The 56,199-nt window shown below is 74.0% G+C and carries 54 protein-coding genes (1 of these 54 cut by a window edge); 34 read left to right on the forward strand and 20 right to left on the reverse strand.

What is annotated here, in order from left to right; all coding sequences use genetic code 11:
- Positions 1-86 precede the first annotated feature (86 nt).
- Both ACFYM6_RS13720 and ACFYM6_RS13725 read right to left on the reverse strand, forming a co-directional pair.
- The gene (locus ACFYM6_RS13720; protein ID WP_387275246.1) at positions 87-788 is read right to left on the reverse strand and encodes a hypothetical protein; all 702 of its coding nucleotides are present in this window, start codon (positions 786-788) and stop codon (positions 87-89) included.
- Positions 789-852: 64 nt separating this feature from the next.
- Positions 853-3,378 carry an FtsK/SpoIIIE domain-containing protein gene (locus ACFYM6_RS13725; protein ID WP_387275248.1) on the reverse strand — a complete coding sequence of 842 codons (2,526 nt, stop codon included), beginning with the start codon at positions 3,376-3,378 and terminating at the stop codon, positions 853-855.
- 249 nt (positions 3,379-3,627) lie between these two features.
- Here ACFYM6_RS13725 and ACFYM6_RS13730 point away from each other — a divergent pair, with 249 nt between their 5' ends.
- Positions 3,628-4,185, forward strand: coding sequence for a hypothetical protein (locus tag ACFYM6_RS13730; RefSeq protein ID WP_387275569.1), 558 nt, complete (start codon positions 3,628-3,630; stop codon positions 4,183-4,185).
- Between the two features lie 5 nt (positions 4,186-4,190).
- On the opposite strand, the gene ACFYM6_RS13735 is transcribed toward ACFYM6_RS13730, so the two are convergent.
- Genes ACFYM6_RS13735 through ACFYM6_RS13765 form a run of 7 tightly spaced genes read right to left on the reverse strand, consistent with a single transcriptional unit; the run spans position 4,191 to position 12,615 of the window.
- Complete coding sequence (locus ACFYM6_RS13735; protein ID WP_387275250.1) at positions 4,191-4,790, reverse strand: hypothetical protein; 600 nt, start codon at positions 4,788-4,790, stop codon at positions 4,191-4,193.
- Between the two features lie 13 nt (positions 4,791-4,803).
- Positions 4,804-5,979, reverse strand: a complete 1,176-nt coding sequence (locus ACFYM6_RS13740; RefSeq protein ID WP_387275252.1) for a M23 family metallopeptidase — start codon at positions 5,977-5,979, stop codon at positions 4,804-4,806.
- Positions 5,976-6,536, reverse strand: coding sequence for a hypothetical protein (locus ACFYM6_RS13745; protein ID WP_387275254.1), 561 nt, complete (start codon positions 6,534-6,536; stop codon positions 5,976-5,978). The genes ACFYM6_RS13740 and ACFYM6_RS13745 overlap by 4 nt, the downstream gene beginning before the upstream one ends.
- Positions 6,533-8,461 carry an MFS transporter gene (locus tag ACFYM6_RS13750; RefSeq protein WP_387275256.1) on the reverse strand — a complete coding sequence of 643 codons (1,929 nt, stop codon included), beginning with the start codon at positions 8,459-8,461 and terminating at the stop codon, positions 6,533-6,535. The genes ACFYM6_RS13745 and ACFYM6_RS13750 overlap by 4 nt, the downstream gene beginning before the upstream one ends.
- A gap of 1 nt (position 8,462) precedes the next feature.
- A complete protein-coding gene (locus ACFYM6_RS13755) occupies positions 8,463-11,876 on the reverse strand; it encodes an ATP-binding protein (RefSeq protein ID WP_387275258.1) in 3,414 nt (1,137 codons plus the stop codon).
- Positions 11,877-11,925: 49 nt separating this feature from the next.
- Positions 11,926-12,288: a hypothetical protein gene (locus ACFYM6_RS13760; protein WP_073837722.1), complete on the reverse strand. Its 363-nt coding sequence runs from the start codon at positions 12,286-12,288 to the stop codon at positions 11,926-11,928.
- Positions 12,289-12,300: 12 nt separating this feature from the next.
- Positions 12,301-12,615 (reverse strand): hypothetical protein, encoded by a 315-nt coding sequence (locus tag ACFYM6_RS13765; protein ID WP_387275260.1) that lies wholly within the window; start codon positions 12,613-12,615, stop codon positions 12,301-12,303.
- Between the two features lie 356 nt (positions 12,616-12,971).
- Here ACFYM6_RS13765 and folP point away from each other — a divergent pair, with 356 nt between their 5' ends.
- The 7 genes from folP (at position 12,972) to ACFYM6_RS13800 (ending at position 17,822) form a co-directional block, all read left to right on the forward strand.
- Positions 12,972-13,835, forward strand: coding sequence for a dihydropteroate synthase (folP, locus tag ACFYM6_RS13770; RefSeq protein ID WP_357439527.1), 864 nt, complete (start codon positions 12,972-12,974; stop codon positions 13,833-13,835).
- Positions 13,836-13,949: 114 nt separating this feature from the next.
- Positions 13,950-14,309: a dihydroneopterin aldolase gene (folB, locus tag ACFYM6_RS13775; protein WP_073837725.1), complete on the forward strand. Its 360-nt coding sequence runs from the start codon at positions 13,950-13,952 to the stop codon at positions 14,307-14,309.
- Positions 14,306-14,833 (forward strand): 2-amino-4-hydroxy-6-hydroxymethyldihydropteridine diphosphokinase, encoded by a 528-nt coding sequence (gene folK / locus ACFYM6_RS13780; RefSeq protein ID WP_387275263.1) that lies wholly within the window; start codon positions 14,306-14,308, stop codon positions 14,831-14,833. The genes folB and folK overlap by 4 nt, the downstream gene beginning before the upstream one ends.
- Before the next feature lie 132 nt (positions 14,834-14,965).
- Positions 14,966-15,454, forward strand: a complete 489-nt coding sequence (locus ACFYM6_RS13785) for a DUF3180 domain-containing protein (protein WP_198940496.1) — start codon at positions 14,966-14,968, stop codon at positions 15,452-15,454.
- Between the two features lie 119 nt (positions 15,455-15,573).
- A complete protein-coding gene (locus tag ACFYM6_RS13790) occupies positions 15,574-16,779 on the forward strand; it encodes an ABC transporter permease (RefSeq protein ID WP_387275265.1) in 1,206 nt (401 codons plus the stop codon).
- A 158-nt stretch (positions 16,780-16,937) separates the two neighbouring features.
- On the forward strand, positions 16,938-17,246 hold the full coding sequence (locus tag ACFYM6_RS13795; RefSeq protein ID WP_387275267.1) for a hypothetical protein: 309 nt from the start codon (positions 16,938-16,940) through the stop codon (positions 17,244-17,246).
- A 75-nt stretch (positions 17,247-17,321) separates the two neighbouring features.
- Positions 17,322-17,822: a hypothetical protein gene (locus ACFYM6_RS13800; RefSeq protein ID WP_387275269.1), complete on the forward strand. Its 501-nt coding sequence runs from the start codon at positions 17,322-17,324 to the stop codon at positions 17,820-17,822.
- 64 nt (positions 17,823-17,886) lie between these two features.
- On the opposite strand, the gene ACFYM6_RS13805 is transcribed toward ACFYM6_RS13800, so the two are convergent.
- The gene (locus tag ACFYM6_RS13805; RefSeq protein WP_357439540.1) at positions 17,887-18,882 is read right to left on the reverse strand and encodes an ATP-binding cassette domain-containing protein; all 996 of its coding nucleotides are present in this window, start codon (positions 18,880-18,882) and stop codon (positions 17,887-17,889) included.
- Positions 18,883-18,884: 2 nt separating this feature from the next.
- Here ACFYM6_RS13805 and ACFYM6_RS13810 point away from each other — a divergent pair, with 2 nt between their 5' ends.
- From ACFYM6_RS13810 to ACFYM6_RS13825, 4 genes are all read left to right on the forward strand, one after another.
- Complete coding sequence (locus tag ACFYM6_RS13810) at positions 18,885-19,571, forward strand: ABC transporter permease (RefSeq protein ID WP_073837732.1); 687 nt, start codon at positions 18,885-18,887, stop codon at positions 19,569-19,571.
- The gene (locus tag ACFYM6_RS13815) at positions 19,568-20,290 is read left to right on the forward strand and encodes an ABC transporter permease (RefSeq protein WP_387275272.1); all 723 of its coding nucleotides are present in this window, start codon (positions 19,568-19,570) and stop codon (positions 20,288-20,290) included. Before ACFYM6_RS13810 ends, ACFYM6_RS13815 begins: the two co-directional genes overlap by 4 nt.
- A 170-nt stretch (positions 20,291-20,460) precedes the next feature.
- Complete coding sequence (locus ACFYM6_RS13820; protein ID WP_387275274.1) at positions 20,461-21,465, forward strand: glycine betaine ABC transporter substrate-binding protein; 1,005 nt, start codon at positions 20,461-20,463, stop codon at positions 21,463-21,465.
- A 196-nt stretch (positions 21,466-21,661) separates the two neighbouring features.
- Positions 21,662-23,320: a hypothetical protein gene (locus tag ACFYM6_RS13825; protein ID WP_387275276.1), complete on the forward strand. Its 1,659-nt coding sequence runs from the start codon at positions 21,662-21,664 to the stop codon at positions 23,318-23,320.
- Positions 23,321-23,344: 24 nt separating this feature from the next.
- Here the strand turns inward: ACFYM6_RS13825 and ACFYM6_RS13830 are convergent, their stop codons facing one another.
- Positions 23,345-24,514: an NADH-quinone oxidoreductase subunit D gene (locus ACFYM6_RS13830; protein WP_387275278.1), complete on the reverse strand. Its 1,170-nt coding sequence runs from the start codon at positions 24,512-24,514 to the stop codon at positions 23,345-23,347.
- Between the two features lie 43 nt (positions 24,515-24,557).
- Positions 24,558-25,796, reverse strand: coding sequence for an SAM-dependent methyltransferase (locus tag ACFYM6_RS13835; protein WP_387275571.1), 1,239 nt, complete (start codon positions 25,794-25,796; stop codon positions 24,558-24,560).
- A 212-nt stretch (positions 25,797-26,008) separates the two neighbouring features.
- Here ACFYM6_RS13835 and ACFYM6_RS13840 point away from each other — a divergent pair, with 212 nt between their 5' ends.
- The 7 genes from ACFYM6_RS13840 (at position 26,009) to ACFYM6_RS13870 (ending at position 32,826) form a co-directional block, all read left to right on the forward strand.
- Complete coding sequence (locus tag ACFYM6_RS13840) at positions 26,009-26,986, forward strand: Rossmann-like and DUF2520 domain-containing protein (RefSeq protein WP_387275280.1); 978 nt, start codon at positions 26,009-26,011, stop codon at positions 26,984-26,986.
- Positions 26,983-27,831: a pantoate--beta-alanine ligase gene (gene panC, locus ACFYM6_RS13845; protein WP_387275282.1), complete on the forward strand. Its 849-nt coding sequence runs from the start codon at positions 26,983-26,985 to the stop codon at positions 27,829-27,831. The genes ACFYM6_RS13840 and panC overlap by 4 nt, the downstream gene beginning before the upstream one ends.
- A 31-nt stretch (positions 27,832-27,862) precedes the next feature.
- Entirely contained in the window at positions 27,863-28,291 is a 429-nt protein-coding gene (gene panD / locus ACFYM6_RS13850; protein ID WP_387275284.1) for an aspartate 1-decarboxylase, read from the forward strand.
- Positions 28,292-28,381: 90 nt separating this feature from the next.
- A complete protein-coding gene (locus tag ACFYM6_RS13855; protein WP_387275285.1) occupies positions 28,382-29,275 on the forward strand; it encodes a septum formation family protein in 894 nt (297 codons plus the stop codon).
- Between the two features lie 61 nt (positions 29,276-29,336).
- Positions 29,337-31,022: an L-aspartate oxidase gene (locus ACFYM6_RS13860; RefSeq protein WP_387275287.1), complete on the forward strand. Its 1,686-nt coding sequence runs from the start codon at positions 29,337-29,339 to the stop codon at positions 31,020-31,022.
- Between the two features lie 55 nt (positions 31,023-31,077).
- Positions 31,078-31,974 (forward strand): carboxylating nicotinate-nucleotide diphosphorylase, encoded by an 897-nt coding sequence (gene nadC, locus ACFYM6_RS13865; protein WP_387275289.1) that lies wholly within the window; start codon positions 31,078-31,080, stop codon positions 31,972-31,974.
- A gap of 93 nt (positions 31,975-32,067) precedes the next feature.
- Entirely contained in the window at positions 32,068-32,826 is a 759-nt protein-coding gene (locus tag ACFYM6_RS13870; protein ID WP_357439568.1) for a type III pantothenate kinase, read from the forward strand.
- A 19-nt stretch (positions 32,827-32,845) separates the two neighbouring features.
- Here the strand turns inward: ACFYM6_RS13870 and ACFYM6_RS13875 are convergent, their stop codons facing one another.
- Positions 32,846-33,586, reverse strand: coding sequence for a class I SAM-dependent methyltransferase (locus tag ACFYM6_RS13875; protein ID WP_387275291.1), 741 nt, complete (start codon positions 33,584-33,586; stop codon positions 32,846-32,848).
- A gap of 94 nt (positions 33,587-33,680) precedes the next feature.
- On the opposite strand from ACFYM6_RS13875, the gene lysS reads away from it, so the two are divergent.
- From lysS to ACFYM6_RS13890, 3 genes are all read left to right on the forward strand, one after another.
- Positions 33,681-35,189: a lysine--tRNA ligase gene (lysS, locus tag ACFYM6_RS13880; protein ID WP_387275293.1), complete on the forward strand. Its 1,509-nt coding sequence runs from the start codon at positions 33,681-33,683 to the stop codon at positions 35,187-35,189.
- Positions 35,190-35,303: 114 nt separating this feature from the next.
- Positions 35,304-35,654: an Lsr2 family protein gene (locus ACFYM6_RS13885; protein ID WP_148793152.1), complete on the forward strand. Its 351-nt coding sequence runs from the start codon at positions 35,304-35,306 to the stop codon at positions 35,652-35,654.
- Between the two features lie 523 nt (positions 35,655-36,177).
- Positions 36,178-38,709 (forward strand): ATP-dependent Clp protease ATP-binding subunit, encoded by a 2,532-nt coding sequence (locus ACFYM6_RS13890; protein WP_073837748.1) that lies wholly within the window; start codon positions 36,178-36,180, stop codon positions 38,707-38,709.
- A gap of 600 nt (positions 38,710-39,309) precedes the next feature.
- Here the strand turns inward: ACFYM6_RS13890 and ACFYM6_RS13895 are convergent.
- Complete coding sequence (locus tag ACFYM6_RS13895) at positions 39,310-40,215, reverse strand: A/G-specific adenine glycosylase (RefSeq protein ID WP_387275295.1); 906 nt, start codon at positions 40,213-40,215, stop codon at positions 39,310-39,312.
- A 96-nt stretch (positions 40,216-40,311) separates the two neighbouring features.
- Between ACFYM6_RS13895 and ACFYM6_RS13900 the strand changes: the two genes are divergently transcribed.
- The 3 genes from ACFYM6_RS13900 (at position 40,312) to ACFYM6_RS13910 (ending at position 42,244) form a co-directional block, all read left to right on the forward strand.
- Positions 40,312-40,824: an ACT domain-containing protein gene (locus ACFYM6_RS13900; protein WP_357439579.1), complete on the forward strand. Its 513-nt coding sequence runs from the start codon at positions 40,312-40,314 to the stop codon at positions 40,822-40,824.
- Positions 40,821-41,381, forward strand: coding sequence for a peptide deformylase (locus ACFYM6_RS13905; protein WP_357439581.1), 561 nt, complete (start codon positions 40,821-40,823; stop codon positions 41,379-41,381). The genes ACFYM6_RS13900 and ACFYM6_RS13905 overlap by 4 nt, the downstream gene beginning before the upstream one ends.
- 146 nt (positions 41,382-41,527) lie before the next feature.
- Positions 41,528-42,244, forward strand: a complete 717-nt coding sequence (locus ACFYM6_RS13910) for a hypothetical protein (RefSeq protein ID WP_387275297.1) — start codon at positions 41,528-41,530, stop codon at positions 42,242-42,244.
- Between the two features lie 39 nt (positions 42,245-42,283).
- Here the strand turns inward: ACFYM6_RS13910 and disA are convergent, their stop codons facing one another.
- From disA to ACFYM6_RS13930, 4 genes are all read right to left on the reverse strand, one after another.
- Entirely contained in the window at positions 42,284-43,465 is a 1,182-nt protein-coding gene (gene disA / locus ACFYM6_RS13915) for a DNA integrity scanning diadenylate cyclase DisA (protein ID WP_387275299.1), read from the reverse strand.
- Positions 43,466-43,606: 141 nt separating this feature from the next.
- Entirely contained in the window at positions 43,607-45,061 is a 1,455-nt protein-coding gene (gene radA / locus ACFYM6_RS13920) for a DNA repair protein RadA (RefSeq protein ID WP_387275301.1), read from the reverse strand.
- 103 nt (positions 45,062-45,164) lie between these two features.
- Positions 45,165-45,923: a hypothetical protein gene (locus ACFYM6_RS13925; protein ID WP_387275302.1), complete on the reverse strand. Its 759-nt coding sequence runs from the start codon at positions 45,921-45,923 to the stop codon at positions 45,165-45,167.
- A 140-nt stretch (positions 45,924-46,063) separates the two neighbouring features.
- Positions 46,064-46,903 carry a UbiA family prenyltransferase gene (locus ACFYM6_RS13930; protein WP_387275304.1) on the reverse strand — a complete coding sequence of 280 codons (840 nt, stop codon included), beginning with the start codon at positions 46,901-46,903 and terminating at the stop codon, positions 46,064-46,066.
- A 45-nt stretch (positions 46,904-46,948) separates the two neighbouring features.
- On the opposite strand from ACFYM6_RS13930, the gene ACFYM6_RS13935 reads away from it, so the two are divergent.
- The 4 genes from ACFYM6_RS13935 to ACFYM6_RS13950 all read left to right on the forward strand — a co-directional run bounded on the left by ACFYM6_RS13935 (position 46,949) and on the right by ACFYM6_RS13950 (position 50,796).
- Positions 46,949-47,710 (forward strand): methyltransferase domain-containing protein, encoded by a 762-nt coding sequence (locus ACFYM6_RS13935; protein WP_387275306.1) that lies wholly within the window; start codon positions 46,949-46,951, stop codon positions 47,708-47,710.
- A gap of 46 nt (positions 47,711-47,756) precedes the next feature.
- Entirely contained in the window at positions 47,757-48,923 is a 1,167-nt protein-coding gene (locus tag ACFYM6_RS13940) for an acyl-CoA dehydrogenase family protein (protein ID WP_387275307.1), read from the forward strand.
- 185 nt (positions 48,924-49,108) lie between these two features.
- Complete coding sequence (locus ACFYM6_RS13945) at positions 49,109-50,158, forward strand: type III polyketide synthase (RefSeq protein WP_357439601.1); 1,050 nt, start codon at positions 49,109-49,111, stop codon at positions 50,156-50,158.
- 53 nt (positions 50,159-50,211) lie between these two features.
- A complete protein-coding gene (locus ACFYM6_RS13950; RefSeq protein ID WP_387275309.1) occupies positions 50,212-50,796 on the forward strand; it encodes a hypothetical protein in 585 nt (194 codons plus the stop codon).
- 3 nt (positions 50,797-50,799) lie between these two features.
- Here the strand turns inward: ACFYM6_RS13950 and ACFYM6_RS13955 are convergent, their stop codons facing one another.
- Positions 50,800-51,501 carry a hypothetical protein gene (locus ACFYM6_RS13955; protein ID WP_387275311.1) on the reverse strand — a complete coding sequence of 234 codons (702 nt, stop codon included), beginning with the start codon at positions 51,499-51,501 and terminating at the stop codon, positions 50,800-50,802.
- A gap of 328 nt (positions 51,502-51,829) precedes the next feature.
- Between ACFYM6_RS13955 and ACFYM6_RS13960 the strand changes: the two genes are divergently transcribed.
- The 5 genes from ACFYM6_RS13960 (at position 51,830) to ACFYM6_RS13980 (ending at position 55,151) form a co-directional block, all read left to right on the forward strand.
- Positions 51,830-52,315, forward strand: coding sequence for a CarD family transcriptional regulator (locus ACFYM6_RS13960; protein ID WP_007073334.1), 486 nt, complete (start codon positions 51,830-51,832; stop codon positions 52,313-52,315).
- Positions 52,316-52,369: 54 nt separating this feature from the next.
- The gene (ispD, locus tag ACFYM6_RS13965; protein ID WP_357439608.1) at positions 52,370-53,071 is read left to right on the forward strand and encodes a 2-C-methyl-D-erythritol 4-phosphate cytidylyltransferase; all 702 of its coding nucleotides are present in this window, start codon (positions 52,370-52,372) and stop codon (positions 53,069-53,071) included.
- A gap of 143 nt (positions 53,072-53,214) precedes the next feature.
- Positions 53,215-53,583, forward strand: a complete 369-nt coding sequence (locus ACFYM6_RS13970; protein ID WP_387275313.1) for a hypothetical protein — start codon at positions 53,215-53,217, stop codon at positions 53,581-53,583.
- 17 nt (positions 53,584-53,600) lie between these two features.
- Positions 53,601-54,086: a 2-C-methyl-D-erythritol 2,4-cyclodiphosphate synthase gene (gene ispF, locus ACFYM6_RS13975; RefSeq protein ID WP_073837902.1), complete on the forward strand. Its 486-nt coding sequence runs from the start codon at positions 53,601-53,603 to the stop codon at positions 54,084-54,086.
- A gap of 39 nt (positions 54,087-54,125) precedes the next feature.
- Positions 54,126-55,151, forward strand: a complete 1,026-nt coding sequence (locus ACFYM6_RS13980) for a tetratricopeptide repeat protein (protein WP_387275315.1) — start codon at positions 54,126-54,128, stop codon at positions 55,149-55,151.
- Here ACFYM6_RS13980 and ACFYM6_RS13985 read toward each other — a convergent pair.
- Positions 55,144-56,199: the 3' portion of a homogentisate 1,2-dioxygenase gene (locus tag ACFYM6_RS13985; protein WP_387275317.1), read on the reverse strand. 114 nt of this gene lie beyond the right edge of the window; the window shows 1,056 of its 1,170 coding nt (coding positions 115-1,170); its start codon lies beyond the right edge, outside the window; it ends in the stop codon at positions 55,144-55,146. The genes ACFYM6_RS13980 and ACFYM6_RS13985 overlap by 8 nt on opposite strands.

The following is a 56,199-nucleotide window of genomic DNA, read 5'->3' on the forward strand; positions in this document are numbered from 1 at the left end:
CCGTCGTAGGGCGACTGCCCGGAGCAGGCGCCACTCTCCTGCGGCAGCCGGCGGAGCGCCCGTCGTCGTCCGGCGGCGGGCGGCGCTCAGGCCGCCAGCATGGCCAGGACGATCCCGGCGCTGGCCAGCACCGCCGGGACCAGGCACACCAACGCGCCGAACCGGGGGGTGCGGTCCACCCGGTCCGCCGGGCGGGGCCGGAACAGCCGCCCGACCGCCAGCCAGCCCACCATGAACGCGACCGCCGGCATCGGCAGCCCGGCCACCAGCGCCAGCACGCTCGCCGGGCTGGTGCCGGTGGCGAGGAAGAGCACCACCTGGATCAGCGGGACGATCAGCGCCAGCGGCCCGTACACCAGCAGGTTTCGGGGGCGCGCCGGCCACCGCGCCAGCCGGGGCAGGCCGCGCGCGGCAAGCGTGTCGTCGGCGGCGTCCGCCCACCCACGGGCGGTCCGCAGGCCGGCCAGCACCGCCGCCGGACCGGCCGCCATCGACCGGGCCGCCTCGGTCACCTCCGGCGGCGTCGGTACCAGCGAGATCGCCGGTACGCCCAGCTCCCGCAGCCGCGACTGCTGCGGGGCCAGCCGCTCCCGGACGGCAGTCAGCTCCTCCCGGGCCGCCGCCACCGACCGGGCCTGCTCGCTGGCGGCGGTCGCCGCCGCCCGGCGTACCCCGTCGAGCTGCCGGGCGGCGGCAACATAGTCCGCCCAGGCCGCCTCGGTCGGGTCGACGTCGGCCGTCGGTCCGCCGGACCGGGGCGTGGGCACGGGCGTGCCGGTCTCGCTCACGCCGTCGCCTCGCTTCGCTCCCCGGCGGCGCGCGGCGCCACGCTGCCGAGCCGAACGTCCGCGCTCACGGCACCGGCCCCTCCCCGAACGGCACCAGCACCGTCCCCTGCTCGCCCGGGCCGTCCCAGAGCATCGCCCGCCCTGGCCGGGGCCGCCACAGCACGGGCCGGTCGAAGAGCTGCTCCAGCCGGCTGCCCGGCACGTCGGTCACCACCACGGCGGTTAGCTTGTCCACCTCGCCCTCCGGGCCGAGCACCCCGACCAGCGGCCCCACCGAGCGCCACCAGCCGAGCAGGTGCCGCCCGGCCGGCGGCCCCTCCAGCAGCAGCGACCGCAGCCGATCGGGCGGCAGCGCGGCCGCGTCCGGCACGTCCAACCCGAACACCACGAGGTAGCCGGGCTCGTCCGCCTCGATCGCCGCCCGCAGGCCCGCCACGTCGACGGTGTCGACCTCGTGCCGCTCCGCCAGCTCGGCGGCGAGCGCCGCAGCCGGCTCGACCGACCCGTGCACCAGTGGTGCCAGCACGAACCGGGCCGCACCGTGATGTGCCGCCACGCTCCTCGCGGCGGTCAGCAGCAGCCGTTCCGCCTCCTCGTCCCGGCCCAGCACGGCGAGGTTCCGGCCGGCCGCCGGCCCGAGCGGTACGGCCACCGTCGAGCGGCGCACATCCACCGCCCGGCCCGGCAGCGCGGCCGGCGTGTGCGCCCGACCGGCCAGCGCGGCCCGGTAGCGCGGGTCGTTGGCGAGCAGCGGGCGCGCGTACCCGGCGAAGACCACCGGCGGGGTGGCGTTCTCGGGCCGGGCCGACCAGAGCCGGTGCCGCAGCTCGGCGAGGACCTCAAGATCCGCATGCGGGTCCGGGAACCGGATCATCCGCTCGTGGCCCCGAGTCGCCCCGCGCGGCCCGCCCAGCCCGCCGGCCGTGTTCACCACCGCGCTGCCCACCGGCAGGCCGGCGGCCGCGTCGTTCGTCGGCTCCAGCACCGCCGAGCCGCCGGCCAGCGCCACCCGGACCGGGAAATGGCCGAGCAACGGGTCGCGCGGGCCGCCGATGCCGAGGTCGCCCTCGCCGGCCAGGACCAGATGGATCCCGTACGCCCGGGCGGCGCGGGCCAGCGCGTCCAGCCGGGCCAGGGTGTCAGTGGCCAACCGGTCCCGCTCGTGCAGCAGCAAGGGGAAGTTGTCGATCACGCAGACGATCCGGGGCAGCTCCTGGTGCTGGCGCAGCTCTGGGTAGCGCTGCCCGCCGGCCCGCCGGCCGGCCTCCTCCCGGCGGCGCAGCTCCGCCGTCAGTTCGCCGAGCAGGTCCGCCACGTACTCCCGGTCGGCGGCCATTCCGGCGGCCCGGACCTGCGGCACCCAGGAGCGGTCCCGCTCGGTCTGGAGGAACTCCACGAAGGACTCGCCGTCGCCCAGGTCGGCCAGGTAGAGGGCCAGTTCGCCGGGGCCGTAGCGGGCGGACAAGCCGAACAGCACGTTGGTGAGGAACGCCGACCGCCCCGCCCCGGAACGGCCGCTGACCAGCCAGTGCGGGGTCAGCTCGGTGAAGCCGAGGCTGACCGGTCGCCCGGCGGCGTCACCGACCATGGTGGACAGCCCGTCAACCGCACTGTCGGCCCACAGTTCGCCCGCTGGCAGCAGGTCGGTCAGGGCGAGCCGGTTGCCGTCCTCGATCTGCCGGGCCAGCCGCAGGCAGACCCCGACGACCAGTTCCTCCGGCGGGTCCTCCGCCACGAAGACCGGGCAGTTGAGCCCGCCGGGCGGCTCCGCGCCCGGGCTGCTGAAGCCCGCGCCCGGCGGATCGCCGAGCAACGCGTACGCGGTGCGTACCGCCAGCGGGGTGGCCTGCGGCAGTGAGTCCCCCGCCGGCCAGCCGGCCACCACCAGGTGCAGCCCGGCCCGGTGCCCCTGGGCGGCCAGCTCCCCGATCCGGGAGAGGTCGGCGGAGGCCGTGCCGTCGGGCAGCGCGGCCACCACCAGTAGTAACGTACGGTCGTGCCCACGCTGCCGGGCCGTGCCCGCGGCCACCCACTGCTCGGCCTCGGTGAGGACCGTCCGGAGTCCCGCCACGTCGGTCGCCGGCGGGGGCAGCAGCCCGGCATCGCCGAGCGCCGCGAACCCGGCGAAGGTCGCCCCGGCACCGGTGCCGTCGACCGCGCGGGCCAGCAGGGCACCGGCCGGCGTCGCGGCGAACAGCCGGAGCAGGAGGGCCCGGAGCAGGCCGGCCACCCGCGGATCGTCGGCGCCGGCGTCAATGCTCAGATGTCCACTGCCGAACAGCGGCACCAGCGCGGGGAACCGGGCGTCGTCCAGTGGCGCGGCAGTGCCGACCCGGACGACGGGCGGCGGGCCGTCCCCGGGCGGGGTGGCCACGGCCAGGGTCTCCAGCGGATCGCCGGCCCAGCCGGGTGCGGCGAGGGCCGCGGCCGCTCGGAGCCGCTCCGCCAACTCGTACTGTCGGTGGTGGTCCGCGGGCGCCGGACGGATCTCGTCGAGGATGCCGGCGGCGGCGGCCGCGGCGGCCTCGGCCCGCCGGTGCAGCGCGGCGGCCCGACCGGCTCGCGCCTTCGGACTCGCCACCGCGTCCACCTCTCTTCCCGAGGCCGACATCTCCTCCCCGAGGTGTGACGGTATCCCAGCCGAGGGCCGTCCTCCGGGATGTCCGTCGGCGCTGCGCCGGTCTTTGCCGTGGTGGTGAGCCGGCTCACCCGATCCCGCCCGGCCGGGCCGCCGGGGGCGCCCACACCGGCGGCGGCCGGCCCGGCGGTTCGCCACGATCCGGGGATCTGGGGCATTGGGTACGCGGCGCGCAGCCGATAGCCTCAGGAGGTGGAATCAGTGCAGCCCCCCGCCGGTTCCCAGGTCTCCCGCGTACCGGCGCAGCGGACCCCGCCCGAGCAGTTGGCGCCGCCCGCGCCGGCCCCCGCACCGGAACGTCCGCGCCGGCCGCTGCGTACCGTCCTCACGGTCGTCGCCGGGGTGCTGGCGCTGCTCTGTGCCGGCGGCGCCGTCGTCGGTTTCGTGCTGTACGACCGCGCCACCGCGCCCGACCGCAGCAGCCCCGAGGTCGTGGTGGCCAACTACATCCAGGCCTTCCTGGTCGACCGCAACGACACGAAGGCGGATGAGTTCGCCTGCCAGAGCGGGGGCGACCTCGGTGATCTGCGGCTCCTCCGTGACGATCTCGTCGCGCGGGAGAAGAGGTTCGCCACCACGATCTCGGTGAGCTGGGAAAATCTCCGTGTGCAGCGGCAGGATGACGTCGCCAAGGTCCAGGTCGACCTCATCATCTCCACATTTGTAGACGGCCTTTCGCCAAGCGACCGGCAGGGCTGGAATTTCGTGACGCGACTCGGGGCTGACTGGCGGGTCTGCGAAGGAAAGCGTGCGGGCTGAAGGCCTCACTCGATCCACAGTAGGTGGATCGGGACCTCCAACGTGATCGGTGCCTGGCCGCGCCACGCCCACCGGTACCACTCCAGCTCCGGCGCCACCCGGACGCAGATGTCCCCGTCCGCGCCGGCGTAGGTCTCGGTCACCGCGCGGAGGTCGCGCTGCTCGGTCGCTCCCGTCACGTGCACCACGCGTCGGCCGGCCACCGAGTCCGCCTCGACGACCGGGGTGGGCGGGCGACGGGTGGGTGCGTCGAGGGAGACCAGCCGGAGACCTGACCCGGCCGGTCGGACCGCCGGCTCCCGCCCGCCCACCGTTTCCACCCAGACCCGTTCCACGGGCACCAGCGGCGCGAAGACCTCCACCTGCTCCGACTCGGCGCGGTACCACTCGTGCTCCGGGATGACCGGCACGTACGTCCGGCTGCCCTGCACCACCTGCTCGTCGGCGCGCAGGTCGCCGCGCCAGCCGAGGCCGGGCAGGCCGACCAGCACCCGGCGGCCCCGCAGGTCGACGCGGCCGGCGGCGGGGACGATCTCGACCGGTCGGGGCGGCCGCGGCGCCCAGTCGGGCTGGTCCGCGAAGGGGTCGGGCAGGGGATTGCTCATGTGCCGGCGAGCCTCACGCGGTGCTGACCAGCGGTGCGCCGCGCTCCCGCATGAACGGCACAGGATTGATGGCGCCCCGGCTGGACCGGTCGCCGTCGGTGTGCACCTCGAAGTGCAGATGCGGGCCGGAGGAGTTTCCGCTGCTGCCGGAGTAGCCGATCACCTGGCCCGCCGCCACAGCCTGCCCGGGCGCCACCGCGGGCCGTTGGATCAGGTGGCAGTAGCGGGTGACGTAACCGCCGGCGTGCAGGATGTCCACGAACCAGCCGCAGCCGCCCTTGCCCGGCCAGCCGTCCCGGTCGCAGTCCCGCCGTCCCGAGTGGTCGGGGTCGCAGCGGGCCACCAGCACCCGGCCGACGGCCGCGGCGTGGATCGGCGTCCTCTTGTCCGCATCCAGGTCGACCCCGTTGTGGCTGGGGCGTTCGGTGGTGCGGAAGCCGGAGACGATGCCGCCCGGGAGCGGAGCGGTCCAACCGGAGGCGGCGATCCGGGCGCCGGCGGCGGCGTCGCAGACCGCCTTTCCGGCGATCTCCACCGTGCGGGCCGCGCCCCCGGCGAGCGCGTCGACGATCCGGCCGGCCAGGTCCTCGTGCTTGGCGTACGCGTCCGGGAAGGCGCTGACCTGCACCCGCTGCGCCACCACGGTCAGCGGGCGCCGTTGCCAGTTCGGCACCTTCAGCAGCTTCTCGTAGAACTTGCCGGCGGCGTAGGACGGCGTCATCCGCTGCTGGACGCTGCCCCAACCGGGCCGCTGCTGGAACAGGCCAAGCGAGTCGTGGTCGGAGCCGACGCCCTCGTGCGGCAGCGTGAGCGACGCCGGCACGGTGCTGTTGGCGAGGTTGCGCAGGGCGGACTCCTGCATGGCGGTGGCCAGCGCGATGACCCAGCCCCGGGCGGGCACCTTCATGTCCTGGCCGACCTTGATGATGACGGCGGCGTTGCGCAACTGCCCCTCGCCGTACTCGGTGAAGCGCGGCATGTCCCCGGTGACGTCGACCTGGTAGGCGGCATCGCAGCCCCGGCCGGCGGTCAGGCCGTCCTTCTCGTCGCCGCCGAGCTCGGTGAGGAAGAACGCGCCGGCGCCGCCGACGCAGCAGAGCAGGGCAAGTACCGTGGTCAGCGCGGTGACCAGCACGCCGAGCCGCAACCGCCGGCGGCGCGGGACCGTCTCGTCCGCCGCGGCGCTCATTGCCGCTCCCAGTCGACCACGTCCACCAGCCACCGCCCGTCCGAGACCACCAGTTCCAGCCGGAGCCGGCCGTTGTCGAGCGGGACCAGCGCCTCCACGAACGACTCCGTCCGGGGCCGGAGGGTCACCTGGCCGGCCACCCGCCGGGCCGGCACGCTCTCCGGGTCCGCGCCGGTCAGCTTCTCGGTCAGCGCGCTCGTGGACAGCGGCCGCAGGCGGCTCTGCCAGTCCTCCCCGTTGCTGCCGGGGCCGGTCAGCCAGGCGGTGGTGAAGCGGCCGGCGGTCTGCTCGGGGGTCAACTCGCCCGGCCGGGTCTTCGGCGAGGGCGGCGGCGCCGAACTCGCCAGCACGCCGTCGTCACCGGCCTCCGGGTCGACCGTGCTGATCGGCTCACGTGGCCGGTTGCTCAGGCCAGCGGTCGGGTCGACCGGACCGGAGAGCAGCCGGGCCGCGCCGATCACGCCGAAGACCAGGGCGGCGATCACGAGCGCGACGCCGAGCCGGGACCGCAGGACCCGGGTGACCAGGAATTCCAGCGCCCGACGCATCAGCCTCACCGCGCCTCGGAGCGCACCCGAGGGGCCGGGTCGGCCGGCGCGCGGTCGGTCGAGCCCGGCCGGTAGACGGCGAAGGAGGGAGCCTCCTCGGGCACGTCGGGCTCCGTCCAACTCGCCGGCTGCCGGCGGGGGCGTGGCGCGGTGCTGCGGCGTGCGCCCGGCGGCTCGGGCGCCGGTGTCACCTCGGCTCGCTCCCGCCCGTCCGGCCGCTGGCGTTCGGCGACCCCGGCGTGCGACGGGTCCTCGTGCCGGGCCTCCGGCCGGAGGCTGCTCTGCTCGAGCGTGACGCCGCGCCGCCGGCCGATCGCCGGCTCGGCGGTGCCGCCGGGCTCGGCCACGTCCAGCCGCGCCGCCACCCGCATGTCGCGGAAGAACCGGCGGTGCCAGGAGCCGGCCGAGCTGATCGCCTCGCTGCTGTCCTTGCCGCCGAGCTGGGTGATCCGCCGGTACGGGCGGAGCAGCAGCCAACCCACCACGCCGCAGAGCCAGACCAGGACCACCTGGAGCCAGCCGGGCAGTGCGGGCGTGTTCATGATGAGGTCGACCGCGAACAGATAGATGGCCGCGCCGGTGCCGAAGATGGCGATGTTGAAGACCGCCGCGACCACCGCGTTCGCCAGCCGGCGGAGGCCGGCGCTCGCCGGACGCAGCAGACCGACCGTGCCGAGGATCGGCGCGGCGATCACCGCCCAGCGGAAGATCAGGAAGCCGAGCAGCACCAGCAGTGAGGCGGTCAGGTCGAACATCGCGAAGAGGAGCGAGGCCAGCACCGCGATGAACCCGGCCCCGATCCGGTCCATGTCGCGGACGCCCTGAAGGTACTCGTACGCCTCCGGGTCCTCGGTCTTGATCTGCTCCGCGACCTTCGCCCACTGCTGCTGCTTGGCCTTGATGACCACGTCACGAGTGGCGGGGTGGGCCCGAATCGACTGCGCCTCTCCCCAGGTGAGCGACTTGGCGTCGTAGAGCGCCGGACCGTACTTCTTGGCGGTCTCGCTGTCGGCCGAGCCGAGCATGCCCCGCAGCCAGTTCCGGTAGAGCATCGTCTCGGTGGCGGTGTCGCTGGCTCGTACGGCGGGCGGCCGCTTGTCGATGCAGGCGTCCGGATTCGGCAGCGCACACTTGTCCGCCGGGATGTCCTTGGACCCCGGCCCGACGGCGTCGTGCACCACGCCCAGTGTGGTGATCAGGGTGCTGTCGGCGACGTTCGCCGACTTCACCGGCCAGGCGGCCAGGGCGGTCACCGCCACCATCACCAGCAACGCCCAGCCGGCCGTGGTCATGGCGTTGCTCATGTCCGACTGGCGTGACCGCCAGAGCAGGTAGAGGCCGACCACGCAGAGCGTGATGATGCCGAAGACGCTGAACACCTTCTGGAAGACGGCCTTCGTGGCCTGCTCCACCAGCGGGTCCGCCCAGGCCCACATGGAGCGCGGGTCCCAGGCCCGTTCCCGCAACGCGTTGGACGCGCCGATGACCGCGTTGGCGAACATGAACTCGCCGTTGGCGACCAGGGTGGTGAAGCGGTAGTCGGGGTGGAGCACGGCCGAGGCGCAGCCGCCGTCGATGTCGTACGTCGTGTAGCTGTACCCGGCGTAGCCGTAGTCGCTGTAGAGCCCCTTGGGGCCGGGGAGCTTGGCGGAGTCGGGGCGGGAGGCGAACCAGCCGGCCAGGCCCGAGTCGGGCGCGCCGGGTACGGGTGCGTTGCGGCAGGTCGCCGCATCCTCGGTGACTGCGTTCAGCTTGGCTACGCAGGCACGGAAGTCGGCCTGCCACTGCGTGGTGGTACACAGTTCGGCCGGTGCCGGGGTGGGTTCGGCGGCGTACGCGGGTGTCGCCCCGACCACCGGCCAGGCGATGGTGGCCACGGCGAGTACGCCGAGCGTGAGGAGGAGCGCCGCGATCCGTGCCCGGGCCCTCGCCATGTCACGCCTCCAGATCAGCCAGGACGGTCGGCAGCTGCCCGGCTGCCTGGGCGGCGGCGGGGGTCGTGTCCAGGTGGTCCAGCAGCCCGTCCACGTACGACACGTCGACCCGGACCTTCTGCACCCGCCCATCGACGTCGCGCATCACGAATTCGCGGAAGCCGAGTCGGGCGGCCGATCCGGAATCCGCCTGGGAGAGCGAGGCCAGCGTGGCTTCGTAGCCGTCGTTGACCGGCACCCGCAGCAGCCGCAGCGCCTCGGAGGCGATCTCGGTGTCCTCGGCGATCCGGCCGACGAAGACGGTGGAGACCAGGTTCTGCACGTCGAGGCCGAGGATGTCCTTCGGGTTCTGCGAGGCGACCAGGGCGGCGAGGTTCCACTTGCGGGAGTCGCGGGCGAGGCGGACCAGGAACGACCGCCCGGAACGCCACCCCTCCATGAAGTGCGCCTCGTCCAGGCCGACCAGCTTCCGGGAGGACATCGAGCCGCCGTAGCAGCGGCGGACGGCCAGCCGGTGCGCGGTGTGCAGCATGGGCAGGGCGAGGGCCTCCTCGGCCGACCAGTACTCCCGCTCGATCTTGAGGTCGGGCAGCCGCAGCCCGGCCATGGTGATCACGGTGAGCGCGGCGTCCGCGCCGAGCAGCCCCTCCGGCGGCCGGCCGAAGAAGAGCATGGCCAGCGGCATCTCGGCGGTGTCCAGCAGCAGGTTGGCCAGCTCCCGGCCGGCGTCGTCGTCGAGCCCCTGGAGGCAGGCGACCACGTCGTCCAGCGTGGCGGTCTCCTCGGCCGGCACCTGGCGTACGGCGTGCCGGAACAGGGTGGCGGTGGACGCCTCCCGGGCCACCTGCGGGGGCACCAGCATCATGCAGATGTCCTGCACCAGCATCCGGCGCTCGGCGCGGGCGTTGGAGACCGCGATCTCGAACTCCCGGTCACCCGCCGATCCGGCGGCGAACTCGCTGCGCAGCGGCGTCGGGATCAGCGCGTACGGGGCGAGGGTGCCCTGGTCGGAGCCGGTCAGGTTGAGCACCCGCGCGTACGGCGCCAGCTCCGGCATCGCGCAGAGCCGGGCCAGCGGGCCGGACGGGTCGAGCAGGGTCACCTGGACGCCGCGTCGGGCGGCCAGATAGCCGAGCGCGCCGAGCAGGGTCGACTTGCCGCCGCCGGGTTCGGCGACGAAGACGGCGAGCCCGGACCGTTCCCGTACCTCCATGGGGAAGTGCAGATCGAGGAAGACCGGGCGGCGGCAGGTGCCGGCGGTGCGGCCGATCAGATCGCCGCGCCGGTCGCCGACCGTGGAGGCGGCCTGCGGCAGCGCGGCGGCGAGCAGGTTGACCGGCATCCGGCGGACGTAGCCGGTGTTGGCGATCGGCTCGCCGGGGATGAACTCGCGGGCCAGCCAGTCCTGGTTCTTCGGATGCTGGAGCGAGATCCGCAGCTCACGGGAGTAGAGCTGGATGAGCCGCCGGGCCCGCTCCAGGCACTCCTCGCGGGTCCGGCCGCCGACTGCGATCCGGTGCCAGCCGTGCGCGCGGGCCGAGTCGACCGGCAGGCCGGTGGTCATCTCGTCGCCGATCACCAGCGCCCGCTTGGCGAGCCGTTCCAGCTCCGGTGGGGCGTCGATGCCGTGCTCGGCGTAGTCGAGCTGCTGCGAGCGGATCATCCGGAGCCGGTGCTCGAGGTTCCGGAAGGAGTCGCCGGGGCCGAGGATGTCCACCCGGGTGGAGAGTTCCATCGGCCACGGCAGGCGCTCGTGGAAGTGCAGCCAGGGCTCGTGCCGCTCGGGGATCTCCAGCGGCTCCATCCGGCCGACCGCGAGCACGGCCACGTGCCGCTCCTCGCCGGTCATCCGGTTGACCAGCTTCACCGTCGAGCCGTACGGGGTGCGGTAGCGCTCGACCTGCTCGGTGAGGGCGAGCAGGTCGCCGCGTTCCCACCGGCCGTTGGTCACCGGGGAGAGCGCGCCGGGTGGCGCCATGCAGAGCGCGACGGAGCGGTAGAGCAGCCACTCCAGCTCCTGCGCAGTGACCCGGCGGCCCCGCATGCCGAACGCCCCGAGCACCTCGTCGAACTGCTCGACCGTGCGGCCCAGCCGGCGGCGTTCGCCGTCGGCGGTGCCCCGGCCGAAGGTGCGCAGCAGCCGCTCGGTGAGGGAGTCGCCCAGCGACCGGCGGGCGAAGGTGACCCCGAGGTAGGTCTGCCCCTCGGCGTGGTTGACCGCCATCAGGTGCCGCTGCGCGGCGACCAGGTGGTCGGCCCAGCCGGGCGTACCGGGCACGTCGGGCAGCGGCGCGGCGGTGTGCGCGTCGATGGTGCGGGCCCACTCGTCGGCCGGGAACGGCCGGGTGGTGCGGCGCAGGTGCAGCCGGAAGCCGGCGAGGCCGGCGTACTGCTCGGAGATTGCCGAGAGCAGCGCCTCGCGCTCGGCGTCGGGGCGGAACGCCCAGCGCACCTCGGGCAGCCAGTACCAGGCGGTGACCGTGTTCGGGGTGAAGGTGAGGTGACCGGCGATCTCGGTGACAGCCAGCTCCACCGACGGGTCCCGGTCGCCGAACTTGATCTTCGGGGGGCGGACCCGAACCGGCTTGACGGGCTTCCCGCTCAGCTCGGCGGACTGCTGCCGCGGCGGGGTCACCTCCCGGCCGGGCGCGGTGGCCACCTCGCGACCGTTCGACCGGGTGGCCGGTTCCATGCGCCGGTCGGTGCGGGGGGCCGGGCGGTCGACCGGGGGCGCCGGGTCGGCCAGGTCCGGCTCGGTGGTCGACCGGAGCGCGGGGAGCCGGTCGCCGGCCTGGTGCGGTACCCGGGTACGGGCGGGTGCCGGGTCGAGGGCGGCCGGCCGTTCCACCGCCGAGGCGCCGTGCAAGGGTGCGGCCTCGGGGGCCTCCCGGGGTCGGCCCACCGGCCGTACGCCGGGGGCGCTCTCCCGGCGCCGGGCGCCGGGCAGCTCGTCCTCCGGTGCGCCACCGTGTTCGCCCTGCGACGGCGGAAGCGGTTCGGTCGGGGCGGCGGGCTGGTGCGGGATGGGCAGCGCCTCCCGCCCGACGCCCCGGCGGGGCGGCGCCACCACCGGCGTCGGCTCCGTCGGAGGCGGGCCGGCCGGAGGGCTGGCGGGTCGGGCCGGACGCCGTGCGCCGGGCTGCGCGCCGCCGAACAGGTCGAGGAACGGCGAGTCGATGTCGCCGCTGTCGCCGGCCGCCGGCATCCGCTGCTCGGAGCCGGGCGGGCGGGGCGACACCGGGCGGGGCGGTTGGAAGACCCCGACCCGACCGTGCCCGGGGCTGGTGACCAGGGCCGGGTCGAGCGCGACCTCGTCGAGCTCCTCGTCCTGCGGGTAGTCGAACGATCGCGCTCGGTTACCGTGCGGCCCGGCCGGACGTCCGGCCGGGGAGCCCGGCGTGGAAGAGCGACTCATGCGACCGCCTCACCCGCGTCGTTCGTCCGCGCCGGCGGCGTACGCCCGGTCATGCCAGTTCCTCCCGGATCCTGATCCGGCTCGCCACCAGCCGCGGGTCGCGCAGCTCGGCGGCCGGCTCCCGGGTGCGTCGCCAGTCCGTCAGCGCGGTCCGGATGACCATGCGCGCCGGTCGGTCCGGGTCGACGTGCCGGAAGATGAACGAGGTGGTCACGATGGCCAGCGAGATCTCCCAGGCGGGGAAGAGCTCCACCTGCAACGTGAACAGCCAGTGGATGAACATGTAGAGGGGTACGAGCAGCATGAACAGGCCGTACTGGGCGTACGGCAGGTGGACGGGCAGGGTGTACCCGGGCGGCCCGAGGTAGACGAGACGAGCCCGGTAGATGTCGTCGTCGGTGCGCAGCCGCATGGTCGCCCGCGCCTATTCGAAGATCAGGTTGATCAGGTAGTCGCCGACGAAGAAGAGTGTGGCGGCGCCGGCGATGAAGGCCAGGCCGACGATGGCGATCGCGGAGCTGGTCAGCACCTTGGAGATCTCGCCCCGGCTGGCCCGCCCGATGAAGATGACGCCGAGCACCGCGAGCAGGATCGGCGCGATCTTGCTGGCGAAGAAGCTGACGATGCTCTCGGTGGCGATGCCCTTGGGTGCCGGCTCGGCGAGTGGAGTCGACGCCAGGGTGTGGAGCGCGTGGTCGACGGCTGCCGTCGCCGCCCCCATGAGCTCGGTGGCGATCACTGGAAACCTCCCCATGTCGCGGCCGGCGGCGCCGCGGCGGTGCAGTAGGCAAGCCTGGCGGGATGGTGCACATTGGGCACAGCGTGCGCGACGCTGTGTTCGTCACCCACCACGGAGAGTGGCGGGCTTTGGGGGGATTCTTCCCGCTTCGGCCCTCCCTCCAGGCTTCGCCATCTCGATGCTGGGCAATTCCAAAGCGTACGGGCCGGCCCCCTTTGCGACAACCCGCGAAGAGTCGACCCGGAGCGACCCGGACGACCGATCGTACATCTGTTCCAATCCGCATGTCAGGGCCGTCGTGGCCGGTTGCCGCCCGGGCCGCCGGAAGCCCTGTTGGCGACCGGTACTGTCGGGTCGTGACCGAGCTGGTACGGGCGCAGGCCCCGGTGGTGATGGGCGTCCTGAACGTCACGCCCGACTCCTTCTCCGACGGCGGCAGGTACGCCGATCTCGACGCGGCCGTCGGACACGGAGTGCGACTGCGTGCGGCCGGCGCGGACCTGGTCGACGTGGGTGGCGAGTCCACCCGGCCGGGCGCCGACCGGGTCGACGCGGAGACCGAGACAGCCCGGGTGCTGCCGGTCATCCGCGAGTTGAGCGCCGCCGGCATCCCGGTCAGCATCGACACCAGCCGGGCCCGGGTGGCCGAGGCGGCCCTCGCCGCCGGCGCGGACGTGGTCAACGACGTCTCCGGCGGCCTCGCCGACCCGGACATGGCCCGGGTGGTCCGGGACGCCGGCTGCCCCTGGGTGCTCATGCACTGGCGGGGGCACTCACGCGAGATGCGCGACCTGGCCAGCTATGGCGACGTGGTGGCCGACGTCCGGACCGAGCTGAGCCAGCGGGTCGACGAGGCGCTCACCGCCGGGATCGCCGCCGAGAAGATCATCGTCGATCCCGGACTGGGCTTCGCGAAGACCGCCGCGCACAACTGGGAACTCAGCGCCCGCCTGCCCGAGCTGGTGGACCTCGGCTTCCCGCTGCTGTTCGGGTCGAGCCGGAAGTCGTACCTGGGCCGGCTGCTCGCCGACGCCGACGGCACCCCCCGGCCCACCTCCGGCCGCGAGGCGGCCACCATCGCCACCAGCGTGCTCGCCGTGGCGGCCGGGGCCTGGGGGGTACGGGTGCACGACGTCCGCGGCACCGCCGACGCGCTCGCCGTCTGGCGGGCCACCGGCCGCCCGTGCCTGGCGACCACCGTGCGGGAGGGGGACCGGTGAGCGCGAGGAGTGAGCCGGTTTTGCGAGCCCCGCAGTCGCGAACGAAGGGGGCACGGTGAGCGCGAGGAGTGAGCCGGTTTTGCGAGCCCCGCGGTCGCGAACGAAGGGGGCACGATGACCGACCGGATCGAGCTGACCGGCCTGCGCGCGCACGGCCGGCACGGGGTATACGACTTCGAGCGTGCCCAGGGGCAGGAGTTCGTGGTCGACGCGGTGCTCGAACTCGACCTCGCCCCGGCCGCGCGCTCCGACGAGGTGACCGACACCGTGCACTACGGCGAGCTGGCCGAGCGGCTGGTCGCCGTGATCACCGGCGAGCCGGTCAACCTGATCGAGACACTCGCCGACCGGCTGCTTGCGGTCTGCCTGGCCGAACCGCTGGTCGCCGCCGCCACCGTCACCGTCCACAAGCCCGAGGCCCCGATCCCGCACACCTTCCGGGACGTGGCCGTGACGATGCGGCGTACCCGGTGACCCGGGCCGTGCTGTCGATCGGCAGCAACCTCGGTGACCGGCTGGCCCACCTCCGCGCGGCGGTGGCCGCGTTCGGCGACGCGGTGCTGGTCGTCTCCGGCGTCTACGAGACTCCACCGTGGGGGGACGACGACCAGCCCGCGTACCTGAACGCGGCGGTGCTGGTCGGCGACCCGGCGGCGACCCCCGGCGACTGGCTGGCCCGGGCCCGGGCCGCGGAGCGGGCGGCCGGGCGGACCCGGGACCCGGAGCGCCGGTACGGGCCGCGCACCCTCGACGTGGACGTGATCGCGGTCTGGGACGACGCCGGTGCGCCCGTGCTGAGCGACGATCCGGAGCTGACCCTGCCGCACCCCCGCGCCCACCTGCGGGCCTTCGTGCTGCGGCCGTGGATCGACATCGAACCGCACGGCCGGCTGCCCGGGCACGGCTGGCTGACCGACCTGCTCAACGCCGAGCCGCTGGCCGGGGACGCTCTGGAACTCAGCCCTCGACCGGATCTGGCGTTACAGTCGGACCCATGACCCAGTGGAGCCGGGCGGCATGAGCGAGCGAATCATCCGGCACTGTGCCGCGGAGCCTCAGGCGGGTGCCGAGCGGAGCGAGGCGACCGCATGAGTCAGGCGCAGTTCCCGCGCGACCCCGAACGATGGCGGATGGGTCCCACCCGGATCTCCACACTGGTGGTGGCCGGGCTGGCCGCCGCCGCGTTGGCCTGGCTGCTGATCAGCAGCTTCTACTACCCCAGCGCGCCGAACCTGCCCTGGCTGCCGGTGGTCACGCTGGCCGGCCTCGCCGTGCTTGAGGGGTACGCGGCGGTCAACACCCGCGGCCGGATCGAACGCCGACCCGGGCGGGACCCGGTGAATCCGCTGCTGGTCGCCCGGTTCGTGGTGCTGGCCAAGGCGTCATCGCTGGCCGGGGCGATCTTCGCCGGCTTCTACGCCGGGCTGACCGGGTGGCTCTTCGTCGAGCGGACCAACGCCGCCGTCGGCGACCGGCCGGCCGCCGTGGCCGGGCTGGTCGCCTCGCTCGCCCTGGTCGCGGCGGCGCTCTGGCTGGAGCGGTCCTGCCGGGTGCCGGAGCAGGAGGACGACGAGGACCGCGATCCCGGCGACCGGGAGACTCCGCGCGGCCGCCTCTGATCAGGGGTTCCCACCATCCGCGCCCGCAGGTACCGTGCCTGGCGACCGGAGAGCAACGGCCGCCGCCGGTCCGCCCGAGCGTCGGACGGCACGGCCGGGCGACGTGGGAGGCGCGGGTCATGGGGTACGACCAAACGGGCCCGGCCGAGTCGTCCGGGGTGCCCGCCGCCGTGCTGGCGAACGTCTTCGACGACCCCGCGCACGGCGAACCCGGCCGCGACCGGATCGCCGTACACGTGGTCTGGGAGTTCCTGCTGCTGGCCGGGCTGGCCGCGCTGACCTGGCTGCTCTGGCGCGCGGACACGGACGCGCTGCGCGGCAGCGGCCTGAAGACCCTCCTGGTCGCCGTGGCCGGGCTCGGGCTGCTCGCCCTCGCCGCCGGGCTGAGCCTGCGCGCCGCCGTGGTGAATCTGGCGGTCGGCCCGGTCGCGGTGGCCGCTGCCCTGCACTACGCCGAGCAGGGCGACCGGGGCGTCCAGGAGGCATTGCTCCCCGCGCTGGCGGTGGCGGTGCTCGGCGGGCTGGCGCTGGCCCTGGCGGTGGTGGTGCTGCACGTGCCGGCCTGGGCGGCGAGCCTGGCCGGTGCGGCCGCTGTGATCGTCTACATCGAGCGGCGTACCGGCCCGGTCGTGGTCCAGGGCGGGTACGACCCCCGGCCCACCGCCCTGTACCTCGTCATCGGCTTCGCCGCGGTGGCCGTGCTCGGCGGGCTCTTCGGCGCGATACGGCCGATCCGGCGGCTGGTCGGGCGGTTCCGGCCGGTCGCCGACCCGGCCCGGCGCCGGGGCGCGGTCGCCGCCACGGTGGCGGCGTTCGCCATGATCGGCTCCACCGTGCTGGCGATGCTCGGCGGCATGCTGATCGCGGCGAACGGCAGCGGCCCGGTCGCGCCGGCCACCGGGCTGGACTGGTCGGTGCTGGCGCTCGGCACCGCGATGCTCGGCGGCACCAGCGCGTACGGCCGGCGCGGCGGGATCTTCGGCACGCTGTTCGCGGTGAGCCTGGTGGAGGTCTTCCTGGTCTGGGCGGCGGCGCAGGGCTGGACGATCAGCCGGTGGGCCGTCGGCGGGGCGACGCTCGGCATCGGGCTGCTGGTCACCCGGCTGGTCGAGAAGTTCGGCCGGCCGCGGCCGGCCCTCGTCCCGGCGGAGTTGGGGCCGCCCGGCGATCCCACGATCAGCTCCGGCTGGGCGTTGGCCCGGCCGCCGGAGCCGGCCGACGACTGGCCCTCGGTGCTGCCGGTACGCACCGACCCGACCGTCGACACGTGGGACGCCCCGCGCTGGGAGAGCGAGCCGCGCCGCTGGGACACCGACGACCGCTGACGGCACCGGACGGCGTCGATCGCGGTCGTCGCCGGCGATGACGGGCTGAACCTGATCTCGCCGGTTAGGCTCGGCGGCATGAGCGAGCGCCAGCGAGCGAATCATCAGCCCAGCCCGGTCGTGCCTCATGCCGTCGCCGAGCGAAGCGAGGCGGCGGCATGAGCGAGACTCCTGCCGCCGGCGCCGGCGGCCGTACCTTCGACGAGCTCGACCGGCTCTCCACCGAGGAACTGCGCGAGCAGGCGTTCGCCCTGGCCCGGGAGCGCCGCGACGTCGGGTTCTTCTGGTCGGTGCTGCGGCACCTGCCCAACTCGGACGAGGCCGCCGCCCTGGACGGCGCCCCCAACTCGGTCGGGCCGACCATCGACGAGGCCAACGCGCTGTGGCGGGAGCTGACCGGCCACGGCTACGAGGAGTCCGCCCCGCTGCTGCGGGCCGCGTTCATCGACTACCTGCTGAAGCACTGACGGATGGCCGTCCGCCGACCCAGGGCGGTGGCGCGCAGGTTTGCCCGGCGGGGTGCGTCGGGCACTGACCGTCCCATGGCGCTGCGCAACCGCTCCCGGGCCGTCAGCAGGTACGGCACGGCCGCCGGCACCGGCGCCCTCGCCGCGCTCCTCCTCGTCGGCGTGTGCGGCAGCCCGATGTACGTGGGCTGGGTGCAGGATCACACCGACCCGAACGGGGCCGGCGGCTGGTTTCTGCGGCTGGTCGCCTGGCCGGCCTGGCGGTTGCACGTCGACGACCCGTCCCAGGGGGTGCTCGCCGCCGACCTGCGGGCGATCCTGCTGGTGATCCTGGCCGCCGCCCTCCTCTACCTGCTGCCCGCCGCACAGGTGGCCCGGGTGCAGGGCTCGGCCAGCCAGTTCCTCTCCGGCTGGGCGGCGTACGCCCTGGCCGGCGGGTTCGCCGGGCTGCTGGCCACCCTCCTCGGGCCGGGCGGATCGCTCCTCGCCGCCTTCCAGACCGCCAGCGCCGGGGTCGGCTACGGCTTCTTCGCGGGCTGGATCATCGGCCTGGCCAGCCTCGGCGGCCGCGCCTGAACCGGCCCACGCCGCGGCGCCCCGCGCCCGCCGTCCGCTCACGGCGTTCCGCCCCCGCCGCCGCTCAGTCCGCCACGGCGCCCAGTTCCAGCAGCCGGGACCGGCTGAGCAGCCCGACCGGCCGCCCCTCCTTGGTGACCACGGCGTGCTCGGCGGCCGAGCTGAGCAGCGCGGCCAGTGCGTCGTACGCCGAGCCGCCCAGCGGCACCGCCGGCAGGTCCGACCCGTCACCGGCCGGGAGCGGCTCCAGCACCTCGTGGGTGACCGGGGTGACCGCCAGCCGGCGGATGCCCCGGTCGGCGCCGACGAACTCGCGCACGAACGGCGAGGCGGGCGACCCGAGCAGGGCGGCCGGGGTGTCGTACTGCTCCAGCCGGCCACCCTCGGAGAGCACCGCGATCCGGTCGCCCAGTCGCACCGCCTCGTCGAGGTCGTGGGTCACCAGCACGATGGTCTTGCGGACCTCGGCCTGGAGCCGCAGGAACTCCTCCTGCAGCCGGGTCCGGACGATCGGGTCGACCGCCGAGAAGGGCTCGTCCATCAGCAGCACCACCGGGTCGGCGGCGAGCGCGCGGGCCACCCCCACCCGCTGCCGCTGGCCGCCGGAGAGCTCGTGCGGGTAGCGGCGGCCGAACTGTGCCGGGTCGAGGCCGACCAGCTCCAGCAGCTCGTTCACCCGGTCCCGGGTCCGCCCGCGCGGCCAGCCGAGCAGCCCGGGCACGGTCGCCACGTTGGCGGCGACCGTCTGGTGCGGGAAGAGGCCGACGTTCTGGATGACGTACCCGATGCGGCGGCGCAGCGCCACCGGGTCGACCCGGGTGACGTCGTCGTCGCCGAGCAGGATCCGGCCGTCGGTCGGCTCGATCAGCCGGTTGATCATGCGGAGCACGGTGGACTTGCCGCAGCCGGACGGGCCGATCAGCACCACCAGCTCGCCGGCCTTCACCTCCAGGCTCAGCTCCCGCACCGCCTCCGTGCCGTCGGGGTAGCGCTTGCGGATGCGCTCGAGAGTGATCGATGCCGCGCTGTGTCCGCCGGCGGATCCCGGGGTAACGTCCACGTGTGTCCCTCCACCTCAGCTACCGGGCCGCGCCGGGTAACCCGTGGTTCTCCTGGCAGTACGTGCGGGACAACTCTGACACGATCCTCGCGGCGCTGCGCGAGCACGCCTGGCTGACCGGCCGGGCGGTGCTGATCGCCGCGCTGGTGGCGCTGCCGCTGGCGGTGGCCGCGTACTGGTTCCGGTCGCTGTCCGGGCCGATCCTGGCGCTGGCCGGGGCGCTGTACACGATCCCGTCGCTGGCCCTGTTCGCCTTCCTCGCGCCATACCTGGGCATCGGCGCGGTCACCGTGCTCAGCGTGGTGGCGCTGTACGCGCTGCTGGTCATCGTGCGCAACGCGTTGGCCGGGCTCAACCAGGTGCCGCCCGAGGTCCGGGAGGCCGCCGAGGGGATGGGGTACGGCCGCTGGGGCCGCCTGTTCCGGATCGAGTTGCCGCTGGCCCTGCCCGGCATCCTCACCGGCCTGCGGCTGGCCACCGTCTCCACGGTGGCGCTGGTCACGGTCGGGGTGGTGGTCGGCCGGGGCGGCCTCGGGCAGCTCATCTTCGCCGGCTTCCAGAACAACTTCTACAAGGCGGAGATCATGACCGGCACGGTGCTCTGCGTCCTGCTGGCGCTGGTGCTGGACCTGGTCCTCGCCGGCGTCGGCCGGCTGCTCACCCCCTGGCTCCGGCGGCGGGCCGCATGAACCCCGTCGAGCAGGCCGTGGTCTGGCTGAACGACCCGCTGAACTGGACGAACCCGGGCGGCATCCTGGACCGGCTCGGCGAGCACCTGAGCATCTCCGCGCTGGCGGTGCTGCTGGGCTGCCTGGTGGCCTGGCCGGTCGGGCTCTGGCTGGGGCACACCGGCCGGGGCGGGGGTGCCGTGCTGCTGGTGTCCAACGTCACGCTGGCCGTACCCACCCTGGCGCTGCTGACCATCCTGCCGCTCACGTTCCTCGGCTTCGGCCGCCCGGCCGTGGTGGTCGCGCTCGCGGTGTTCGCGGTGCCGCCGCTGCTGGCCAACGCGTACACCGGGGTGCGGCAGGCCGACCCGGAGGCCCGGGACGCGGCGCGGGGCATGGGGCTGTCCGGCGGGCAGTTGCTGCGCGGGGTGGAGCTGCCGCTCGCGGTGCCCTACCTGGCCGCCGGGTTCCGTACCGCCGCAGTGCAGGTGGTCGCCACCGCGGCGCTGGCCTCCTTCGTCAACGGCGGCGGGCTGGGGCAGATCATCCGGGCCGGCTTCGGGCTGGACATCGCGGCCGGCGGTGGCCAGATCATCGCCGGCGGGGTGTTGGTCGGCGGGCTGGCGCTGCTGGTCGAGGGGGTGCTCGCGCTGGTGGAGCGGGCCGTGACGCCGCGCCCGCTGCGGCGGGCCCGAGGCGCGGCGAACCGGCGTGTGACCGACGCCACTGCGGGTGCCTGAACCGAGCGAAACGGCGTGCCGGGTGACGATCCGGTGACGAAATCGGCTCGGAGTTTGTCGGTCCGGCCCGGAGGATATTGGCTGGAATCGCGGGCGGCCGACCGGATCGCCCGTCGGACACGCGGCCGGCCCGAGACGGGTCGCGCCGGGACACGGAAGGCGGGCAATCGATGCGCGCACGTACACGCCTGGCCGTCGGGGCACTCGGCGCCCTCACCGCGGCGGGCCTGCTCACCGGCTGCGGTGACGCCGGTTCCTCGGGCACCGACGCCCCCCAGCAGGGTGCCTCCGGGGCCGGCTGCGCCCCGGTCGCGGGCGACCAGCTGGTCGTCCTCACCGACGACAAGAAGCTGCAGAACACCGACAACGTCCTCCCCGCGATCAACAAGAAGGCCGCCACCCCGCAGCTGGTCGCCGCGCTGGACAAGGTCTCCGCGGAGCTCGACACCCCCAAGCTGATCGAGCTGAACCGGGCGGTCGACGTCGACCGGAAGACCCCGCAGGTCGCGGCGAAGGCGTTCGCCGACGCCAACGGCGTCACCCAGGGCGTGGAGCAGGGCCCGGGTGGCCAGGTCACGGTCGGCGCGGGCAACTTCAGCGAGAGCCAGACCATCGCCGAGCTCTACAAGATCGCGCTCACCGCGGCCGGCTACCAGGTCAAGGTGCAGACGATCGGCAACCGTGAGCTCTACGAGCCGGCCCTGGAGAAGGGCGAGATCCAGGTCGTCCCCGAGTACGCGGCCACCATGGCCGAGTTCCTCAACACCAAGGCCAACGGCAAGGACGCCGAGCCGATCTCCTCCCCCGAGCTGGACAAGACGGTCAGCGCGTTGACGGCGGCGGGCGACAAGGTCGGCATCACCTTCGGCCAGCCGTCCCAGGCCCAGGATCAGAACGCCTTCGCGGTCACCAAGGCCTTCGCCGACAAGTACCAGCTCGCCACGCTCTCCGACCTGGCGAGCAAGTGCTCCGGCCAGGCCACTGTGCTGGCCGGCCCGCCGGAGTGCCCGCAGCGGCCGAAGTGCCAGGCCGGCCTGGTCCAGGTCTACGACTTCAAGGCCGGCTCGTTCAGCTCGCTGGACGCGGGTGGCCCGCAGACCAAGAACGCGCTGAAGACCGGGGCGGCCAGCGTCGGCCTGGTCTTCTCCTCCGACGCCGCGCTCGCCGCGAGCTGACCTCCCGCGACCGGCTCGGCGCGGCTGACGCCGTCCCGCCGACCTGTAAAAGTCGCCGGTCGCCGACGGACCGAACCGGGTCCGTCGGCGACCGGACCCGGCCGGGACGCCCAGCAGCGAATGCCTGGCCGGCGCCGTTACATCGGTGCTTTCGGCCCGTTCCCTACCGGGGCAACTCTCGGTAGTCTGCTCAGCCATGCCCGCCCCGGTCGCTCCCGCCGAAAAGCGCACGCCATCGCTACTGAACGTTCTGTTCTGGATCGGGGTGGCGCTCGCGCCCCTGGCGGCGCTTCTCCTGCTGGTCGCCGACGGTGGCGGTCCGCTGCGGTTCGGTGCCGTGCTGGCGATCCTCGCCGTGGTGCTGATCGGTCTCTCCATCGCGCTGCGCGCCGAGGGCAGCGGCGGCGCGGCCGGCGTCGAGGAGGTGCGCGAGGAGATCGAGCAGCTTCGCCATGAGCTGCGCAGCGAGATCGTGGCGGCCGCGCAGCGTGGCAACCAGGCGCTCGACCAGGCGCACCGGACCCAGGAGACGGTCACCGCGTTGCGCCGCCGGCTGGACGCCGCGGCGGCCGCCGCCGGGACCGGCACGCCCGCCGCTGCGGAACCCGCCGGTGGCCGCGCCCGGGTGCCGTCCACCGAGACCTACGACGACGGCCGGGCCAGCTACGCCGCCCCGGAGCAGCCGGGCTGGGGGCAGCCCGCCGGCCGGGACGAGGACGAGCCGGCCCGCCGCCCGGAGTCCGGCACCCGTTACGGCACGGAGCGGCCCGCCCCGCCCGCCGACCGTTCGCAGCCCGGCGTCTACGGCGCCCCGCGTACGCCGGAGCCGGACGGGCGGCCGGAACCCCGGCAGGTCGGGGTGATGCATCGCACCGAGACCGTGCACGTCACCACCCGGCACACCATCGTGGACGGTGCCGCGGATCCGGCCACGGGTGGCCGCTACGGCGGCTACACCGGCCGCTGGTCCCCGGTGCCGGAGGAGCGGCCGTGGAGCGGCGCGGAGCCGGAGGAACGCCCCTGGTCCGGGTACCGGGAGGCGGAGGACGACCACGCCTGGCCGTCCGGTGACCGCCGGACCGGCCACGGCGGCGGCACCTGGTCCGGCCAGGGTGGGGCGCGGGACGGCGGCGCCTGGGCCGGGCAGGGCGGGGCACAGGACGGCGGCGCCTGGTCCGGGCAGGGCGGTGAGCGGGACCGGTCCACGGAACCGGCCGGACCGGCGGACCAGCGGTCCTGGTCGGCGGACCGCGACGGCGACCAGCAGTGGTCGACGAGCCGGGCCGCAGCCCGTGCCGAGCAGTCCTGGTCGGCGACGCAGGACGAGCGCTCCTGGGCCGGCCCGCGGGCGGGCTGGACGTCGCCGGACGGCACCGAGGTTTCGCCCGCGCCGTCCGGCCGGGCCGCCTCCGACGATCCGGACGGCGAGTACTGGTCCGAGTTGCGCGCGGGGAACCGCTGGGCGTCGGTCCGCGACGACGAGCATGGCCGGCAGGTCCGGGTCGGGGAGCGGCACGCCGCGGTGCACGCCGACGGCGCCGGCACCGAGTATCGGGTCGAGGATCGCTGGGCGTCCGTCCGCGAGCCCCAACGGGGCCACGCGGCGCCCGCCGACGCGGGAGCCGGCTGGGCGGGGGAGAACCGGCCGGCCCTGCCGGTCGGTGGGGTGCGGGTACCCGACGAGTGGCGCCCCCCGGCGCAGCGCAGCGGGCAGGCCGAGTGGCGCCAGGTGGAGCCCGAGTGGCACCAGGCCGAGCCGGAACCGGCGCGGTACGGCGACGAACGGCACGGCTACCCGCCGCGCGGCGAGGCGACCCGGGCCGCGAGCCCCCGCTCCGCCGACCGCTGGCGCTGACGCCGCCGCCCCCGAAGCCGAGGGCTACTTGTCGATGTCGCCGACCACGAAGAACATCGAGCCGAGGATGGCGATCAGGTCCGGCACCAGGCAGCCGGGGAGCAGGGTCGCCAACGCCTGCACGTTCGCGTACGAGGCGGTGCGCAGCTTGAGCCGCCACGGCGTCTTCTCGCCCCGGGACACCAGGTAGTAGCCGTTGATGCCGAGCGGGTTCTCGGTCCACGCGTAGGTGTGCCCCTCGGGGGCCTTGACCACCTTGGGCAGCCGGGTGTTCACCGGTCCGGTGAGCCGGTCCACCCGGTCCAGGCACTGCTCGGCGAGGTCGAGCGAGGCGTACACCTGGTCGAGCAGCACCTCGAAGCGGGCGTGGCAGTCCCCGGCGGTCTTCGTCACCACCGGCACGTCGAGTTGGTCGTACGCCAGGTAGGGGTCGTCTCGGCGGAGGTCCAGGTCCAGGCCGGAGGCCCGGGCGACCGGCCCGGACGCGCCGAACGCGGCGGCGTCCGCCGCCGACAGCACGCCCACCCCGACCGTCCGGGCCAGGAAGATCTCGTTCCGTCGGATCAGGTGGTCCAGGTCCGGCATCCGCCGGCGCACCTCGGCGATGGCCGCCCGGGCCCGGCCCGTCCAGCCGGCCGGCACCTCCTCTTTCAGGCCGCCGACCCGGTTGAACATGTAGTGGATCCGGCCGCCGGAGACCTCCTCCATCACCGCCTGCAGGGTCTCCCGCTCGCGGAACGCGTAGAACATCGGGGTGATCGCGCCGATCTCCAGCGGGTACGAGCCGAGGAACATCAGGTGGTTGAGCACCCGGTTCAGCTCGGCCAGCGCCATCCGCAGCCAGGTCGCGCGTTCGGGCACCTCCATGCCCATCAGCCGCTCCACGGCCAGCACCACGCCCAGCTCGTTCGCGAAGGCCGAGAGCCAGTCGTGCCGGTTGGCCAGCACGATGATCTGCCGGTAGTCGCGTACCTCGAAGAGCTTCTCCGCGCCCCGGTGCATGTAGCCGACGATCGGCTCGGCGGAGACCACCCGCTCGCCGTCGAGCACCAGCCGCAGCCGTAGCACGCCGTGGGTGGAGGGGTGCTGCGGGCCGATGTTGAGCACCATGTCGGTGCCGAGCTGCTCCCCGCCAGCGCCCGTGCCGACGGTCAGTTCGCGGAGGTCGCCGGCGTCCGTGGTCATGCCCGTCATCGTGCCACGAGCGCGGATCAAGCCGGCAGCCCAACCATGACGGTCATCCCGGGCAGGCGCAGGGATCCCAGCCGGGCATGACCTGGGCGACCGAGACGCCGACCGGTTGCAGCAGCCACCAGTGCCCGCCCAGGCCGGCCGGGTCGGTCAGCTCGGCCACCGCCGACGCGGCGGCGAGCGCCCGGACGTACCCGGCGGGATCCTGGGCGGCCAGGCTCAGCGGCGGTCGCCCGCCGTCGGCCCCGAGCGCCCGCAGCCCCTCCCGCTGCGTGACCAAGGTGTACGCACACCCCGCGACCCGCTCACCGGCAGAGGCGACCGAGTCCATGGCGACGTGCGCGGTGACGTCACCCGACCCGTCCGGCACCGGCGGCACCTGCCGCCCACCCCGATACCCGGTCAACGTCCCGTCCACCGGCCGGCCGTCCCTCAGGTGCCCGTAGTCCACGGCCAACGCGCAGCCCTTCTCGATTCGCTGGACGGCGTCGGCCCAGGCTTTGTCGCGGGTCCTGCCGATCTCGGCCCTTGATGCCGTGGGGGGTTCCGGGCGGCCCGACCGGCTCCGGGCGGTCAGGCTTGATCCCTCCGCCGGCCGGGCCGCCTGGAACCCGGACCCGGTCAAGCCGGCACCGTCGCTTCCGGTCAGCGGCCACCACCGGTCCAGCCAGTCCGTATCCGCGGCGGTGACCAGGTCACCCACCGACTCCTCACCCGTCGGGTCCACCAGCAGATACCGCCAGCCCTCGGGGGTGTGCAGCGCCAGGTCCAACGGAACGTTGTCCAGCCACTCGGTGGCCAGCAGCAGTCCGGTGATCCCGTCCGGGATCTCGTCCAGCCAGTCGATCTCAGCCGGGAGGTCCTCGGGGCGGGGCGCTTTCTCGACGGCGGTGAGGCGTACCCGGCCGGCGAGCGGGAGCGGGAGCGGGGCGGCGGGCGACGGCCCGGCGGAGCGCAACCCGGAAGCGGGTGACGGGCGGACGGCGGCCGTGGTGGTCAGGGTTTCCGGGGAGCCCGCCCGCGGAGGGATCAAGCCTGACCGCCCGGAGTGGGCGGGCTCCCCGGAAACCCCCACGAGCAGCGCCCGAAGCAGCTCAGCCCGCCCAGCCCCCACGTCCACCACGTCAAGACGAGGGGGGTGACCCAGCGCACGATCAAGGGAGTTGAGGAGGCCCAGCAGGCAGGAGGAAAGCACCGGGGAGGCGTGCACGCTGGTGCGGAAGTGGGCGGCCGGCCCGGCACCGGAGACGAAGAATCCGCCCGGACCGTAGAGCGCCCGCTCCATCGCCGCTCGCCACGGCAGCGGCTGCTCGGGGAAGGTCACCCGCTGACGGTACGACCGGGCTGTGGCCCGTGCCGGAGGCGGCTCGCCCGGTGCCCAGAATTCCGGGTTCCACACGCTCCGTGAAGGTTTTCACACATGCTTGTTCAGGGTCCGTGACCCCGGCGCATACTTGCGATCGACCGGTACCCCCATCGAGGACTGGATCGATTGCCATGAGCGCACCGCTGCGCCCGCGTCCGGCCGCCCCGCGCGGGCTCGCCGTACCGCCGGGTGGCGCCGCCGCCGGCGCACCGCTCGTCTTTTCGCGCGCCCTCACCGTCGGCGTGCTCGGCGCCGGCCGGGTCGGCGCCGTGCTCGGCGCGGCCCTCGCCGCCGCCGGCCACCGGGTGGCCGCCGCCTCCGGCGTCTCCGGTGCCGCGAAGGCCCGGCTGGCGCTGCTGCTGCCGCAGACCCCGAACCGGTCCGTGACCGCGGTCGCCCGCGCCGCGACGGACCTGCTGATCGTGGCGGTCCCCGACGACGCCCTGGCCGGCGTGATCGCCGGCCTGGCCGAGGCCGGCGCGCTGCGTCCCGGCCAGGTGGTCGCGCACACGTCCGGCGCGCACGGGCTGGCCGTCCTCGCCCCGGCCGCCGCGGTCGGGGCCCGGCCGCTCGCGCTGCACCCGGCGATGACCTTCACCGGTACGCCGGACGACCTGACCCGCCTGCCCGGCATCTCGTACGGGGTGACCGCCCCGCCGGAGCTGCGTCCGCTCGCCGCCCGGCTGGTCGCCGACCTGGGTGGGGTGCCGGAGTGGGTGGCGGAGGCCGACCGCCCGCTCTACCACGCGGCGCTGGCGCACGGCGCCAACCACCTGGTGACCCTGGTCAACGAGGCGGCCGACCGGCTGCGCGACGCCGGGGTGGACCGGCCGGAGAAGGTGCTCGCCCCGCTGCTGCGGGCCGCCCTGGAGAACGCCCTGCGGCTCGGCGACGACGCGCTCACCGGCCCGGTCTCCCGGGGCGATGCCGGCACCGTACGCCGGCACCTGGAGCGGCTGGCGGCGACCGCGCCGGAATCCGTGGCCCCCTACCTGGCGTTGGCCCGACGGACGGCAGACCGCGCCATCGCAGCCGGCCGGCTGCGCCCGGCGGACGCGGAGTCGCTGCTGGACGTGCTGACCGGGATCTACGGGGAGGTGGCCGCATGACCGAGCTGGTGCACACGCGCAAGGAACTGGCGGCGGCGCGGGACGGGCTGACCGGCACGGTCGGCGTGGTGATGACCATGGGCGCGCTGCACTCCGGGCACGAGACGCTGCTCCGGGCCGCCCGGGAGCAGGCCGACCACGTGCTCGTCACGATCTTCGTGAACCCGCTCCAGTTCGGCCCGAACGAGGACTTCGACCGCTACCCGCGCACCCTCGACGCCGACCTGGAGATCTGCCGGCGGGCCGGCGCGGACGTGGTCTTCGCCCCGGCGGTGGACGACATGTACCCGAACGGCCAGCCGACGGTCCGGTTGAACCCGGGCCCGCTCGGCGAGGACCTGGAGGGGCTGAGCCGCCCGGGCTTCTTCCACGGCGTGCTCACCGTGGTGCTGAAGCTGCTCCAGCTCACCCGCCCCGACCTGGCCTTCTTCGGCGAGAAGGACTACCAGCAGCTCACCCTGGTCCGGCGGATGGTCCGCGACCTGGACGTGCCGACCGAGATCGTCGGCGTGCCGACCGTACGGGAGCCGGACGGCCTGGCCCTGTCCAGCCGCAACCGCTACCTCTCGCCGGAGGAGCGGGCTTCGGCACTGAGCCTGTCGGCCGCGCTGCGGGCCGGCGTCGAGGCCGCCGAGCAGGGCGCGGACGCGGGTGGGGTGCTGGCCGCCGCCCATCGCGCCTTCGACTCCGGTACGCCCGGTGCCCGCCTCGACTACCTGGTGCTCACCGACGCCGACCTGGAGCCGGGGCCGGTGGCCGGACCGGCGCGGCTGCTGATCGCCGCCTGGGTGGGCACCACCCGTCTGATCGACAACACGGCGATCCGGCTCGCGCCGCGCTCCTGAACCGCACCACCACACCCCGGAAAGGGATCCGATGCTCCGGACCATGCTCAAGTCGAAGATCCACCGGGCCACGGTGACCCAGGCCGACCTGCACTACGTCGGCTCGGTGACCGTGGACGAGGAACTGCTCGACGCGGCCGACCTGCTCCCCGGCGAGCAGGTGGCGATCGTCGACGTCACCAACGGGGCCCGGCTGGAGACGTACGTGATCCCGGGGCGGCGGGGCAGCGGCGTGATCGGCATCAACGGCGCCGCGGCGCACCTGGTGCACCCCGGTGACCTGGTGATCCTCATCTCGTATGGGCAGATGGACGACGCCGAGGCGCGGACGTACCAGCCGCGGGTGGTGCACGTCGACGCCGACAACAAGGTGGTCGACCTGACCGCCGACCCGACCACCGCCGCCGCCGGCACCGCCGGTGACCCGGTGCCCAACCCCCTCGCCGCCGCCCTGAACTGACCCCGGACAGCACGGTCTGTCACCGGAAGGTCATTTCCGGCTACCCTGGGCGGACCGTCGGGTTGACGGTCGTCGCTGGGGGAGGCCGCGATGCGCCGTGCGATGACGATCCTGGTCGCCGCCTTGGTCGCGGGGACCGCTCTGGCCGGTTGCGCCGGGGCCGGCGGGCTGGACGGGGACCTCACCGACGACTGGGCCGCGCTGCCGGCGGCCGGGGCGTTCACCCCGGCGGCCGGGGTCTGCCAGGTCGCCGACTTCACCGTCACGGTCGGCCTGGCCGGCTACGACCCGGTGGGCTGCGACCTGCCGCATCGGGTGGAGACGGTGCACGTGGGCGCCTTCCCGGCCGACCGGGCCGCCCCGCCGGCCCCCGCCTCGCCCGAGCTGCGCACGGCGTTCGCCGACTGCGACGCCCGGGCCAGCGGGTACGTCGGCGACAACTGGCGGGCCGGGCGGCTGCGGCTGGCGGTGGCCCTGCCCACCGGGCCCGGCTGGGCGGCCGGCTCGCGGTGGTACCGCTGCGACCTGACCGAGCTGACCACGGTCGAGGCGGCGGCGCAGGTGGTGACCCGGACGGGCAGCCTGCGGGACGCGCTGAAGGGGCCGTCCGCGCTGCGGCTGGGCTGCCAGCGCACCGGCAGCGACGCCCGGCGGGTGCAGACGCTGACCCCGGTGGACTGCGGCACCGCGCACGACGCCGAGTTCGTCGGGGTGTGGCCGGCGCCGGACCGCCCGTACCCGACGAGGGACGCCGACTGGGTCCCGCTCTACGCCGGCTGCAACAGTATCCTCGCCCGCTACGTCGGCGTGCCCGACGACGCGACCCTGCGCTTCCGCAGCGGCGTGGTGGTACGCCCGCCCGGCGCCGGCCGGTGGGCCGTCGGTGACCGGGGGGTCCGCTGCTACCTGTGGCTCAGCGACCGGACGATCACCGCCTCCCTGAAGGGTGCCGGGCCGGCCGGCCTGCCGGTGCGGACGAGGTAGCCGAAACCACTCGTCCCGCCCCCGCCGCCCGGGGCGAGGGACGTTCGGGTTGACTGTGCTCATGGACCTTCCGACCGTCGACCTGCCGGCCCTGCCCAGGCTGCTGGCCGCGCCCGCACCCGGCTGGGTGGAGACCACGGACGTGATCGTGGTGGGCTCCGGGGTCGCCGGGCTGACCGCCGCGCTGCACCTGCGCGAGGCGGGGCTGCACGTCACGGTGGTTACCAAGGTCAACATGGACGAGGGCTCGACCCGCTGGGCGCAGGGCGGCATCGCCGCCGTGCTCGACCCGGCCGACACCCCGGCCGCGCACGCGTACGACACCGAGCTGGCCGGGGTCGGCCTGTGCGACCCGGCGGCGGTCCGGGTGCTGGTGGAGGAGGGCCCGACCCGGCTGCGTGAGCTGATGCGGATCGGGGCCGAGTTCGACCGCAACCCGGACGGCTCGCTGATGCTCACCCGCGAGGGCGGCCACCGGGCGGACCGGATCGTGCACGCCGGCGGCGACGCCACCGGGGCCGAGGTGCAGCGGGCGCTGCACGCGGCGGTCCACCGCGACCCGTGGATCCGGCTGGTCGAGCACGCCCTCGTGCTGGACCTGCTGCGCGCCCCCGGGGACGGCCCGGACGGGCTCGGCCCGGCCTGTGGGATCACCCTGCACGTGCTGGGCGAGGGCAGTGAGGACGGCGTCGGGGCGCTCCTGGCCCGGGCGGTGGTGCTGGCCACCGGCGGCATGGGCCAGATCTTCGCGGCCACCACCAACCCGGCGGTCTCCACCGGCGACGGCGTGGCGCTCGCCATGCGGGCCGGCGCGGCGGTCACCGACGTGGAGTTCGTCCAGTTCCACCCGACCGCGCTGATCGTGCCGGCCGGCGCGCCCGGCGCCGCCCGGGCCCAGCAGCCGTTGGTCTCCGAGGCGCTGCGCGGCGAGGGCGCCCACCTGGTCGACGGCGACGGCAAGCGGTTCATGGTCGGCCAGCACGAGCTGGCCGAGCTGGCCCCGCGGGACGTGGTCGCCAAGGGCATCCACCGGGTGCTGCTGGCCACCGGCGCGGACCACGTCTTCCTGGACGCCCGGCACCTCGGCGGGGACTTCCTGGCCCGGCGCTTCCCGACCATCGTGGCGTCCTGCCTGGCGATCGGGGTGGACCCGGCGACCGACCTGATCCCGGTCGCCCCGGCCGCCCACTACGCCTCCGGCGGCGTCCGTACTGACCTGCACGGTCGCACCTCGATCCCCGGCCTGTACGCCTGCGGCGAGGTGGCCTGCACCGGGGTGCACGGTGCCAACCGGCTGGCCAGCAACTCGCTGCTGGAGGGGCTGGTCTTCTCCCGCCGGATCGCCGAGGACGTCGCCGCCGGGCTGCCCGAGCAGGCGAAGCCGGCCGAGACCGGCGCCTGGGTGGGTGGCCAGGGGTGGGTGGTGCCGGCCGGGACCACGTCGACCCTGCAACGGGCGATGACCCGGGGCGCGGGGGTGCTCCGCTCGGCGCAGAGCCTGGCCGCGACGGCCGGCACGCTCACCGAGCTGGGTCAGGGCCGGGGGGTTCCGCGTACCGCCGACTGGGAGGCGACGAACCTGATCACCGTGGCATCGGCGCTGGTCGCCGCCGCGTACACCCGTCGGGAGACCCGGGGCTGCCACTGGCGGGAGGACTTCCCGACGGCCGACGACCGGTGGCTGGGCCATCTCGTCGCCGGGGTCGGGACCGAGGGACGGTTGACCGAGCGCTGGGAGGAACGGTGAGCGCGAGGAGTGAGCCGGTTTTGCGAGCCCCGCGGTCGCGAACAGAGGAGGCACTGTGAGGGAGTCGACGGAGCGGGCCCTGCGGACCGGTGGCCTGGACCCGGAGCGGGTACGGCGGGTGATCGTCGACGCGCTCGCCGAGGACCTGGGTCCCGACTTCCTCGACGTCACCAGCGTCGCCACCATCCCGGCCGCCCAGCACGACACCGGTGACCTGGTCGCCCGGGCCGACGGCGTGGTGGCCGGGCTGGCCGTGGCCGCGGCCGTGTTCGAGCTGGTGGGCGAGGTGACCGACGCCGGCCGTACGGTGGAGGTGTCGCTGGTGGCGCAGGACGGGCAGCGGGTGGCCCGCGGCGACGTGCTGGCCACGGTGACCGGCCCGACCCGGCTGCTGCTCACCGCCGAGCGGACGGCGCTCAACCTGCTGTGCCGGATGTCCGGGGTGGCCACCCACGCCCGGGCCTGGGCCGACGCCCTGGCCGGCAGCAAGGCGATGGTGCTCGACACCCGCAAGACCACCCCCGGCCTGCGCGCCCTGGAGAAGTACGCGGTCCGCGCCGGCGGCGGCACCAACAAGCGGATGGGCCTGCACGACGTCGCCATGATCAAGGACAACCACAAGGTCGCCGCGGGCGGGATCGCCGCCGCCTACCGCCGGGTCCGGGAGGCGTTCCCGGACGTGCCGGTGCAGGTGGAGGTGGACACCCTGGCCGAGGCGGTGGAGGCGGTCGAGGCGGGCGCCGACTTCCTGCTGCTGGACAACATGACCCCGGCGCAGCTGCGCGAGGTGGTCGCGGCGGTGGGCGACCGGGCCGAGCTGGAGGCGACCGGTGGGCTGACCCTGCCGGTGGCGGCCGAGTACGGCGCGACCGGGGTGGACTTCCTCTCGGTGGGCGCGCTGACCCACTCCTCGCCGATCCTGGACATCGCCCTGGATCTGCGCACGGACTGAGCTGTGCTGGTCTTCGTTCGCGACTGCGGGGCTCGCAAACCCGGCTCACTCCTCGCGCTCACCCGCGGCGCGAGCGCCGTCTAGGCTGCCAGCGTGCTGCTCTGCATCGACATCGGAAACACCAACACCGTGCTGGCGACCTTCGACGGCGACAAGCTGGTGCACTCCTGGCGGATCAAGACCGACGCCCGCTCGACCGCCGACGAGCTGGGTCTGATGTTCCGGGGACTGCTGGCCGGTGACGCCGTGGAGATCACCGGAGTGGCCGCCTGCTCCACGGTGCCGGCCGCGCTGCGCTCGCTGCGCACCATGCTGGCCCGCTACTACGCGGACCTGCCGAGCGTGATCGTTGAGCCCGGGGTACGCACCGGGGTGCAGCTCGCCATTGACAACCCCAAGGAGGTCGGCGCGGACCGGGTGGTCAACACCCTGGCTGCGTACACCCTCTACGGCGGGCCGTCGATCGTGGTGGACTTCGGCACGACCACCAACTTCGACGTGATCAGCGGCCGGGGCGAGTTCCTCGGCGGCGCCTTCGCGCCGGGCATCGAGATCTCCTTCGACGCGCTGGCCGCCCGCGCCGCCCAGCTGCGCAAGGTGGAGGCCACCATGCCGCGGTCGGTGATCGGCAAGAACACCGTCGAGTGCCTCCAGGCCGGCCTCTACTTCGGCTTCGCCGGCCAGGTGGACCGGATCGTCGAGCGGATGACCGAGGAGCTGGGCGAGGTGAAGGCGGTGATCGCCACCGGTGGCCTGGCCGCCCTGGTGCTCAACGAGTGCCGCACGATCACCCACCACGAGCCGATGATCACGCTCATCGGCCTGCGGATGGTTTATGAGCGGAACCTCTGACCCGGAAACCTTCGGTGGTTCAGCGCCGCCGGGAGCGGAACACGAACGTCCGGTAGGGCAGTTCGACGGTCTCCCGCCCGGCCAGGTCCGGGTGGGTGGCGAAGAGGTCCCGGAGTTCCCGGTCGATCTTTTCCTGCTCCTCTGCCGGGGCGGTGAGCCAGTACGAGCGGGTGTGCAGCATGCCCACGACCTCGTCGGGCGTGAGTGTGGTGGTGTGGGCGAACTCGGCCAGCTCGACCGGCTCGAAGGCGGGGCCGAAGTCGCCGTACTTCGCGGTGACGTCGCCGGCGTTGTCGCCGAGGAGGGCGATCCGGCCCAGCTCCGCCACCCAGGCCACGCGCTCGTCGCGGGTGTTCCAGATCGGGGCGAACACGCCGCCCGGGCAGAGGACCCGGGCGATCTCGGCGTGCGCGGGCTCCTTGTCGAACCAGTGGTAGGCCTGGCCGACCAGGACGGCGTCCGCCGACCCGTCCGGCAGCGGCATCGCCTCGGCGCTGCCGGCCAGCGCCGTCGTGCCCGGGGTGGCGACCGCCAGTTGCGCCCGCATTCCCGGATCCGGTTCCACCGGTACGACCTCGTGCCCGAGCGCGAGCACGCCCCGGCTGAGGATGCCGGTGCCCGCGCCCAGGTCCACCACCGTGCCCGGCACGGCGAGCCCGTCGAGCGCCCAGCGCAGGGCTGCCTCGGGATACCGGGGGCGGAACCGGTCGTACTCGGCGGCGGCGACGCCGAAGGAGAGCGCCTGCGTGGGGTCGGTCATGAGCGGCAGGTTATCCCGTAACGGCCAGCAGGCCGCTTGAGTACGCTCATGGGCTGACCCGCCGATTTTTCCCCAAGGCTTGAGGAAGCGTGCCGTGACCGAGCAGAACGCCGTGCCAGTCGACCCCGCCGACGACCTTCCGGAGCAGATGAAGGTCCGCCGGGAGAAGCGGGACCGGATGCTCGCCGAGGGCGTCGAGCCGTACCCGGTCGGATACCCCCGGACCAGCACGCTGGCCCGGATCCGGGCGCAGTACGCCGACCTGCCCACCGACACCGCCACCGGCGACCGGGTCTCGGTCACCGGCCGGGTGATCTTCGTACGGAACACCGGCAAGCTCTGCTTCGCAACCCTGCGGGACGGTGACGGCACCGAGCTGCAGGCGATGCTCTCGCTGGACCGGGTCGGCCCGGAGCGGCTGGAGGACTGGAAGCGCCTGGTCGACCTCGGCGACCACGTGGGGGTCACCGGTGAGGTGATCACCAGCCGGCGCGGCGAGCTGTCGGTGCTGGTCGAGGAGTGGGCCGTCACCGCCAAGGCGCTACGCCCGCTGCCGGTCGCGCACAAGCCGCTGAGCGAGGAGGCCCGGGTCCGCCAGCGCTACGTGGACCTGGTCGTCCGGCCGCAGGCGCGGCAGATGGTACGCACCCGCGCCGCCGCCGTCCGCAGCCTCCGCGACACCCTGCACGCGCAGGACTTCGTCGAGGTGGAGACCCCGATGCTCCAGCTGCTGCACGGTGGCGCGGCGGCCCGCCCATTCGTGACCCACAGCAATGCGCTCAGCACCGATCTGTATCTGCGAATCGCGCCGGAACTGTTTCTCAAGCGTGCCGTGGTCGGCGGTGTGGACCAGGTCTTCGAGATCAACCGCAACTTCCGTAATGAGGGCATCGACTCCTCGCACTCGCCGGAGTTCGCGATGCTCGAGGCCTACCAGGCGTACGGCGACTACAACACGATGGCCGAGCTGACCCGTAATCTGGTGCAGCAGGCCGCGATCGCGGTCGGTGGCTCGACGGTGGTCACCCACGCCGACGGTCGCGAGTTCGATCTCGGCGGCGAGTGGCGGTCGGTGACGCTGTTCGGTGTTCTTTCCGAAGCGCTCGGTGAGGAGGTCACCGTGCGCACCGAAAAGTCCCGCCTGGTCGAGTACGCGGACAAGGTCGGGCTCGGCGTCGACCCCAAGTGGGGTCCGGGCAAGCTGGCCGAGGAGCTGTTCGAGGAACTGGTCGTCCCGTCGCTGCAGGCGCCCACCTTTGTGCGCGACTACCCGGAGGAGACCAGCCCGCTGACCCGGGCGCACCGCACGGAGCCGGGCCTGGCCGAGAAGTGGGACCTCTACGTGCTCGGCTTCGAGCTGGGCACCGCGTATTCCGAGCTGGTCGACCCGGTGGTGCAGCGGGAGCGGCTGGTGGCCCAGGCGCAGCTCGCCGCCCGCGGCGACGACGAGGCCATGCGACTGGACGAGGACTTTCTCCGGGCGATGGAGTACGGAATGCCGCCGGCCGGCGGTATGGGAATGGGAATCGACCGGCTCTTGATGGCGCTGACCGGCCTGGGAATTCGGGAAACCATCCTGTTCCCGTTGGTCCGTCCCGAGTAGCCGCGAAGCACCACCGGGTCGTTACCGGGTCCTATTGACGCGGCAAGTGTCGGGCGGGTTATCGTGCTCCTGTAATAACAGGAGCACCACCCTGCTCGAAAGGAATGTGGGGCTGTGGCCAAGCAGATCATTCACAAGCTGGTCGATGACCTGGACGGCGGGGACGCTGACGAGACCGTCAAGTTCGCGCTCGACGGCGTGCAGTACGAGATCGACCTGTCGGCTCCCAATGCCGAGAAATTGCGTGACGTATTCGCTCAGTACATCGCGCACGGCACCAAGGTCGGGCGCGGCGGGGTGGTCGTCGGTGGCCGGGCCGCGCGTGGCCGGGGCGGCGCGACCGCCGACCGCGAGCAGAACAAGGCCATCCGGGCCTGGGCCAAGAAGGCCGGCAAGGACATCTCGGACCGGGGCCGCATCCCGCAGGAGATCGTCGACGAGTACCACGCGAAGGCGGGTCACTGAGCCGACGAGCCCTACCAGGCGACTACGACGCCGGACCGGAGTGCCACTCCGGGCCGGCGTCGCCGTTTCCGCCCCGCCGCGCCGTCTGTCCGGTCCGTCCTGGGCCGTGGGGAGCGGGCGGTCGAGTGCCGGGAAACCTGGGCCGGGACCGGGAAGAAAGCCGCCGTGGGGAAAGTTGTCCACAGGCAGTGGAGAACTTGTCCACAGGTTGTGGATGACCGGCGGCCGGCACCGACGCCGCCCGCCCCGGCCCGGAGACGTCCGGGGAGCCCCCGACCGGGCTTTTCCACCCACGGTCGAATTTCGCTCTGCGCGTACAGGCAGGGGTACCGGAACACCTCCTGAGCGTGGACGGTTGTCAGAAACGACGTGTGAACGGCCATTCGCGGGGTCGCACGACCTCAGCGGAGTCGGTCCGCGGCGATAGAGTAAGGAGGCACGGACGCCCGTCCCGGACGTCCGCGCACCGGCCCCGCCAAGATCTAGACCATCAAGGCGCACGGCACGTGAGGAGCACGAGGGCATGTTCGAGCGGTTCACCGACCGAGCGCGACGGGTTGTCGTCCTGGCCCAGGAAGAGGCCCGGATGCTCAACCACAACTACATCGGTACGGAGCACATCCTGCTGGGCCTGATCCACGAGGGTGAGGGTGTCGCGGCAAAGGCCCTGGAGAGCCTCGGCATCTCCCTCGAGGGCGTCCGCCAGCAGGTCGAGGAGATCATCGGCCAGGGCCAGCAGGCGCCGAGCGGGCACATCCCGTTCACGCCGCGGGCCAAGAAGGTGCTGGAGCTGTCGCTGCGCGAGGCGCTGCAGCTCGGCCACAACTACATCGGCACGGAGCACATCCTGCTCGGCCTGATCCGCGAGGGTGAGGGCGTCGCCGCCCAGGTGCTGGTCAAGCTCGGCGCGGACCTCAACCGGGTCCGCCAGCAGGTGATCCAGCTGCTCTCCGGCTACCAGGGCAAGGAGCCGGCTGCGGCGGGTGCCGCGCCGGGTGAGGCCGCGCCGTCGACCAGCCTCGTGCTGGACCAGTTCGGCCGCAACCTGACCCAGGCCGCCCGCGAGGGCAAGCTCGACCCGGTCATCGGGCGCGAGAAGGAAATCGAGCGGGTCATGCAGGTGCTCTCCCGCCGTACCAAGAACAACCCGGTCCTGATCGGTGAGCCCGGCGTGGGCAAGACCGCCGTGGTGGAGGGGCTGTCCCAGAAGATCATCAAGGGCGAGGTGCCCGAGACGCTGAAGGACAAGCAGCTCTACACGCTGGACCTCGGCGCCCTGGTGGCCGGCTCGCGCTACCGCGGTGACTTCGAGGAGCGCCTGAAGAAGGTACTCAAGGAGATTCGCACCCGCGGCGACATCATCCTGTTCATCGACGAGATCCACACCCTGGTGGGTGCGGGTGCCGCCGAGGGCGCGATCGACGCCGCCAGCATCCTCAAGCCGATGCTGGCCCGTGGCGAGCTGCAGACCATCGGCGCCACCACCCTCGACGAATACCGCAAGCACCTGGAGAAGGACGCCGCTCTCGAGCGCCGCTTCCAGCCGATCCAGGTGGGTGAGCCCTCGCTGGCGCACACCATCGAGATCCTCAAGGGCCTGCGGGACCGTTACGAGGCGCACCACCGGGTGAGCATCACCGACGCCGCCCTGGTGGCCGCCGCCACCCTGGCCGACCGGTACATCTCCGACCGCTTCCTGCCGGACAAGGCGATCGACCTGATCGACGAGGCCGGTGCCCGGATGCGCATCCGCCGGATGACCGCGCCGCCAGACCTGCGTGACTTCGACGAGCGCATCGCCCAGGTGCGCCGCGACAAGGAGTCCGCGATCGACGCGCAGGACTTCGAGCGGGCCGCTCAGCTCCGCGATAAGGAGAAGCAGCTGCTCGGCCAGAAGGCCCAGCGGGAGAAGGAGTGGAAGGCCGGTGACCTGGACGTCGTCAGCGAGGTCGACGACGAGCAGATCGCCGAGGTGCTCGGCAACTGGACCGGCATCCCGGTCTACAAGCTGACCGAGGAGGAGACCTCGCGCCTGCTGCGCATGGAGGACGAGCTGCACAAGCGCGTCATCGGCCAGGAGGACGCGGTCAAGGCGGTCTCGAAGGCGATCCGGCGTACCCGGGCCGGCCTGAAGGACCCGAAGCGCCCGTCCGGCTCGTTCATCTTCGCCGGCCCGTCTGGTGTGGGTAAGACCGAGCTCTCCAAGGCGCTCGCCGAGTTCCTGTTCGGCAGTGAGGACGCCCTCATCCAGCTGGACATGTCCGAGTTCCACGACCGGTACACGGTGTCCCGGCTGGTGGGTGCCCCTCCCGGCTACGTCGGCTACGACGAGGGCGGGCAGTTGACCGAGAAGGTGCGCCGTCGGCCGTTCTCGGTGGTCCTGTTCGACGAGATCGAGAAGGCCCACCCGGACGTGTTCAACACGCTCCTCCAGATCCTGGAGGACGGGCGGCTCACCGACGGCCAGGGTCGGATCGTGGACTTCAAGAACACGGTCATCATCCTGACCACCAACCTCGGTACGCGGGACGTCGCCAAGGCGGTCTCGCTGGGCTTCCAGGCCTCTGAGGACTCCGAGTCGAACTACGACCGGATGAAGCAGAAGGTCAACGACGAGCTCAAGCAGCACTTCCGGCCCGAGTTCCTGAACCGGATCGACGACACCATCGTCTTCCACCAGCTGCGGGAGAACGAGATCCTGTCGATCGTGGACATCATGATCCAGCGGATCGAGACCCAGCTGAAGAACAAGGACATGGGCCTGGAGCTGACCGACAACGCCAAGAAGTACCTGGCGAAGAAGGGCTTCGACCCGGTGCTGGGCGCGCGGCCGCTGCGCCGCACGATCCAGCGCGACATCGAGGACAACCTCTCCGAGCGGATCCTCTTCAACGAGCTGACCCCGGGTCAGATCGTGGTGGTGGACTGCGAGGGCGACCCGAGCAACATCGACAAGTCCAAGCTCGTCTTCCGGGGCGCCGACCGGCCGGTGGCCGTGCCGGACGCCGTCCCGGCGGACCTCGGTGGCGCCGCCACCGCGGGCGCGGACGAGTAAGGCACATCGGACAGGGCGACGGCCCCGGTCGGCGAAAGCCACCGGGGCCGTCGCTTTTTCGTTCCCCGCCCCGCCCCGCCCCGCCTCCCCGCCCGCCCCGCCGCCCTGCTCTGCCCCGCCCGCCCCGCCTTCCCACCCCGCCGCCCTGCTCTGCCCCGCCGCCCCGCCCGCCGGACCGCCTTGCCGGCTCGGCGCGGATCCGGCCGCGCCGCCGTCGCGCTTGATCGACTCGGCGTCGGCGATGTGGTGGTGTCCGCGGCGGCGTAATGCCGCCAGATCGGCGACCCGGCGCCCGGCGGCGGCGCAATGCCGCCATCTCGGCGATTCGGCGCCCTCGCGGCGGCGCAATGCCGCCAGATCGGCGATTCGGTGCTCTCGCGGCGGCATAGTGCCGCCAGATCGGCGACCCGGCGCCCGGCGGCGTCGTAATGCCGCCAGATCGGCGATTCGGTGCTCTCGCGGCGGCATAGTGCCGCCAGATCGGCGACCCGGCGCCCGGCGGCGTCGTAATGCCGCCAGATCGGCGATTCGGTGCTCTCGCGGCGGCGAGATACCGCCAGCTCGGCGACCGGGTGCCGCCACGGCGGCCCGGGGTGGGGATCAGGGGCGGGGGAGGGGGATCGGGGGGCCGTCGCCGAGCAGGCGGAAGGACTCCTCGCCGACGGGTTCGACCAGCCCGTCGGTGACCAGCCCGGCCAGGGCCCGGGCCCGCTGCACGTCGTCGTGCCACACCTGGTCCAGCCATTGGTGGGGCACCGGGCCGGTCGCCTCGCGGAGCACCGCGAGCAGCAGGCCGCGTACCTGGCGGTCGGTGCCGGCGTAGCGCTGGGGGCGGCGGGTCGGGCCGGCCGGGGCCTCCTGCCCGGACGACCGCCAGGCGCAGACGGACTCGACCGGGCAGATCGCGCAGCGGGGTGCGCGGGCGGTGCAGATCATGGCGCCGAGTTCCATGAAGGCCGCGCTGGTCAGGGCCGCCGCGGCGGGCTCCGCCGGCAGCAGTTCCTCGGTGGCCACCAGGTCGGCGGGGCGGGTGGCCGGTCCGGCGTCCGGCTCCCCGGCGACCGCCCGGCAGACCACCCGGCGCACGTTGGTGTCGACCACCGGGTGCCGCTGTCCGTACGCGAACGCCGCCACCGCCCGGGCCGTGTAGGTTCCGACGCCTGGCAGGGCCAGCAACTGGTCCAGCCGGTCCGGCACCGCACCGCCGTGCCGCTCCACGATCGCCACCGCGCAGTCCCGCAGCCGGACGGCCCGGCGGGGGTAGCCGAGCCGGCCCCACATCCGGATCGCCTCGGCCGGGGTGTCCTCGGCGAGCGCGGCCGGGACGGGCCAGCGGGCCAGCCACGCCTCCCAGGCGGGCAGCACCCGGACCACCGGCGTCTGCTGGAGCATGACCTCGCTGACCAGGATGGCCCAGGCGCCGACGCCCGGCTTGCGCCACGGCAGGTCGCGGGCGTTCCGCTCGTACCACCGGCTGACCAGGGTGGCGAAGGTGGGCTCAGACATCGCGCTGCCGATCATGTCACGGACGGCTTTCCCGCAGGATGGGCGGGCGGGCCGGGCCGTCGCGGCCGACCAGGGCCGACGGGGCAGAATGTCCGGATGAATGAGCTCGCGATCACCGTCATCGGCCGGGACCGGCCGGGCATCGTGGCCGACGTTGCCGAGGCACTCGCGCGGCTCGGCGCGAACCTCACCGACTCCACGATGACCCGGCTGCGGGGACACTTCGCGATGACCCTGATCTGCGTGGGCCCGGCCGCCGCCGAGGTCGAGGCCGCGCTGGCCCCGCTCGCCGCGGACGGCCAACTGCTGGCCACCGTACGCGCGGTCACCCCCGACGGGCGGACCGCGCCGGCCGGCGAGCCGTACGTGATGGCGGTGCACGGCGCGGACCGGATGGGCATTGTCGCGGCGATGACCCGGGTGCTGGCCGACGCGGGCGGCAACGTCACCGACCTGAGCACCCGGCTGACCGGGTCCCTCTACGTGGTGGTCGCCGAGGTGGAACTGCCGCCGGGCAGCTCCGACGAGGTGGCCGGCCGGCTGGCCCGCACCGCTGCCGAGCTGGGCGTGGGCGTCAGCCTCCGGCCGGCGGACCCGGACCTGCTGTGACCGCCGAGTACGTCGGCCTGGGTGGCTGGACCCCCGAGGCGCTCGGCGTGCCGGGCGAGGTGCGTCCGGTGGTCGCCGCGCCCGACCCGGTGCTCAGCCGGCCCGGGCCGGAGGTCGACCCGACCTCAACCGAGGTGATCCGCCTCGCCGCCGACCTGGTCGCCACCATGCGGGTCTCGCCGGGCTGTGTCGGCCTCGCCGCGCCGCAGGTCGGGGTGGGCGCGCAGGTGTTCGCGGTGGACGTCACCGGCCACCCGAAGGCGGTCACGGTGCACGGCACCTTCGTGCTCTGCAACGCCAAGGTGGTGGAGGCGAGCCGCTGGAAGGCCGGCCGGGAGGGCTGCATGTCGGTGCCCGACCTGACCGGCGATGTGAAGCGGGCCGGCCGGCTCGTGGTCGAGGGGGTGCTGCCGGGCAGCGGCGCGCCGGTGCGGCTGGTGACGGACGGGTTCGAGGCGAGGGCGCTCCAGCACGAGATCGACCACTGTGCCGGACTGCTCTTTCTCGACCGGGTCGCCGGGGCGCACGCCGTCTACCAGCGCAAGGTCTATCTCTGAGCCGTGTTGGTCATGGCGCTGCGCGCCTGCCCGGAGCCGCTCGGTGACGACCTGCCGTCGAGTGTGGAGGGCCAGCTCGGCCGCGTTCGTCCGTACCGGCGCGTCGTGCCCCGTGTCGTGCGGTACGCCGCTACGGTGAACGCATCATGCGTCTGACGGTCGGCCCCCTGCCACCCGCCGTGTACTGGCGGCGTCGCGCCGTCGTGCTCGGAGCGGGGCTTCTCTTCCTGATTGTCCTGCTCTATTCCTGCACCGGTACGGAGCGCAACAACACCGGCGCGACGGGTGTCGATCCCTCGGCGAAGGCGTCCGGGCCGACGCCGCAGCCGACCGGGTCGGTGCTGACGCCGACCTCCGGCAGCCCGTCCCCGACGCCCGGCGACGCCGGCGGCGACTCGGGCGGCTCGGACAGCGGGCAGAGCGGCGGCGGGTCCAACGACGTGCCGGCCGCCCCGGTGGTCGACGACGGCACCTGCGCCGACTCCGAGATCCTGGTGACCCCGGTGGCCCTGCCGGCCACCGCCCGGCAGGGCACGGTGGTCACCCTCCGGCTCAAGGTCAAGAACGTGTCGAACCGTACCTGCAGCCGGGACGTGGGCGCCGACCTCCAGGAACTGTTCGTCAAGGTCGGCGCGGAGAAGGTCTGGTCCTCGGACACCTGCGGCACCGGCGAGGGCTCGGACGTGCAGTCGTTCACGCCGAACTTCGAGCGCTCCTACCAGCTGGGCTGGAACAGCCGGTACAGCACGAAGTGCGCGAACGGTCTGGCCGACGGCCCGTACGCGCAGCCCGGCGCGTACCAGGTCTTCGCCCGGGTGGGCACCAAGCTCAGCGAGCCGGTGAAGCTGACCATCACCGGCTGACCGGACGCCGGCTGACCGGCGGCCGGGGCGGACGCGGGCTCAGACGTACCGCTCCAGGATGGACGCCTCGGCGAGCCGGGACAGACCCTCGCGCACCCCCCGGGCGCGGGCGTCGCCCACTCCCTCGACCGCCTGCAGGTCCTCCACGGTGGCGCCGAGCAGCCGTTGGAGGCTGCCGAAGTGCACCACCAGCCGGTCGACCACGGCCGTGGGGAGCCGGGGCACCTTGGCCAGCAGGCGGAAGCCGCGCGGGCTCACCGCCGCGTCGAGGGCGTCGGAGGCGGACGGGTAGCCGATGGCCTTGGCCACCGCCACCAGGTCGATCAGCTCGGTGGCGCTGAGCAGGTCCAGCTCGACCAGCGCCTCGTCGAGGGTGCGGGACTTGCGGCCGACCGGGAGGTAGTCCCGGATGACCAGGGTGCGGTCGGCGTCCACGCCGGCCATCAGCTCGTCGAGCTGGAGGGCGAGCAGCCGGCCGTCGGTGCCCAGCTCCACCACGTACCCGGCGATCTCGTCGGCGATCCGGCGGACCATCTCCAGCCGCTGCACCACGGCCACCGCGTCGCGTACGGTCACCAGATCCTCGATCTCCAGGGCGGAGAGGGTGCCGGAGACCTCGTCCAGGCGGAGCTTGTAGCGCTCCAGGGTGGCCAGGGCCTGGTTGGCGCGGGACAGGATGGCCGCCGAGTCGTCCAGCACGTGCCGCTGGCCGTTGACGTAGAGGCTGATGATCCGCATGGACTGGCTCACCGAGATGACCGGGTAGCCGGTCTGCCGGGCCACCCGCTCGGCCGTGCGGTGCCGGGTGCCGGACTCCTCGGTGGGGATGGACGGGTCGGGCATCAGGTGCACCGCGGCCCGGACGATCCGCGTGCCGTCGCTGGAGAGCACCACGGCGCCGTCCATCTTGCACAGCTCGCGGACCCGGGTGGCGGAGAACTCCACGTCCAGCGGGAAGCCGCCGGTGCAGATCTGCTCGACCACCTTGTCGTAGCCGAGCACGATGAGCGCGCCGGTGCGGCCGCGCAGGATGCGCTCGAGCCCGTCGCGCAGCGCGGTGCCCGGCGCCATCAGGGCGAGGTTGGCGCGCAGCGGATCTCCGCCGGCGCCGACGCCTCCGGTGACGGTCACGTTGATCGGACGGGCGGGGGAGCCCACCGCGCCGGTGCGGGCGTGCGGCGTCGCCGCGGCGGGCTTGGTGGCATCGCGGTCGATCGGCACGGGCACAGTCTACGGACTGCCGTGCGGTGGGTGCTCTCGTGGTTACTGTGATGTGTCACGATGTCCTACTTCGGTGATCAACAACCGGGTGCGCCCGGTGCCCGAAACCGCCCAGCCGGTCCGCCCCCGCCGTCCCACGCGTCACTCCGCGGACGCGCGGGCGGCCGCCTGAAGTGCCGCGCGGACGTCGGTGACCTCGATCACCCGCATGTTGTCCTGAGTCACCCCGCTGCTGGTCGGACCACAGCCCGGCGGCACCAGGGCCAATCGGAAACCGAGCCGGGCCGCCTCGGCCAGCCGGCGGGGGACCGCACCGACCCGGCGCACCTCGCCGGTGAGCCCGACCTCGCCGATCGCCACCAGGTGCGGGGCGATGGCCAGGTTGAGGCCGCCGGACGCGACCGCGAGCGCCACGGCCAGGTCGGCCGCCGGCTCCACCACCCGGATGCCGCCCACGGTGGCGGCGAACACCTCGCGGTCGTGCAGGGTCAGCCGTTCGGTCCGCCGCTGGAGCACCGCCAGCACCATCGCCAGCCGGGCCCCGTCCAGCCCCGAGACCGTACGCCGCGGCGAGCCGGCCACGGTGGCCCCGATCAGCGCCTGCACCTCGGTCACCAGGGCCCGCCGGCCCTCCATCGCCACCGTGACGCAGGTGCCCGGCACCGGCTCGGCGTAGCGGGTCAGGAAGAGCCCGGACGGGTCGGCCAGGCTGCTGATGCCCCCCTCGTGCATCTCGAAGCAGCCCACCTCGTCCGCCGCGCCGAACCGGTTCTTCACCCCCCGGACCATCCGCAGCGACGAGTGCTTGTCGCCCTCGAAATGCAGCACCACGTCGACCAGGTGCTCCAGCACCCGGGGGCCGGCGACCTGACCGTCCTTCGTCACGTGGCCGACCAGCACGGTGGCGATGCCCCGCTCCTTCGCGACCGCCACCAGGGCCGCGGTGACCGCCCGGACCTGGGTCACCCCGCCCGGCACGCCCTCCGTGCCGGTGGTCGAGATGGTCTGCACCGAGTCGAGCACCAGCAGCCCCGGCTTGACCGCGTCGAGGTGGCCGAGGACCGCCGACAGGTCGCTCTCGGCGGCCAGATAGAGCTGCTCGTGCAGGGTGCCCATCCGCTCGGCGCGCAGCCGCACCTGGCTGACCGACTCCTCGCCGCTGACCACCAGGGACGGGCTGCCGGCGTTGGCCGCCCACTGCTGGGCGACGTCGAGCAGCAGCGTCGACTTGCCGACCCCCGGCTCGCCGGCGAGCAGCACCACCGCACCGGGCACGAGGCCACCGCCGAGCACCCGGTCGAGCTCGCTGACCCCGGTCGGCCGGGCCCGGGCCGGCGCGGCGCTGATGGTGGCGATCGGGCGGGCCGGCTCGGCAGGCATCCGGGAGCTGACCACCCGGCCGGAGACCAGCGGCCCGGTGACCGTGCACTCGACCACCGAGCCCCACTCGCCGCACTCCGGGCAGCGCCCGACCCACTTGGGTGGCTGGTGGCCGCAGGCGTCGCACTCGTACGCCGGGCGCGGCTCGCGGGCGGCGCCCCGGCTCCGGCCGGTGGCGGCGGTGGTGCGGGGGGACGTCGATCGGGAGGTGCTCACCCCAGGACGCTAACCGGGCGGTACGACGAAAGCCCACCCGGAAACGACGACACCGCCGGCGTGGCGCTGGCCACACCGGCGGTGCCGTCGACGAACGGGTCGGTCAGCTGTGGCCGCCACCCTCCACCAGGCCACCGGGGTGGCCGGCGCCGCCCTCCTCCTCGCGGGGCTGCACGACCGGCGAGGGGCGCGCGGCCGGGGTCAGCGGGACGCCGACCGGGGCCGCGGTCTTGATGGTCTTGCCGTTGCCGAAGTCGAAGATCAGGTCGACCTGCTGGCCGGAGAGCAGTTTGTCGTTCAGGCCGACGAGCTGGAGGAACCGGCCGCTGTTGGTGTTCAGCTGGGCGTAGCCGAGCGCCGGGATCTCGATCCGGGCCGGCTGAGCCGGCGCCGACTCACTCGGCGAGGCCGACGGGCTGGCCGAGGCGCTGGCGGACTCGGCGGCGCTGGCGGAGGCCGACGGCTCGGTCGGGCTGGGCGACGCGGACGCGGGCTCGGTGGCCGACTCGCTCGGGCTCGGCTGGGCGCCGCTCGGCGTGGCACCGGCCAGCACCACGTCCCGGGCGCTGTCGGTGGTGACCGTCACGGTGACCGGGGACGCGCTGTCGTTGTAGATCACCATGTTGAGCGGGGCGTTGGCGCCCGCCTGGTAGCCCTCGACGCCGGGGAACTGCACGTACAGGCCGCGCACCGCGTAGACGTTGTCGGGGGTCTGGACGTTGACGCCCTGCACCGACGGGATCTTCTTGGCGGTCTCGGCCACCTGGCCGGCGCCACACCCGGACAGCAGCAGGCTCGTCGCCGCCGCCGTACCGGCCAGCAACAGGGCCGCCCGCCGGGAACCCCTGATCGAGCGCGTCACGTCGGTCCTCCTCGTCACGATCCCCACCCGGCCGTACGCCGGGCACGGGGTGGTCATACCCGCGCAGACCGCGCTCCAGGGTAGTTGGGGCTGATCGAGGCCCGCACGCCGACCCGGTTATGCCACCTTCCGGGGATCCGTCACACCACCCGTCCGTTCGCCACCAGCAGGACCACATCGATGAGCGCCACCAGCATCACCGCCCGGAAGGCGGCCACCGGCCGGCCACCGGCCCGGGCCGCGGTCCGTCCGGCGTACCAGCCGACGGCCGGCACCAGGACGGCGGCGGCGACCGCCGACAGGCCCGCCCACGACGGCGGCCCGGGCGGCCCGACGACCAGGATGACGGTGGCCGCGAGGAGCAGCCCGGCGGCGGCCACCCGGCTGCCCGCCGCGCCGAGCCGGTGCGGCAGCCCGCGCACCCCGGTCCGGGCGTCGTCGGCCAGGTCGGGCAGGACGTTGGCGAAGTGGGCCCCGGCGCCCAGGCAGGCGGCGGCGGCCACCAGCCAGCCCGGGGGTGCGGGCGCGCCGGGCAGGGCCAGCACCACGAACGCGGGCAGCGTGCCGAAGGAAACCGCGTACGGCAGCACGGACACCGGGGTCGACTTCAGCGGCCAGTTGTAGAGCAGCGCCGACACCAGCCCGAGCGTCACGCAGAGCGCCGCCGCGCCGCCCGTGAGCAGCGCCACCAGCGGGGTGGCGACGGCGGCCGCGACCGCAGCTCGGGCGAGGGGACGCCGTCCGATCAGGCCGCTGGCCACCGGCTTGTCGGTACGTCCCACCGCGGCGTCCCGGTCGGCGTCGATGAGGTCGTTGCTCCAGCCGACGGCGAGCTGGCTGGCCAGCACGGTGAGCACCACGACGGCGATCCCGACGGGTCGGTGCCCGACACCCCAGGCCAGCAGCCCGGCCACCACGGTGACCGCGGCGGCCGGCTCCGGATGGCTCGCCCTGACCAGCCCTAACACCGACGACGACATAAGAGAAGTCTGGTCGTTACCGGGGAGTCGTGTCACGCTCTGTCCATGCGCGACGCGGCCCCCGTGTCCACCCCGCTCCGGGTGCTGCCACCCAACGACCCCCGCCAGTACGACGACCTGGCCGGCGAGTGGTGGCGGCCCGACGGCGCGTTCGCGATGCTGCACTGGCTGGCCCGGGCCCGGGCCGACCTGGTGCCCCCGGCGTCCAGGCCGGACGCCGTCCTGGTCGACCTCGGCTGCGGCGCCGGGCTGCTCGCCCCGCACCTGGCCGGCAAGGGCTACCGGCACCTCGGGGTGGACCTCACCCGTTCCGCCCTCGTCCAGGCCGCCGCGCACGGGGTGACCGCGCTCCGCGCCGACGCCACCGCCGTCCCGCTCGCGGCCGGCTGCGCCGACGTGGTGTCGGCCGGCGAGCTGCTGGAACACGTGCCGGACTGGCGCCGCGCGGTGGCGGAGGCCTGCCGCCTGCTGCGTCCGGGCGGCCTGCTGGTGCTGGACACCCTCAACGACACCGTGCTGGCCCGGCTCATCGCGGTGGAGATCGGCGAACGGCTGCCCACCGTGCCGCGCGGCATCCACGATCCACGGTTGTTCGTGGACGCCCGCGCCCTGGTCGCCGAGTGCGCCCGGCACGGCGTCGCGCTGCGCGTGCGCGGGATCCGGCCGGAGCTGGGCGGGACGCTGGCCTGGCTGCTGCGCCGGATGCGGAGTGGCGCCGCCGACCGCCCGGTGGGGCGGACGCCACGGATCGTGCCGACCTGGTCCCGAGCCGTGCTCTACCAGGGCCACGGGGTCCGGAACGGGTAGCCGGGGCCGGGCCGGGGTAGCGGGGACGTCGAGAAGGGGGCTCTACATGACTGTGCACACGCTGGAGGCGGCCCGCCGGTTGGCACCGCGACTGGCTGCCCGCGCGGCGGGCCACGACCGGGACGGCTCCTTTCCGGTCGACGACTTCGCCGACCTGCGGGAGGCCGGGCTTTTCGGGCTGATGGTGCCCGGGGAGCTGGGCGGCGCGGGCGCCAGCTTCGCCGAGTACGCCGCCGTCGCCACCGAGCTGGCCCGGGGCAACGGCGCCACCGCGCTGGTGTTCAACATGCACGCCTCGGTCACCGGGGCGCTCGGCGCGGTCACCGAGGAACTGGCCGAGGCGCTCGGCGTACCGGACGAGGCGCTGGCCGCCCGGGACCGGCTGCTCCGCGCCGCGGCCGACGGCGCCTGGTACGCGGTGGCGATGAGCGAGCGCGGCGCCGGCGCCCGGCTGTCGCAGCTCAGCACGGTGTACGAGCCGGTCGACGGGGGCTGGCACATCAAGGGCAGCAAGACCTTCTGCTCGGGTGCCGGGCATCCGGACGGCTATCTGGTCGCCGCCCGCAGCGCCGCCGACCAGTCGGTGGTCTCCCAGTTCCTCGTGCCGGCCGGCGAGGGCATCACCGTCGAGGCCACCTGGGACTCGCTGGGCATGCGCGCCACCTCCTCGCACGACCTGCATCTGGACGTCACCGTGCCCGCCGACCGGCTGCTCGGCGGGGTGGAGGGACTGGCCCTGGTGGTCGCCCAGCTCATGCCGCACTGGTTGGTGGCCAGCTACGCCGCGGTCTACGTCGGGGTGGCCCGGGCGGCGATCGAGGCCGCGGCCGAGCACCTGAACGCCCGTAACCTCGCCGGCCTGCCCGCGGTCCGGGCCCGGCTGGGCCGGGCGGACGCGGCGGTCGCGGCGGCCGAGCTGGTGGTGGCCGAGGCGGCCCGCCGGGTCGACGAGGCGCCCGGCGACCCGGAGACCAACCGCTGGGTGTGGCGGGCGAAGCTGCTGGCCGGCACCACCGCCGCCGACGTGGCGGCGTCCATGCTGGAGGCCGCCGGCACCTCGGCCACCCGCCGGGGCCACCCGCTGGAGCGGCTCTACCGGGACGCCCGGTGCGGCTCGCTGCACCCGGCGACCTCCGACGTCTGCGCCGACTGGCTCGGCATCGCCGCGCTCGGCGGCGACCCGGACCGCGACGGCGCGTCGCCCCGCTGGTGAGCGCGGCGGGCCAGCACCGGCGACGGGAGCCGGCCGTTGGTGAGCGCGGCGGGCGAACCCCGCAGTCGCGAACGGGAGATGGTCGTTGGTGAGCGCGAGGAGTGAGCCGGGTTTGCGAACCCCGCAGTCGCGAACGGGAGATGGTCGTTGGTGAAGCGTGGGATCGGAAACGAGAGGTGGGCGACATGGCCGTGCCGGTGATCGCGGGTGTGGGTACGGCCTTGCCGCCGGCCACGACGCAGGACGAGCTCTGGGACGGCTTCTTCGCGAAGCATTTCTCCGGGACCACGCACGCCCTGGCCGAGCGCATCTTCGCCAACTCCGGGGTGTCCCGGCGACAGGCGGCGGTGAACCCGCTGCTGGAGGACGTCTCCGAGTGGCCGACCGAGCGTCGGATGCGGCGCTACCAGGTCGAGGCGTTGCCGCTCGGCAAGGAGGCGGTGGGCCGTGCGCTCACCGCCGCCGGGCTGGACGCCGGTGACGTCGGGCTGTTCGTGGTCTGTTCCTGCACCGGGTACGCCACCCCGGGGCTGGACATCCTGCTCGCCCGGGACCTGGGCATGGCCCCGGACACCCAGCGCATGTTCGTCGGCCACATGGGCTGCTACGCGGCCCTGCCCGGGCTCGGCGCGGCCAGCGACTTCGTCAGCGCCCGCGGCCGCCCGGCGCTGCTGCTCTGCGCCGAGCTGACCAGCCTGCACATCCAGCCCGCCGGCGTCCGGGTGGACACCCAGCAGATCGTCTCGCACGCGCTCTTCTCGGACGCGGCGGTCGCCGCCGTGCTCGTCCCCGGCGGCCGGGGGTACGCGCTGCGCGAGGTCACCTCGGTCACCGACACCTCGACCGCCGACCACATGACCTGGGACGTCACCGACACCGGTTTCCGGATGGGGCTGTCGCCGAAGGTCCCGCAGGTGCTCTCGCGCCACGTCCGGGGGCTGGTCGACGAGTTGCTGGCCCGGCACGGGCGGACGGTCTCCGAGGTGGACGGCTGGGCGGTGCACCCGGGCGGCCCGCGCATCCTCAACGTGGTGGACGGGGAACTGGCCCTGCCGCCGGACGCGCTCGCGGCGTCCCGGGCCACGCTGGACGAGCACGGCAACTGTTCGTCTCCGACCGTGTTGCTGATCCTGGATCGGCTGCGCCGGGCCCAGACGCCGCCGGAGCGGATCGTGATGCTCGCGTTCGGACCGGGCTTGACCCTGTACGCCGCCCTGCTCGACCGCACCGGGTGACCGGCCGGTGGCACGGGACAGTGCCGCCCGGGCCGCGCGGCTACCCTGACCGCATGGGCGCCGACGACCGGGTACGGGCTGCGCTGCTGGCCGGGCTGACGGTGGCCGGGCTTGCCGCCGGTGGCTGGTGGTGGCGACAGGCCGCACCAGTGCTCGGCCCGACGGGCGCCTCACCCAGCCCGTCGGCGGATGCCTTTCCCGAGCCCGGTGTGCGGCTGGCCGACCCGGACACCAGGCGGGTCTTCGTCGACCCGGACACCGGGCAGGTGATCCCGGTGCCGGAGGCCGACCCGGACGCGGGACTGGTCGTCCATCAGGGGCCGGACGCCCCCGGCGAGACGCTGAGTTCGCACGCCGTCTGGACGGAGCGGTCCCATCTCGACGCGGGAAACGAGCAGATGGTCCGGCAGACCAACCCCACGGCCGGCGAGCGCCACTTCCTCACCGTGTCCTGCACCGGTTCGGGGACGCTGACCGTGGCCCTCTCCGGCTCGGACGAGGACGGTCCGCCACAGACGACGACCTGCACGAGGACGCTCGCCCTCCACTTCACCGCCAGCGGCGGCCCGTTGCTGGTGCGGTTCACGGTGGCCGACGGCGAGCTCGACCTGGATGCCCGGCTTGTGACCCTGTTCTGACCATCAGCCGGCGATACGCGCCAGATCGTCGCGATACTGCTCGACCTGGCCCAGCTCGGGTACGACCCGCACCAGGGTGCCCTCCCGGTCCATCAGCAGCGCGGGGGCCGTGCCGGGGCGGGCCGCGAGGTGTGAGTAGGCGCGCACACCGCCGGCCGGGTCGGCGAGGGTGCGTACGCCGGGGGCGGTGGCGGGCTCGGCCTGGCGGCCCTCGGTGACGGTGACCACGGTGACGCCCGGGGGTGCGGCGGCCGCCGCCTGGGTGACCTGTTCGGCGCAGGCGCAGGCGTCCACCAGGATGATCATCGCCGGCAGCAGGCTGCGCAGCGGCACCGGAGAATCGTCGGCGCCGACCAGGTCCAGCGCGGGGAGCGGCCCGACCGCCACCCAGTTGCTCGGGTAGGGGACGACCGTGGGACTGCCGCCGGAGCGCGAGGAGCGGGGCCAGGTGACCGCGGCCAGCCCGGTGAGGGTGATCAACATGGACACCAGCAGGACCAGCAGCGGCAGCCCCAGCGGCGGGCGGCCGCCCGGTCGGGCGGTGCGGCCGGTCCGGCGGTGCAGTCGGCGCAGCTCGCGACGGACCTGCCGGGCCTCCTCGGCGAGGGCCGAGGCGTCGTCGGGGACGACCACCCGACCCCACTCCGGGGGCAGGTCGGGCAGCCCGTCCGGCGGCCCGTGGCCTTCAGCGTCAGGCATGCCCATCGGACCCCCAGGAACCGTCTCGGTGAGCGGACGTCGCGTCCACCTCCCAGGGTCCCGCACCGGTCGGCGTACCGCCACACCTGGGCGCACTCGGGATTCCGGGGCTACCATGGGAGGAGCGCATCGCCCTAGACATCCACGCTCCGTCACCCGCATCGGGTTGTCATCCGTTGGTCACGGAGCGTGTGGAAACCGTCGGTTTGACCGCCTGTCAAGCTGAAGAAATACCTCTCACAGGGCCCCTGAGCTGCGCCAACGGTCAGGACAGCGGTGAGACATCGGTGCCTGAGCGTGTTACCCTAGACACAGCGAAAGGGGTTTCGAACCTATGGTTTTCAGTGTCGGCGAGACCGTTGTTTACCCCCACCACGGGGCCGCACTCATCGAGGCAATCGAGACTCGGGTCATCAAGGGCGAGCCCAAGCAGTACCTCGTCCTGAGGGTCGCGCAGGGTGACCTGACGGTCCGGGTGCCCGCTGAGAACGCCGAGATCGTGGGTGTGCGTGAGGTGGTCGGCGAAGAGGGCCTCGGCAAGGTCTTCGACGTGCTCCGCGCACCGCACACCGAGGAGCCGACCAACTGGTCGCGGCGTTACAAGGCGAATCTGGAGAAGCTGGCCTCCGGCAACCCGCTGAAGGTCGCCGAGGTCGTCCGCGACCTGTGGCGCCGGGAGCGGGAGCGGGGTCTGTCCGCGGGTGAGAAGCGCATGCTCGCGAAGGCCCGCGACATTCTCGTCGGCGAGGTCGCGCTGGCCGAGAAGAGCACCAAGGACGAGGCGGAGACGCTGCTCGACAAGGTGCTGACCGAGGCCTGAGTTCCACAGCATCGTCGTACCCACCCCGTAGCAAAGAAATCCGAGGACCGCGACGTGACCGCGCAGCTCAATCCGCGCGGTGACGTCGCGGTCCTTGTTCCTGCGGCCGGTGCCGGCGTACGCCTCGGCCCCGGCGCCCCCAAGGCGCTCCGGCCGCTCGCCGGTGAGCCGCTGCTGGTGCACGCGGTACGCCGGATCGCGGCGGCGCCCTCCGTGCACACCGTCGTGGTGGCCGCCCCGGCCGCCGACGTCGATTCGGTCCAGGCGATGCTCGCGCCGGTCGCCCCGGTGATCGTGGTGCCCGGCGGCGCGGAGCGCCAGGCGTCGGTGGCCGCCGCACTGGCCGCCGTCCCCGCCGGTCCGGAGATCGTCCTGGTGCACGACGCGGCCCGCGCGCTGACCCCGCCGGAGCTGATCGAGTCGGTGGCCGCGGCCGTTCGCTCCGGGCACGATGCGGTGATCCCGGTGCTCCCCGTCGTCGACACGATCAAAGAGGTCGGCACGGGCGAGCTGGTCCTCGGCACGGTGGACCGGTCCGCCCTGCGGGCCGTGCAGACCCCGCAGGGCTTCCGCCGGGCGGTGCTGACCGCCGCCCACGCGACGGCCGGCGACCCGCTGACCGACGACGCCGGCCTGGTGGAGAAGCAGGGCGTGCCGGTGGTCTGCGTCCCCGGCTCGGAGTACGCCCTCAAGGTCACCCGGCCGTTCGACCTGGCCCTCGCCGAGCACCTGCTCTCAGCCGGCCAGGCGGGTTAGCGCCAGCTTCGCGATGTCCACGGCGAGACCCTTCAGGTCACCGCCGCGTAGTTTGACGCTGGACGCCCCGAGCATCACCTCCAGCGCGTTCGTACTGCTGCCAGAAGGACCCGCGCTCGTTCGACGGGTCGGTGGTGCCGTGGATGGAGGACCTGCTGCACGCCGCCCGGGAGCGGTTACTGGTCATGTCGTTGCTGATCGAGACCGAGGTGCTGGAATCCCCGGCGGCGTCGGGGACGCTGAGCCGGTTCGCCGCGGCCGGGATCGAGGTACGCGTCCGTGGCCGGCTGCCCAGCGGCTACTACGTGATGGGCGAGCACGCCGCTCTGCCGCTGAAGTGGGGCGACGACCTGGCCGGCTCGGCGTACCAGTTCCACCTGGTCCGCTCGGCGGTGCTGGTGGCGGCGCTGGCCAGCCTTTTCGAGGAGCTGTGGCGGACCGCGGTGCCGCTGGGCGTGCGTACCCGGTTCCAGGCCGGTGTCGTGGCGGCCCGGTCCGGCTGGCTGGACTGATCCGGGCGTACCCTCGGATCATGATCGTTCCTCGGGTGGCCATCGGCACCGACGTGCACGCCTTCGCACCCGGGCGGCCGTGCTGGGTGGCTGGCCTGCACTGGCCGGACCAGGACGGCCTGGCCGGTCACTCGGACGCCGACGTGGCGGCGCACGCCGCCTGCAACGCGCTGCTCTCCGCCGCCGGCCTCGGCGACCTGGGCGCGAACTTCGGCGTCGACCAGCCGGAGTGGGCGGGTGCCTCCGGGGTGGCCCTGCTCACCGAGAGCGCCCGGCGGGTCCGGGCAGCCGGGTTCCGAATCGGCAACGTGTCGGTCCAGGTGATCGGTAACCGGCCGAAGATCGGGCCGCGCCGGGAGGAGGCGCAGCGGGTGCTCTCCGCGGCGGTGGGCGCTCCGGTCACCGTCTCCGCCGCCACCACCGACGGCCTCGGCTTCACCGGCCGTGGCGAAGGGCTGACCGGCATCGCGGTCGCCCTGGTGTACGAGGCCCCGACGGAGTAGGTCGGCAGGGCAGGGGCGCGGGCGGCTACGCTCGCCGGGATGCCGAGTGACGCCGCCCCCGACCAGTCCGCCGCCGACGGCTACCTCCAGCGCGCGCAGCTCCTCGCCGAGCTGGGCCGGTACGACGAGGCTGCCGGGGAGCTCAGCTCGGCGCTCGCGACCGACCCCGGCAACGCCGAGGCGTTGACCATGCTGGCCCAGGTGCACCTCGCCGCCGGTCGGGCGGCCGAGGCGCTGGACGCCGCCGAGGCGGCCGTGGCCGCGGCACCGGGGGCCGTACCGCCGCTGGTGGCGCGCGGGATGGCCCTGGTCGACCTGGCACGGTGGAAGGCCGCCGCGAGCACCGCGGACGAGATCCTGGCGCTCGGCCCGACCGACCCGTACGCCCAGCGCAGCGCCGCCGCCATCCTGGCCGGCTCGCGGAACGGGCAGCAGGCGCTCGACGCCGCCTGGCGGGGGGTGGAGCTGGCGCCCGAGGCACCACAGGCGCACCTGGTGCTCGGCCTGGTCTCGGCCCGGCTGGAGCTGTACGACCTGGCCGAGCGGGCCTACCGGGAGGCGCTGCGGCTCGACCCGCAGCTCGCCGAGGCGCGGCACGACATGGGCGTGATCCGGCTGGAGCAGCGCCGCTACGCGGAGGCGCTGGAGCACCTGACGCAGGCGGCGGCGATGGACCCGGCGCGACTCGACGCCGGCCGGACGATCTCCGCGGGCCTGCGCCGGCTGGTGCTCTACGGCGCCGGCTGGTCGCTGGTCGCCACCGTGGTGGTGGCCTTCCTGGCCCCGGGCGCACCGGGTCTCTCCCGGGTCCTCGCCGTGCTGGCCGCGCTCGGCGGGGCGCTGGTGGTGTGGCGGTACGCGGCCCGGGTGCCGGCCCTGCTGAACACGATCCTGCCCGGGCTGCTGCGCGCCGATCGCAGCCTCGCCCTGGCGGTCTACGCGGTCGCCGCCGCGCCCCTGCTGCTGGTCCTCTACGCGCTGGTCGGCGGCCCCTGGCCCCTGGCGGCCACCATCACGGTGACCTTGATCGCCGAATTCGCCGTCCTCACCCGCCCGGTCAGCTGACCCGCCGCGCCCAGGTCCAGGCATACCCGTCGTCCTCGCAGGCCGACGCGGCGTCGCAGAGGTCCAGCGGGCGGAAGGTGTCCACCATGACCGCCAGCTCGTCGAAGAAGTCCACCCCGATGGAGCGCTCGGCCGCGCCCGGCTGCGGGCCGTGGGTGAAGCCGGACGGGTGCAGCGAGATCGAGCCCTGCTCGATGCCGGAGCCGCGCCGGGCCTCGTAGTTGCCGCCGGTGTAGAAGAGCATCTCGTCGGAGTCGACGTTGTGGTGGTTGTACGGCACCGGGATGGCGTCCGGGTGGTAGTCCACCTTGCGCGGCACGAACGAGCAGATCACGAAGTTCGGGCCCTGGAAGGTCTGGTGCACGGGCGGCGGCTGGTGCACCCGGCCGGTGATCGGCTCGAAGTCGTGGATGGAGAACGCCCACGGGTAGAGGTGCCCGTCCCAGCCGACCACGTCGAACGGGTGGTGGGCGTAGCCGTACTTCGTCCAACCCCGACGGTGCCGGACCAGCACCTCGACGTCCTCGTCGTCCACCAGCAGCGGCGCGTCCGGCCCCCGGACGTCCCGCTCGCAGTAGGGCGAGTGCTCCAGGAACTGCCCGCGTACGGAGAGGTAGCGCTTGGGCGGGCCGATGTGCCCGGCCGCCTCGATGGCGAGCAGCCGGGCCGGTTCGTCGCCGGTGGGCACGAGCCGGTGGATGGTCGAGGTGGGGATGATGACGTAGTCGCCGGCCACCGCGTCCAGCACGCCGAACGGCGACTCCACCCGCAGCGAGCCCGCTTCCAGATAGAGGCAGTGGTCACCGGTGGCGTCCCGGAACAGCGGGGACGGCCGGTCGGCCAGCACGTACGCGATCCGCACGTCGTCGTTGGCGAGCAGGTACTGCCGGCCGAGCACCGGGTCGGCACCGGCCCCGTCGAGCTTGTGGGTACGCAGGTGGCGCGGCTTGAGCGGGAGGTTCGGCACCCGGGTGACGGCGGGCGGGGTGAACTCCTCGGCGGCGACGATCGCGGTCGGCGCGTGCCGGTGGTAGAGCAGGGACGAGTC

This window comes from Micromonospora sp. NPDC006431 (assembly GCF_042870725.1).
In the GTDB taxonomy this organism is placed as follows: domain Bacteria; phylum Actinomycetota; class Actinomycetes; order Mycobacteriales; family Micromonosporaceae; genus Micromonospora.

Coding starts and splice junctions, on each gene's coding strand:
- ACFYM6_RS13735 (WP_387275250.1), bottom strand. CDS start 4,790: ATGAGCAATCCCCTGCCCGACCCCTTCGCGGACCAGCCCGACTGGGCG.
- ACFYM6_RS13740 (WP_387275252.1), bottom strand. CDS start 5,979: ATGAGCGCCGCGGCGGACGAGACGGTCCCGCGCCGCCGGCGGTTGCGG.
- ACFYM6_RS13750 (WP_387275256.1), bottom strand. CDS start 8,461: ATGGCGAGGGCCCGGGCACGGATCGCGGCGCTCCTCCTCACGCTCGGC.
- ACFYM6_RS13755 (WP_387275258.1), bottom strand. CDS start 11,876: ATGAGTCGCTCTTCCACGCCGGGCTCCCCGGCCGGACGTCCGGCCGGG.
- ACFYM6_RS13760 (WP_073837722.1), bottom strand. CDS start 12,288: ATGCGGCTGCGCACCGACGACGACATCTACCGGGCTCGTCTCGTCTAC.
- folB (WP_073837725.1), top strand. CDS start 13,950: ATGACCGACCGGATCGAGCTGACCGGCCTGCGCGCGCACGGCCGGCAC.
- ACFYM6_RS13785 (WP_198940496.1), top strand. CDS start 14,966: ATGGGTCCCACCCGGATCTCCACACTGGTGGTGGCCGGGCTGGCCGCC.
- ACFYM6_RS13790 (WP_387275265.1), top strand. CDS start 15,574: ATGGGGTACGACCAAACGGGCCCGGCCGAGTCGTCCGGGGTGCCCGCC.
- ACFYM6_RS13795 (WP_387275267.1), top strand. CDS start 16,938: ATGAGCGAGACTCCTGCCGCCGGCGCCGGCGGCCGTACCTTCGACGAG.
- ACFYM6_RS13800 (WP_387275269.1), top strand. CDS start 17,322: ATGGCGCTGCGCAACCGCTCCCGGGCCGTCAGCAGGTACGGCACGGCC.
- ACFYM6_RS13815 (WP_387275272.1), top strand. CDS start 19,568: ATGAACCCCGTCGAGCAGGCCGTGGTCTGGCTGAACGACCCGCTGAAC.
- ACFYM6_RS13820 (WP_387275274.1), top strand. CDS start 20,461: ATGCGCGCACGTACACGCCTGGCCGTCGGGGCACTCGGCGCCCTCACC.
- ACFYM6_RS13825 (WP_387275276.1), top strand. CDS start 21,662: ATGCCCGCCCCGGTCGCTCCCGCCGAAAAGCGCACGCCATCGCTACTG.
- ACFYM6_RS13830 (WP_387275278.1), bottom strand. CDS start 24,514: ATGACGGGCATGACCACGGACGCCGGCGACCTCCGCGAACTGACCGTC.
- ACFYM6_RS13835 (WP_387275571.1), bottom strand. CDS start 25,796: ATGGAGCGGGCGCTCTACGGTCCGGGCGGATTCTTCGTCTCCGGTGCC.
- ACFYM6_RS13840 (WP_387275280.1), top strand. CDS start 26,009: ATGAGCGCACCGCTGCGCCCGCGTCCGGCCGCCCCGCGCGGGCTCGCC.
- panC (WP_387275282.1), top strand. CDS start 26,983: ATGACCGAGCTGGTGCACACGCGCAAGGAACTGGCGGCGGCGCGGGAC.
- panD (WP_387275284.1), top strand. CDS start 27,863: ATGCTCCGGACCATGCTCAAGTCGAAGATCCACCGGGCCACGGTGACC.
- ACFYM6_RS13855 (WP_387275285.1), top strand. CDS start 28,382: ATGCGCCGTGCGATGACGATCCTGGTCGCCGCCTTGGTCGCGGGGACC.
- ACFYM6_RS13860 (WP_387275287.1), top strand. CDS start 29,337: ATGGACCTTCCGACCGTCGACCTGCCGGCCCTGCCCAGGCTGCTGGCC.
- ACFYM6_RS13875 (WP_387275291.1), bottom strand. CDS start 33,586: ATGACCGACCCCACGCAGGCGCTCTCCTTCGGCGTCGCCGCCGCCGAG.
- ACFYM6_RS13890 (WP_073837748.1), top strand. CDS start 36,178: ATGTTCGAGCGGTTCACCGACCGAGCGCGACGGGTTGTCGTCCTGGCC.
- ACFYM6_RS13895 (WP_387275295.1), bottom strand. CDS start 40,215: ATGTCTGAGCCCACCTTCGCCACCCTGGTCAGCCGGTGGTACGAGCGG.
- ACFYM6_RS13900 (WP_357439579.1), top strand. CDS start 40,312: ATGAATGAGCTCGCGATCACCGTCATCGGCCGGGACCGGCCGGGCATC.
- ACFYM6_RS13910 (WP_387275297.1), top strand. CDS start 41,528: ATGCGTCTGACGGTCGGCCCCCTGCCACCCGCCGTGTACTGGCGGCGT.
- ACFYM6_RS13930 (WP_387275304.1), bottom strand. CDS start 46,903: ATGTCGTCGTCGGTGTTAGGGCTGGTCAGGGCGAGCCATCCGGAGCCG.
- ACFYM6_RS13935 (WP_387275306.1), top strand. CDS start 46,949: ATGCGCGACGCGGCCCCCGTGTCCACCCCGCTCCGGGTGCTGCCACCC.
- ACFYM6_RS13940 (WP_387275307.1), top strand. CDS start 47,757: ATGACTGTGCACACGCTGGAGGCGGCCCGCCGGTTGGCACCGCGACTG.
- ACFYM6_RS13945 (WP_357439601.1), top strand. CDS start 49,109: ATGGCCGTGCCGGTGATCGCGGGTGTGGGTACGGCCTTGCCGCCGGCC.
- ACFYM6_RS13950 (WP_387275309.1), top strand. CDS start 50,212: ATGGGCGCCGACGACCGGGTACGGGCTGCGCTGCTGGCCGGGCTGACG.
- ACFYM6_RS13955 (WP_387275311.1), bottom strand. CDS start 51,501: ATGGGCATGCCTGACGCTGAAGGCCACGGGCCGCCGGACGGGCTGCCC.
- ACFYM6_RS13960 (WP_007073334.1), top strand. CDS start 51,830: ATGGTTTTCAGTGTCGGCGAGACCGTTGTTTACCCCCACCACGGGGCC.
- ACFYM6_RS13970 (WP_387275313.1), top strand. CDS start 53,215: ATGGAGGACCTGCTGCACGCCGCCCGGGAGCGGTTACTGGTCATGTCG.
- ACFYM6_RS13980 (WP_387275315.1), top strand. CDS start 54,126: ATGCCGAGTGACGCCGCCCCCGACCAGTCCGCCGCCGACGGCTACCTC.